General features: G+C 39.7%; 42 protein-coding genes, 1 tRNA gene and 1 pseudogene. 24 read left to right on the plus strand and 20 right to left on the minus strand.

Annotation, left to right across the window (positions count from 1 at the left end; all coding sequences use genetic code 11):
• Positions 1–20 precede the first annotated feature (20 nt).
• Complete coding sequence (locus B4U84_RS19255) at positions 21–1,628, minus strand: peptide ligase PGM1-related protein (protein WP_131120129.1); 1,608 nt, start codon at positions 1,626–1,628, stop codon at positions 21–23.
• A gap of 646 nt (positions 1,629–2,274) precedes the next feature.
• Here B4U84_RS19255 and B4U84_RS19260 point away from each other — a divergent pair.
• The gene (locus B4U84_RS19260) at positions 2,275–3,135 is read left to right on the plus strand and encodes an SDR family oxidoreductase (protein WP_131120131.1); all 861 of its coding nucleotides are present in this window, start codon (positions 2,275–2,277) and stop codon (positions 3,133–3,135) included.
• 162 nt (positions 3,136–3,297) lie between these two features.
• Positions 3,298–3,555 (plus strand): hypothetical protein, encoded by a 258-nt coding sequence (locus B4U84_RS19265; RefSeq protein WP_017310771.1) that lies wholly within the window; start codon positions 3,298–3,300, stop codon positions 3,553–3,555.
• Between the two features lie 202 nt (positions 3,556–3,757).
• On the opposite strand, the gene B4U84_RS19270 is transcribed toward B4U84_RS19265, so the two are convergent.
• The 5 genes from B4U84_RS19270 to B4U84_RS19295 all read right to left on the minus strand — a co-directional run bounded on the left by B4U84_RS19270 (position 3,758) and on the right by B4U84_RS19295 (position 9,888).
• The gene (locus B4U84_RS19270) at positions 3,758–5,476 is read right to left on the minus strand and encodes a N,N-dimethylformamidase beta subunit family domain-containing protein (protein WP_242677666.1); all 1,719 of its coding nucleotides are present in this window, start codon (positions 5,474–5,476) and stop codon (positions 3,758–3,760) included.
• Between the two features lie 338 nt (positions 5,477–5,814).
• On the minus strand, positions 5,815–7,215 hold the full coding sequence (gene mgtE, locus B4U84_RS19275; RefSeq protein ID WP_017310772.1) for a magnesium transporter: 1,401 nt from the start codon (positions 7,213–7,215) through the stop codon (positions 5,815–5,817).
• Between the two features lie 313 nt (positions 7,216–7,528).
• The gene (locus tag B4U84_RS19280) at positions 7,529–8,512 is read right to left on the minus strand and encodes a phosphotransferase enzyme family protein (RefSeq protein WP_131120133.1); all 984 of its coding nucleotides are present in this window, start codon (positions 8,510–8,512) and stop codon (positions 7,529–7,531) included.
• On the minus strand, positions 8,499–9,029 hold the full coding sequence (locus B4U84_RS19285) for a GNAT family N-acetyltransferase (protein WP_131120136.1): 531 nt from the start codon (positions 9,027–9,029) through the stop codon (positions 8,499–8,501). The genes B4U84_RS19280 and B4U84_RS19285 overlap by 14 nt, the downstream gene beginning before the upstream one ends.
• Before the next feature lie 307 nt (positions 9,030–9,336).
• Entirely contained in the window at positions 9,337–9,888 is a 552-nt protein-coding gene (locus B4U84_RS19295; protein ID WP_131120140.1) for a GNAT family N-acetyltransferase, read from the minus strand.
• A gap of 78 nt (positions 9,889–9,966) precedes the next feature.
• On the opposite strand from B4U84_RS19295, the gene B4U84_RS19300 reads away from it, so the two are divergent.
• The 3 genes from B4U84_RS19300 to B4U84_RS19310 all read left to right on the plus strand — a co-directional run bounded on the left by B4U84_RS19300 (position 9,967) and on the right by B4U84_RS19310 (position 14,050).
• A complete protein-coding gene (locus tag B4U84_RS19300) occupies positions 9,967–11,847 on the plus strand; it encodes an ABC transporter ATP-binding protein (RefSeq protein ID WP_131120142.1) in 1,881 nt (626 codons plus the stop codon).
• Between the two features lie 50 nt (positions 11,848–11,897).
• Positions 11,898–13,148: a DNA double-strand break repair nuclease NurA gene (locus tag B4U84_RS19305; protein WP_131120144.1), complete on the plus strand. Its 1,251-nt coding sequence runs from the start codon at positions 11,898–11,900 to the stop codon at positions 13,146–13,148.
• 107 nt (positions 13,149–13,255) lie between these two features.
• Complete coding sequence (locus tag B4U84_RS19310) at positions 13,256–14,050, plus strand: FHA domain-containing protein (RefSeq protein ID WP_017310778.1); 795 nt, start codon at positions 13,256–13,258, stop codon at positions 14,048–14,050.
• Between the two features lie 345 nt (positions 14,051–14,395).
• Here the strand turns inward: B4U84_RS19310 and B4U84_RS19315 are convergent, their stop codons facing one another.
• On the minus strand, positions 14,396–16,021 hold the full coding sequence (locus B4U84_RS19315; RefSeq protein WP_131120146.1) for an energy transducer TonB: 1,626 nt from the start codon (positions 16,019–16,021) through the stop codon (positions 14,396–14,398).
• A gap of 291 nt (positions 16,022–16,312) precedes the next feature.
• On the opposite strand from B4U84_RS19315, the gene B4U84_RS19320 reads away from it, so the two are divergent.
• Both B4U84_RS19320 and B4U84_RS19325 read left to right on the plus strand, forming a co-directional pair.
• Positions 16,313–16,972, plus strand: coding sequence for a MotA/TolQ/ExbB proton channel family protein (locus B4U84_RS19320; RefSeq protein WP_131120148.1), 660 nt, complete (start codon positions 16,313–16,315; stop codon positions 16,970–16,972).
• Positions 16,956–17,360 carry an ExbD/TolR family protein gene (locus B4U84_RS19325; protein WP_017310782.1) on the plus strand — a complete coding sequence of 135 codons (405 nt, stop codon included), beginning with the start codon at positions 16,956–16,958 and terminating at the stop codon, positions 17,358–17,360. The genes B4U84_RS19320 and B4U84_RS19325 overlap by 17 nt, the downstream gene beginning before the upstream one ends.
• 203 nt (positions 17,361–17,563) lie before the next feature.
• Here B4U84_RS19325 and B4U84_RS19330 read toward each other — a convergent pair whose 3' ends face one another.
• The gene (locus tag B4U84_RS19330; RefSeq protein ID WP_131120150.1) at positions 17,564–19,123 is read right to left on the minus strand and encodes a mercuric reductase; all 1,560 of its coding nucleotides are present in this window, start codon (positions 19,121–19,123) and stop codon (positions 17,564–17,566) included.
• A gap of 1,528 nt (positions 19,124–20,651) precedes the next feature.
• On the opposite strand from B4U84_RS19330, the gene B4U84_RS19335 reads away from it, so the two are divergent.
• Positions 20,652–21,779, plus strand: a complete 1,128-nt coding sequence (locus B4U84_RS19335) for a glycosyltransferase family 4 protein (protein ID WP_131120152.1) — start codon at positions 20,652–20,654, stop codon at positions 21,777–21,779.
• A gap of 262 nt (positions 21,780–22,041) precedes the next feature.
• Here the strand turns inward: B4U84_RS19335 and B4U84_RS19340 are convergent, their stop codons facing one another.
• The gene (locus B4U84_RS19340; RefSeq protein WP_131120154.1) at positions 22,042–22,554 is read right to left on the minus strand and encodes a hypothetical protein; all 513 of its coding nucleotides are present in this window, start codon (positions 22,552–22,554) and stop codon (positions 22,042–22,044) included.
• 472 nt (positions 22,555–23,026) lie between these two features.
• Between B4U84_RS19340 and B4U84_RS19345 the strand changes: the two genes are divergently transcribed.
• The 3 genes from B4U84_RS19345 to B4U84_RS19355 all read left to right on the plus strand — a co-directional run bounded on the left by B4U84_RS19345 (position 23,027) and on the right by B4U84_RS19355 (position 25,165).
• Complete coding sequence (locus B4U84_RS19345; RefSeq protein WP_017310787.1) at positions 23,027–23,632, plus strand: TIGR04376 family protein; 606 nt, start codon at positions 23,027–23,029, stop codon at positions 23,630–23,632.
• Between the two features lie 219 nt (positions 23,633–23,851).
• Entirely contained in the window at positions 23,852–24,592 is a 741-nt protein-coding gene (locus B4U84_RS19350; RefSeq protein WP_131120157.1) for a prolipoprotein diacylglyceryl transferase, read from the plus strand.
• 3 nt (positions 24,593–24,595) lie between these two features.
• A complete protein-coding gene (locus tag B4U84_RS19355) occupies positions 24,596–25,165 on the plus strand; it encodes an ABC transporter permease (RefSeq protein ID WP_017310789.1) in 570 nt (189 codons plus the stop codon).
• 140 nt (positions 25,166–25,305) lie between these two features.
• Here B4U84_RS19355 and B4U84_RS19360 read toward each other — a convergent pair whose 3' ends face one another.
• From B4U84_RS19360 to B4U84_RS19390, 6 genes and pseudogenes are all read right to left on the minus strand, one after another.
• Positions 25,306–25,941 carry a hypothetical protein gene (locus B4U84_RS19360; protein ID WP_017310790.1) on the minus strand — a complete coding sequence of 212 codons (636 nt, stop codon included), beginning with the start codon at positions 25,939–25,941 and terminating at the stop codon, positions 25,306–25,308.
• Positions 25,942–26,178: 237 nt separating this feature from the next.
• Positions 26,179–27,183, minus strand: a complete 1,005-nt coding sequence (locus tag B4U84_RS19365) for a hypothetical protein (RefSeq protein ID WP_017310791.1) — start codon at positions 27,181–27,183, stop codon at positions 26,179–26,181.
• Between the two features lie 520 nt (positions 27,184–27,703).
• Entirely contained in the window at positions 27,704–28,675 is a 972-nt protein-coding gene (locus tag B4U84_RS19370; RefSeq protein WP_017310792.1) for a CobW family GTP-binding protein, read from the minus strand.
• 664 nt (positions 28,676–29,339) lie between these two features.
• Positions 29,340–30,572: pseudogene (locus B4U84_RS19380) on the minus strand (tetratricopeptide repeat-containing S1 family peptidase); the annotation flags it as partial.
• 283 nt (positions 30,573–30,855) lie between these two features.
• Positions 30,856–33,744, minus strand: a complete 2,889-nt coding sequence (uvrA, locus tag B4U84_RS19385; protein ID WP_131120161.1) for an excinuclease ABC subunit UvrA — start codon at positions 33,742–33,744, stop codon at positions 30,856–30,858.
• Positions 33,745–33,900: 156 nt separating this feature from the next.
• Complete coding sequence (locus tag B4U84_RS19390; RefSeq protein WP_131120163.1) at positions 33,901–34,443, minus strand: DUF2267 domain-containing protein; 543 nt, start codon at positions 34,441–34,443, stop codon at positions 33,901–33,903.
• Between the two features lie 167 nt (positions 34,444–34,610).
• On the opposite strand from B4U84_RS19390, the gene B4U84_RS19395 reads away from it, so the two are divergent.
• The 4 genes from B4U84_RS19395 (at position 34,611) to B4U84_RS19410 (ending at position 39,428) form a co-directional block, all read left to right on the plus strand.
• On the plus strand, positions 34,611–35,039 hold the full coding sequence (locus B4U84_RS19395; protein ID WP_165490318.1) for a hypothetical protein: 429 nt from the start codon (positions 34,611–34,613) through the stop codon (positions 35,037–35,039).
• A gap of 253 nt (positions 35,040–35,292) precedes the next feature.
• A complete protein-coding gene (locus B4U84_RS19400; protein ID WP_044447095.1) occupies positions 35,293–37,443 on the plus strand; it encodes a peptidase domain-containing ABC transporter in 2,151 nt (716 codons plus the stop codon).
• Between the two features lie 24 nt (positions 37,444–37,467).
• Positions 37,468–38,862: an HlyD family secretion protein gene (locus B4U84_RS19405; RefSeq protein ID WP_131120165.1), complete on the plus strand. Its 1,395-nt coding sequence runs from the start codon at positions 37,468–37,470 to the stop codon at positions 38,860–38,862.
• A gap of 365 nt (positions 38,863–39,227) precedes the next feature.
• Positions 39,228–39,428, plus strand: coding sequence for a hypothetical protein (locus B4U84_RS19410; RefSeq protein ID WP_017310797.1), 201 nt, complete (start codon positions 39,228–39,230; stop codon positions 39,426–39,428).
• A gap of 321 nt (positions 39,429–39,749) precedes the next feature.
• Here the strand turns inward: B4U84_RS19410 and B4U84_RS19415 are convergent, their stop codons facing one another.
• The 3 genes from B4U84_RS19415 to B4U84_RS19425 all read right to left on the minus strand — a co-directional run bounded on the left by B4U84_RS19415 (position 39,750) and on the right by B4U84_RS19425 (position 43,269).
• Positions 39,750–40,646: an alpha/beta fold hydrolase gene (locus B4U84_RS19415; RefSeq protein ID WP_131120167.1), complete on the minus strand. Its 897-nt coding sequence runs from the start codon at positions 40,644–40,646 to the stop codon at positions 39,750–39,752.
• 347 nt (positions 40,647–40,993) lie between these two features.
• Positions 40,994–41,767 (minus strand): hypothetical protein, encoded by a 774-nt coding sequence (locus tag B4U84_RS19420; protein WP_131120169.1) that lies wholly within the window; start codon positions 41,765–41,767, stop codon positions 40,994–40,996.
• Between the two features lie 56 nt (positions 41,768–41,823).
• Entirely contained in the window at positions 41,824–43,269 is a 1,446-nt protein-coding gene (locus B4U84_RS19425) for a toll/interleukin-1 receptor domain-containing protein (protein WP_131120171.1), read from the minus strand.
• A gap of 84 nt (positions 43,270–43,353) precedes the next feature.
• On the opposite strand from B4U84_RS19425, the gene B4U84_RS19430 reads away from it, so the two are divergent.
• The 7 genes from B4U84_RS19430 to B4U84_RS19460 all read left to right on the plus strand — a co-directional run bounded on the left by B4U84_RS19430 (position 43,354) and on the right by B4U84_RS19460 (position 51,127).
• Complete coding sequence (locus B4U84_RS19430) at positions 43,354–44,271, plus strand: histone deacetylase family protein (protein ID WP_131120173.1); 918 nt, start codon at positions 43,354–43,356, stop codon at positions 44,269–44,271.
• A gap of 308 nt (positions 44,272–44,579) precedes the next feature.
• Positions 44,580–45,716, plus strand: a complete 1,137-nt coding sequence (gene gshA, locus B4U84_RS19435; RefSeq protein ID WP_131120175.1) for a glutamate--cysteine ligase — start codon at positions 44,580–44,582, stop codon at positions 45,714–45,716.
• Between the two features lie 391 nt (positions 45,717–46,107).
• Positions 46,108–46,704 carry a winged helix-turn-helix domain-containing protein gene (locus B4U84_RS19440; RefSeq protein ID WP_131120177.1) on the plus strand — a complete coding sequence of 199 codons (597 nt, stop codon included), beginning with the start codon at positions 46,108–46,110 and terminating at the stop codon, positions 46,702–46,704.
• Positions 46,704–47,168 (plus strand): transposase, encoded by a 465-nt coding sequence (locus tag B4U84_RS19445; RefSeq protein ID WP_131120179.1) that lies wholly within the window; start codon positions 46,704–46,706, stop codon positions 47,166–47,168. The genes B4U84_RS19440 and B4U84_RS19445 overlap by 1 nt, the downstream gene beginning before the upstream one ends.
• A gap of 161 nt (positions 47,169–47,329) precedes the next feature.
• The gene (locus B4U84_RS19450) at positions 47,330–47,791 is read left to right on the plus strand and encodes a tRNA (cytidine(34)-2'-O)-methyltransferase (RefSeq protein WP_017310802.1); all 462 of its coding nucleotides are present in this window, start codon (positions 47,330–47,332) and stop codon (positions 47,789–47,791) included.
• A gap of 760 nt (positions 47,792–48,551) precedes the next feature.
• On the plus strand, positions 48,552–50,888 hold the full coding sequence (locus tag B4U84_RS19455) for a peptidoglycan DD-metalloendopeptidase family protein (protein WP_131120181.1): 2,337 nt from the start codon (positions 48,552–48,554) through the stop codon (positions 50,886–50,888).
• A gap of 165 nt (positions 50,889–51,053) precedes the next feature.
• Positions 51,054–51,127, plus strand: a tRNA-Met gene (locus B4U84_RS19460).
• 72 nt (positions 51,128–51,199) lie between these two features.
• Here B4U84_RS19460 and B4U84_RS19465 read toward each other — a convergent pair.
• A complete protein-coding gene (locus B4U84_RS19465; protein WP_131120183.1) occupies positions 51,200–53,461 on the minus strand; it encodes an amylo-alpha-1,6-glucosidase in 2,262 nt (753 codons plus the stop codon).
• 264 nt (positions 53,462–53,725) lie between these two features.
• On the opposite strand from B4U84_RS19465, the gene B4U84_RS19470 reads away from it, so the two are divergent.
• Both B4U84_RS19470 and B4U84_RS19475 read left to right on the plus strand, forming a co-directional pair.
• Complete coding sequence (locus tag B4U84_RS19470; RefSeq protein ID WP_017310805.1) at positions 53,726–54,325, plus strand: peroxiredoxin; 600 nt, start codon at positions 53,726–53,728, stop codon at positions 54,323–54,325.
• A gap of 238 nt (positions 54,326–54,563) precedes the next feature.
• Positions 54,564–55,130 (plus strand): peroxiredoxin family protein, encoded by a 567-nt coding sequence (locus B4U84_RS19475; RefSeq protein ID WP_044447082.1) that lies wholly within the window; start codon positions 54,564–54,566, stop codon positions 55,128–55,130.
• Between the two features lie 100 nt (positions 55,131–55,230).
• On the opposite strand, the gene B4U84_RS19480 is transcribed toward B4U84_RS19475, so the two are convergent.
• Positions 55,231–56,241, minus strand: a complete 1,011-nt coding sequence (locus B4U84_RS19480; protein ID WP_017310807.1) for a DnaJ C-terminal domain-containing protein — start codon at positions 56,239–56,241, stop codon at positions 55,231–55,233.
• Between the last annotated feature and the right edge of the window lie 341 nt (positions 56,242–56,582).

Genomic DNA, 56,582 nt, shown 5'->3' on the forward strand with positions numbered 1-56,582 from the left:
CAATCCCCTTTCCCCTTTCCCTAACAACTAAACCCATCCCAAGCCATGGGAAAAGTGTGTTCTAAGAGGGAGGAATAGTCTTGATTGTTGCTATGGGTTTCTTCATCTAAGACTTTAACGACTTTATTATATATTTCGTCTGCTTGTTGAGGAGAATCGCCGATGCTGGTTAAGCCTAGCTTACCAAACTGGGACAGACAACCCATCAAATGAAAAACTGTACCTGTTTCTGTGCCGGTGTCAAAGTGCAGCCTGTGATGGGCGATGATGTCCATTAAGTCGTTTGGTAAGAGTCCTCGATAACGGTCTTTTTGCAGGTTGTCGGTGGCGATGTAGTATTTGGGACGTCCTTGCTGGGAGTAAAACAAGCCTGTAGAAAAGTCGTAACGTCCGTTGGTTAATAACTTTAAGGTCATAAAGGGATGGGTGGTTCCGCCTTTACGCAAGTTAATTTCTATTGCTTGGAGATCCCATTGTCCATTGTCTTGCTCAACGGCGATAAAATCGACTCCAAATCGTTCGAGTGCGCCTTTTTCTGCCAATTTCATGCCAATTTTTGTTCCTAATAATTGTAGTTGGACACGATAGGCTTCATCCGCAGGAAATCGACAACCAAGATAAACCTGTCCGTCTGGACCACCAAGAATTTGGTCATGGGTAGAAAGGATTTCCACTTCGCCTAGAGGTGTGATCCGTCCTTGGACACTGGGCGATCGCTTTACTTCACCCTCCACAAATGCTTCTACTATTGCGCCTAATTCACTAATCCGTCCGGAAAAGTTTTCCCATGTCTCTTGGCTAGTTTGAAAACCCATTTTTGGCAGGCGATCGCTAATCGCTGCTAAACGTTCAGCATGAGAACCATTAGGAGGTGCGACATCCGCCACTGGTCTTAAGTCTAACAGCGCATTTCCTTCTCCTGAAAAACCTTCATTGAGCTTGACAACCATTCTTTTTAATGTCGGCTGGCGTTCCCATAATTGCACAGCAGCTTCTTCCAAATCAGCAACACTGTGAACTAATTCACTACCATCTGGATATGGCACGGCCGTTTCTGCAAATATTTGACGGCTACCACTTTTTGTTCCCCAAATCTGCAAGTCTGGCGCAGGAGCATACAATGGCACATTTAATTTGACAGATAATTCTGCTTCTAATGGGGTTGAATTATAGCAAATCATAAATGATTTGTCAATCCTTAAAGCTTTACGAATGCGATACAACAACCGGGGACGTTCTAAAATTTTTTGACTGAGGGGTTTTAAGGAAGAATCATAGGTTGAAAGTAATAGCAAACGATTGCGAGCATGGGAAAAGGGTATGCCTGGTAAAAGTTGTAAATAATAGTCGATAATACTAGGATGTAACGGCACAGATGTGACATAAATTAATCGATTGCGGGGATTCCACAAACGAATCAGTGAGAATAATAATCGCTCTTCATAGTGTTCGTAACCTTCTACTTTTTTAAGTTCTCGCTGATCAATACTAAGAGAGGGAATAACCAATATATCTACATCACTACTTTCGGTAGGTCCTTCAATACTTTGCCAGCGATCGCGCAAAGTTAACTGAAGAAATTTGAATGGGTCAGTTTGCTCTATATGAGAAAAGTTTAATGTTTGCATAATTTTACCCCTGCGCTCCTACTTTGTTCCCTCAGCGAGATTTCCTAATTTCACATATATCCTAAGTAATAAACCAATGCCGACTGTATGCAACACTTCTTAGAAATTAGTTCATTTGTTACTGAAATTTTACGAAGTTGCATAAAAATTTCAGTGAAAAATTGGTTTTTTGTCATCGGGATCAATATATAGTGAATCATCCATTAATCACGGCTAAAAAACAAGAGTTAATTTTCTTGCCAAAGTAGTACTTAGTAGAAATAATTTTTCTGAACTCACTTTACTTCTTAAGATTGATATATTTTTATTTTTGTTTATATCTTGAGAATGATAAATTGCCTAGACTTAACAGTTAATTTATTTACTAAGAGGAGCGATTTTTTAATCAAGGCAGATTTGTGTAGCAAAGTTATTTGACAAGGAGCATACTTTTGGTGTGAGGGAAAGCTTTTTTGTTTACATAATTTTGTTATAGCAGCAACTGATAGACAAAAATTTATATTTTTATCAATTAAAAATTTTAAGCTTGCTTATAGTAACAGGGTGCAGTTGTCAAAACTAAACCTTGGATTGAAGATTCGATCCAAGGTTAGTTTTTAAGGAAGAGTTACTAGGAGTAAACAATCGTACATTCAAGGAGAAATATATGCCAAAAGAAAAACCATTACAACCACCACAACAACAAGCACAACAGCCGGGTATTGAGTCAGAAATGACACCTAAACCCCAAGCGGATGATCCTCAGTATCAGGGAAGTGGCAAATTAAAAAATAAGGTAGCGTTGATTACTGGTGGAGATAGTGGTATTGGTCGCGCTGTGGCGATCGCCTTTGCAAAAGAAGGTGCAGATGTGGCGATCGCTTATCTCAACGAACATGATGATGCTAAAGAAACTAAACATTTGGTAGAAGCACAAGGACGAAAAGCATTTACTATCTCTGGTGATGTTGGAGATGAAAACTTTTGTCAGCAGGCTATCCAACAAACGGTAGATGAATTTGGTAAACTCGATATTCTTGTCAATAATGCTGCGGAACAACATCCTCAAAAAAGTATAGAAGATATTAGTAAAGAACAACTAGAGCGAACTTTCCGCACTAATATTTTTTCAATGTTTTTCTTAACTAAAGCTGCACTCAAGTACCTTAAAGAAGGTAGCAATATCATCAATACTACTTCTGTGACAGCTTACAAAGGTAGCCAAGAATTACTTGATTATTCTTCTACAAAAGGTGCAATTGTTGCCTTTACTCGTTCTCTGTCACAAAATTTGGTAGAAAAAGGTATTCGTGTTAATGCTGTAGCTCCTGGTCCAATTTGGACACCTTTGATACCAGCTACCTTCCCAGAAGAGAAAGTAGCAAATTTTGGAAAACAAGTACCAATGCAACGAGCAGGACAACCAGAAGAAATAGCACCTAGTTATGTATTTCTAGCATCAGATGATGCTTCTTATATAACTGGTCAAGTTTTGCATCCTAACGGTGGTACGGTTGTAAATGGTTAAACACTAGTAGTTTGCCAGAAAGCTCGTAGTGAGCGCTTAAGCGCTGATAAAGGACTAAATTCCTTACTACAAACCTACTTTTACCTTTCATTTGAGAGATGAGTTAGCTTTGAGAGATTGATAATATGGCAAACAAATTGAAATCAAAAAAAGCTGCTTATTATGTCATCTAAAACACGTTTACATGGTACTGATTTAGTAGATTGTGCAAGAGCAAATGCCAAACAGGGAATTGAAACCGCCGCTTATCAATGTGGTTATGGTAATGATTTAAATACCTTTGCACAGGAATTAAGAAAAGCTTGTGAAGAAATGAATTTGCAAGCTAAGGAACTCACTGATCTGATTGTCGATCAGGACTTAGTTCTGAATTTAGGTGAAGGTGAAATTGTCGCCCCTGACAGTGATTCACAACTTTAACTGTTAAGTATGATTGGTGGAGATAGGGATCGCTTAAGGTGGGGCCCCCTCTGGGGAACTCGGGGCCCCCACTCCCCCCAAGGGAGTGGGGATCAGGGGCGAAGGGGTAACGGGGATCGGGGATCGGGAACTGAAAAACTATTTGTGTAATTAATTTGTGTAATTAATTTTTTTTAAGTACTTATCAGTTATCAGTCAATGATCAGTAGCCTTTTTCTATAACTGTTCCCTGTTCCCCGTTCCCTGTTCCCTGTTCCCCATTCCCCATTCCCTGCTTTAACATTTGGGCTAAAACGTTGCGCGTGATGATTTGAGCATCAGCGTTTAAAACTGAAGGACGCAATTGAGGAACGTTGTAATCATCAAGTCCCCAACTCCACTGCATAGACCCAGTTGCAAAAACTGTGGCGCCAGAATCTGTGGTATAGACTGTCATATCTGCATATCGAATCCCACCCCCGTAACGATAGGGTGAATGAGCAACACGAATTGTATTATATGGAGCATTACCAAACATCCTATCGACTTCATAACCCAAAAGTCCTTCTAAGCGGATTTGTTTGTTAGATGATTGAAGATTCCTAGTGACAGATGCTTGGTTGTGATTTTGCATTAATTGCGTATCGGTAAGTAACCAACTTGGTGCTGTGTGATTAATAAGTATGTCCGCGTTCACTTGAAATGTTTGGTACATGACTCCAATCAGAGCATCTTCTGGAAGATTTACAGGCTTTTTGCGCCAAACAGTAGTTACTAAATAATCATTATTTGGATATTTATCTCTAGCATAAGGATCTAAAGCAGCATTTTCTTTATAAGTAACAATGGTACGATTACTAGTTCCCGTTGTTTGGCTGGGTTCTAAGCGAATTTGCCAATAACAAGTATTGGAGGAAAAAAAGCCTAAACTCACACCAGCATCTCTAGCTGCTTCTACATTTTGTCGCATTTGCCATGACCAATATTCATCATGACCTACAGATAGAAATGCTTTGTGCAATAGTAGGATTGGCTTGCTGGTGTAGGGATCTAAATGATTTTCATGGGTATCAATATCAGTAGAATAGGTGACATCGTAGCCTTGACGTTCTAACCACCGCACCATGTTATATTCCCAGCCAGCGCTAGAAGTTCTTCTCTTGGGTTGAAAGTTAGTCAAAAACTCTCCTGCTCCCACTCCATAAGCAGCTGCACGGTTAGGACTAGCAGCATAGGGACGATTAAAAGAAACTTTATATGCTTGTTTACCACGACTGTTCCATCGATATAAGGACATTCCACCCCAGTTGTTATAGGCCTGATATGTTGTCACACTCGATTGAAACAGGATATCAGAGGGGCGACTGTCATCACGGACAACAAAAATAATGTAGCTTTGTTTACCACTAATCCCAGCTGTTAGTTTTGCTAAATAAATACCACTTGTCCACAAAGTAGGATTATCTGAGTTATTGGAAATTTTTAATACGTAGGGATCTGTCCAATCACATTCAATTAAACCAGTTGTCTGATCTACTATTGGTGGTGGCTGTTTGACTCCTTTGCGCTTAATGATAGGGATGATTTGTCGTCCTCCCGTGTTTCCATACCAACCCATACGAAAAATTTCAATTGTATAAGTTGGCTCTTTTGTATTAACAAAAAACTTGATTTCTTCACCACGATTTACACTTGTAAGCGAAGCATAACCTTCTATTTCTCGCTTAGTAGCAGGATTTGTTAGCTGCCAATGGGTTGTACCTATTTTTAAATTTTCAACGACAATGGGATTTTTACGATGGTATTTAGGTATATTTATATCAACGGCTTGGTTAGGATCTGGAAAAATCAATAGAGTAACTATCAAAATTAAAAGTGCTACTGCTAGCAATTTTATTGTGTTATTTAGCTTTTTTATCAAAACAATTATATTCGCTGTCATTTTGATTACTCAAGTTTGACCAACTTGATTGTGTCATTTTTTATCAAATTTATACCAGTATTCACAAATTTCACTAAATATTAGGAATCCTATATATAGCTATAGCCAGGTAAGTTAGGACGTAGATTCCAATATTCTCCAGTTGGTTATACCGATTTCAATGTCCTAATCAAAACGGCTACAGCTATAGCAAAGATCCCCGACTTCTTTAAGAAGTCGGGGATCTAAGTACTTAGTATCTTTTACTATTTATATAGTGTAAATAAATACATTTTATTTTAAACGATCGCCGGATTAATTTCACGCCTTATACACAGCAAACAGCAAACTAATGGCACTCATGCATTTAAGATCGTTTTTGCTAAACCAAAGTAAATTAATACACCTAGTACATCCACTGCTGTAGTTATAAACGGTGCAGACATCAATGCTGGGTCTAAACGCAAGAAGCGAAACAAAAACGGGAGTGCGGAACCGGAAACAGAAGCGAGAACGGAAATTGCTACTAGGCTAGTACCAACTGCGATCGCTACTTGTAAATTCTTTTGTAATAAAAAAGCCCAGATCGTGGCGATCGCACCTAGCATGACTCCCAGCAACACACCCGCCAAAGCTTCCCGAACAACCACTTGCAAAGGGCCAAGGGCGCGGATTTCGTCGGTATTCATCCCGCGAATAACTACCGTGGAAGATTGAGCGCCGACATTACCACCAGTACCCGTCAACAAGGGAATAAACGCCGCTAGCACCACAACTTTTTGTAAAATATCTTCTTGAGATTTAATAATTGTGCCTGTAATGGTGTTGGTGATCAGCAAGACAAATAACCATACTACCCGCTTACGAGCAATAGTCAGCAAATTTGACTGAAAATAACTATCGCCGTCAGACTGGACACCACCACCCACAGCGTAAATATCCTCGGTGGTTTCCTGTTGGATAATGTCAATTACATCATCAACGGTAATAATACCCACAAGACGATCTTCCCGGTCTACCACAGGAACAGCCAAAAAGTCGTATCTTTGGATCAATCTAGCTACTTCTTCTTGATCTGTGTCCGTATGGACAGACAGTACATCGCGAGTCATGATTTCGCCAATAGTTTGTTGTGGTTGAGCTGTGACCAACTCGCGCAGCGATAAAATTCCAGTTAAACGCCTAGCTGCATCTGTAACGTAAAGATAGTAAATCATCTCGCTAGCATTAGCTAAGGTGCGAATCCGCTCTAGAGTTTCCGCCGCTGTAAAATTTTCTTTGAGAGAGATCAACTCTTGAGTCATAATTCGCCCAGCAGTACCAGCTTCGTAACCCAAAAGTTGAGCTGTAGATTCTTTTTCTGCGGGACTAAGTTGTTCTAACAAACGCTTGACAATTTTTGCTGGTAACTCATCAAATAACTTGGCTCGATCATCCGGTGACATTTGCTCAACAATCTCGCGGACTTCCTGACTTCGGAGTTCCTCAATCAATCGTTCTTGCACAGTGTAATCAAGATATTCGTATACTTCGATCGCTTCATCTTTAGAAAGTAACCGAAAAGCGATCGCGTGCATTGCTTCTGGTAATCCTTCTATAGCTTCAGCAATATCTACAGGTTGTACAGGTACTAAAATGGCTTTAGCTCCACGCAAGTCCCCAACTTCCAATAAACTTTGTAATTGCGCTCGCACTAAATCCCGCAATTCCCTGCGTGACAAATCTGGGAGAACAGGAGACGTATTGTTTGGGGTTTGCATAATAACAATCAAGGTGATGGGATAATCCAATTTGAATCAGGCTACCCCTAGTCGAGGGGAAAGTGGAGATTGGAAAAAACAAATTTATTATTTTTTTCTGTTTTGGGCTACTGTGGATGTAAAGTTTTTATCTAGATTTTTATAGTTTTTTATCCTCGAACCATTTAACTTGCATATTTTCAGGTTTGACAAAAACCGTCAATACCTCTAGTTGCGTAAAATACAGTGTATTGGCGTGTCAAGACTACTACTCTTAAATCATTTGCTCCAGACAACTCATGGGAAGTCGGGGATCTGGGCTTTGCGAGTCTACCTAATTAAGCAAAAACGACTCACCTACAAGATATTTATACAGGTGCTTCTTAGCAATATGTTGAACATCATCTGCAATCCATTTATGTTCTTTGGGATTATTCAGATGAAAGGAATAATTATATATGATTGCCATGACAAAGAATCCCTCTACTATTTGTAAGTAATTCTCAGGTAACTTACGAATAGTTTGATAACCTTCAAAAAATGAGGATCTCACTTGAGGAAGTAAATATTGAAGTGACTCAGCAATATCATAAAGGTAGTATCCAAAACCACAACGAGCGAAATCAATTGGTCGAATTTGTTCGTTGTAAAATAGATAGTTGCCGTCATGTAAATCTGCATGAATTAATCCCCAAATATCTTGGGCTTGACCTAGTGTTTTCATCATGCTTTCAATCTTTTGGGTTGCTTGTGTCAGCATTCCATAATGCTCTGGTGAAACTAAGCCATAAGACACTGCTGGGTAAAATGCTGATAGTGCTGCACGCAAACGATTTTCATCAAATATTGGACGTACAAAATTGTGTGGGAATTTCCACTGACTGCTGTGATGATGCAGTTGAGCTATTAATAAGCCGATCTGGTGAGCTTGTTGTGGTGTTCGATCAGTATCACAGATGTAGCCATCAATCCAACGTAGCAAGGAGCAATAAAAAACATCTTGGGTATCATTGGCTAAAACTTGTGTTATCCATCTACCCTCTAAATTTTGCACTGGCTGTTGCACTATGATGTTGGTCTGATGACCCAAGGCGTCAAGCCACAAAAGTTCTGATTCGATAATATCTGGTCTTTGCCATATATCATCCTGTAAGCCTGAAAATGATTGGTGGATACGGAGGAGGAATTTTTCTTCTGGTGTTTCCACATAAAAGGTCACGTTTCCACTATGACCCAAAAACCGAAGTTCTCGCTGAACTACAGCATATTGATTAAGGGCAGCTTCCGCAATGCGTTCGTAGGCGTTAATCTCTGCCATTATTTATATTTTTCCTGTTAGGGGCATAAATCTCGTAGTAAAGCAAGGGTCTTTCGTTAACTATGGCTCTTTTTGTCTGAGACATGCCTATTTTATCCAAGACGCGAATTGAGCGATCGTTCGGCTCATCGACATCTGCAACTATATATTTAATACCTAAGTTTACAAATGCATAATCAAGCACAGCTAAAGTAGCTTCGGTTGCATAGCCATGTCCCCATAACTGGGGTCGGACACCAAAAATTAAACTAGGTAATTCTTCGGTAAACTGGAGTAATCCTGTAAACCCAGCTATCTGGTGGCTGTGATTGTCAAAAAATAACCAAATTCCGTAACCGTGATCGCTGAAGCTGGCGATACTGGCTTCGATAAAGGCTTGGGCTTCTTCACGGGAGATTTCGCGGTCATCAAAGAGAAATCGCCGAATCTCTGCATCACACCATAACTCGTGTACAGAGTCAAGATCCTCAAGTTGGCATGGTCGTAAATCCAGACGGTCAGTATGTAGCAAATTCATGAATATATAGAACTTACGCACTGTACAGATTGTCTATTATGTGCATAAAGATATTTGGTTGTCTGGGAGTATTATCGATCTTAACCTTACTCAGGCGATCGCTACGGACTTGTGTTGTGAACGAATCCACTTGTGTTGTGAACGAATCCACTTGTGTTGTGAACGAATTCACTTGTGTTGTGAACGAATCCACTTGTGTTGTGAACGAACGCACTTGTGTTGTGAACGAACGCACTTGTGTTGTGAACGAACGCACTTGTTTTTGAACCAATCATACATAATAGCCAATTTGTATAGTGCGTAAGTCCTAAGATATTAAAGTATAACTAGATTCATCGGGTTGCCAAGCTGCTCGTGTCAGAGCATAATACACAACATCTAAATTATAGAAATGGGCATCTTTTTCATACTTTAATCCGGCTTTTTCCATCACACGGCGGGAAGCAGTATGTTCTGGTGCTGTAATTGCAACAATTTTATCTAACTTGACCTCTTCAAAACCATACCTCAAACTGGCTTTTGTTGCTTCTGTAGCGATACCTTGATACCAGTAAGCTTGATCCAAACGATAAAGAACTTCTACTTCAGGACTGTTTGGTAAAAAATTTAATCCGCAATGACCTATCAATTTATTTGTAGCTTTGTCTACTACAGCCCAAACTCCAAAGCCGTGTTGTTTCCAATGCTGAATAAAAAATTCTAAAATTTGTTGTGTGACATCTTTGACTTTATCTTTGGGAATGGGTCCTCTAGGAGAATATTTCATCACTTCTGGATTGCTCAAAATTACTGCTGCTTCATCGACATCATCAAGGATATACGGTCGGAGTAGCAATCCCCTGGTTTCAATCTTTAGCATGGTGACGTGTAGGAACGCAAACACTATATTAAAAAAATTTGCTTATAGTATTGTAAAAATTAATATAATTTTCCTATTATGAGTATCTCTATACCTCGAAAAAAATCTCACTCACAATACCGTCAACGTGAAAACGACTGGCGGTTATTTTTGCGATTGATACCCTATGGTCGTCGGCATGTGCGATCGCTTGCACTATCATTATTATTACTTGTGCCAGTAACTTTGGCTAATGCTGTCCAACCATTGTTAATCGGACAAATTATTTCTCTGATTCGCAAAGAACCGAGTACCTACGAGTTTCTACGTAATCTTCCCTTCTGGTCAGCTTTACACCTTTTGGAAGGATTGTTAGTTGTTACGGTAATTATTAGATTGGTATTTACAAGCTTTCAAGGTTATTTAGTCCAAAAAGTAGGACAACAAATCACTGCTGATATTCGCCAAGATTTATTTGGGCATGTTACTTCTTTAGCAGTGCGCTTTTTTGACCGCACACCTGTAGGTAAATTAATTACTAGACTCACCAGCGATGTAGAAGTGTTAGGAGATGTCTTTGCAACGGGGGCAATTGGTATTGTATCTGATTTGTTCTCCATGCTGGTGATTCTCGGTTTTATGTTTTCGATCCAGTGGGAACTCGCTTTGATGTTGTTGTTGATGCTAATACCTGTATCAGGTTTAATCATTTATTTTCAACAACAGTACCGCAAAGCTAATTACAAATCTAGAGAAGAGCTTTCAATTTTAAATTCCCAACTACAAGAAAATATTGTTGGTATTAATGTTGTACAACTCTTCCGCCGAGAACAATTTAATGCTGAGTTGTTTCGCAAAAGCAATAAACGTTATGTCAAAGAGGTAGATAAAACTATTTTTCATGATACAGCTGTATCTGCAACATTAGAATGGATTTCCTTGGTGGCGATCGCAGCTGTTTTGTGGGCTGGTGGTTATTTACTTTTGCAAAAAAACTTGACTTTTGGAACTTTATCTTCATTTATATTGTATGCTGAAAGGCTATTCCAGCCTCTACAGCAATTTGCCGAAAAGTTTACAGTCATTCAATCAGGCTTCACTGCTATTGAACGTGTTTCTGATATTTTGGATGAACCCATCGAAATCCGCGATCGCGCTAATCCCAGAGTATCAGTTTTGGATGTCCAATTTGGATATATTGACGAAATAGTTGACCATCTTGAATCTGAAACTGAACATCCCAAACCACTACTAGGAGAAATCAAATTTGAACATGTTTGGTTTGGTTATAAAGAAGATGATTATGTGATTAAAGATTTAGATTTCACAATTCATCCCGGCGAGAAAATTGCCTTAGTCGGTCCCACTGGTGCTGGTAAAACTACTATCATCCGTCTTTTATGTCGTCTCTACGAACCCAGCAAAGGACGTATTTTAGTTGATGGTATAGATATTAGAGAATTACCCCAAGCCGAACTACGCCGTTACATGGCAGTAATTTTACAAGAAGGTTTCTTATTTGCTGGCGATGTCAAAAGCAATATTACCTTGGCTGATGGTTATTCTTTTGAGGAAGTACGACAAGCAGCAGAGAAAACCAACATTGCTCAATTTATCGAAGAACTTCCCCAAGGGTATGATACCCAGCTGCGAGAGAGGGGTACAAACATTTCTAGTGGTCAAAAGCAACTATTAGCCTTCGCCCGTGCAGCTATTCGCAATCCCCAAATTTTAGTTTTAGATGAAGCCACTGCTAGCCTGGATGTAGGAACAGAAGCATTAATTCAACAAGCTTTAAACCAGCTATTGATTGGACGAACAGCAATTATTATCGCTCACCGCCTATCCACAATTCGCAACGTAAATCGGATTTTTGTCCTCAAACGCGGAGAATTAATCGAACAGGGAAATCACGAACAGTTACTGCAACTAGGAGGACTTTATGCTACCTTACACAACTTACAAATGTTAGGAACATAATTGTACTGTAGGGGTCCCCGATCCCCAATCCCCAATCCCCAAAAATTCTTATGCTTGACCTGACCAAACTGACAGGACAAATGCAGGGTTTGAGTCAGCATCTTACACAAGAAGCTGCTGCCAGTCGCCTACGTTTAGAATTAGCTCAACAACATTTTCTCAGCGCTTGCGAGCGCCAAGAAGAGTTTGTCCAAAAACAGGAAAAATGGCGCGATCGCATTATGTTTGTTAGTGCTACTCCTGTTGAACCACTCAACACTTGTATTGAAATCCCTGTTCCGCCGAAAGTTCATACTGTGATCGCCACTGATGGTTCCCAAATTAGCCCTAGCCATCATGAAATAGCCTACTGTTATCTGCTCAATATTGGCAGAGTTGTTTTACATTATGGTCAAAATAAACACCCACTTCTAGATAGTTTACCGGAGATATTTTATCGTCCAGAGGACTTATATATTTCCCGTCAATGGGGTATTAAAACTGAAGAATGGATGAGTTTTTGTCGCACCGCTAGCGAAGCGACAGTATTAGCAGAATTAGCCTGTAGTGTTGTTTCAAAAGATCAAGAAGTATTTTCTTCCCACACTTCTAGACGCGATGAATCGCGTCTCTACATTACTCCCCCATCCTCAAAAATCCCTACCCTCGCCATGGTGGATGGTTCGTTAATTTACTGGTTTTTGGAACAATTACCTTTTGATGCACGCGATCGCATCTTACCCCCAATTCTGCAAGCTTGGCGGCAAATGCGAGATGCCCAAATTCCTCTGATGGGTTATCTGAGTGCATCTCGCAGCATTGAAGCAATGAACTTTTTACGGCTTGTGGCTTGTCCCCATCCTGCGCCTGATTGTATGAGTTTTTGCCCAAATCAAACGGAAAAAGTTGCTTGTAAATTGTTTGAATCACTACGGGATACAACTGTTTGGACAACGCAACTCAAACCCGGACAACGTGGGCCGTTGTGGCGCAGTAATGCCCGTATCCTAGACTTATACGAAGATTTACAAATTTACTTTTGTTATGTTCATGTTGGAGCCGAAATTGCTCGGATAGAAATACCTGCATGGGTAGTAAGAAACACATCTTTATTTGATGAAGCACTGGGATTAATGTTGGCGCAAGTGCAAAAAGGATATGGCTATCCTGTAGCAATAGCTGAAGCACACAATCAAGCAGTCGTACGTGGTGCAGATAAAGCGCGTTTCTTTGCTTTATTAGAACGACAAATGATCAAAGCTGGTATAAAAAATGTGGGAATTTCTTATAAAGAAGCAAGAAAAAGAGGAAGTATTGCTTAGAGATGCGAGGAAAATCGCATCTGTACAATGGTCTTTTTGGCTTGCTTAAAATACAACCAGAATAAAATATTACAATCCAAAATCCAAAATCCAAAATGGTATGTCCTATGCAAAATCTAGGTACATCACAAACAACAGGGCTAAACTTAGAACTGTTTCATGTTCAAACTAGTAGATCCTTTGGAATACCAACACCTTCAGCTGTGATTCGTATTGGTAAACCGAATGAAAAAATCAATCCAGATATAGATGTTACTTTTTTTCCAGACGCTGATGTTGTTTCTCGCCTACATGCAGAAATTCATATAGAAGGTAATAGTTACTATATTGAGGATTTAGGAAGCTCTAACGGTACATATCTTAATAATACAAAGCTAGAGCCACGAACCCGCTACCCTCTCAATTTAGGAGATAAAATTAACCTAGCTCAAGGGGAAAAAGTTACTTTTATATTTCAAAATCAACAACTAAATCAAACAAATAATCTTTCTATTTCCAATCCGACAGTATTTCAGCCCCAGAATACTAATCCAAATCAAAAACACAAGGTTGATCGAACTAGCAAGCTGTTAGGTGCATCTCTAATTATTGCTGGAATTGTAATTTTGGCTTCTAGTACTCAAATTGGAATTTTTGTACGCCTTCCGGGTGTATTGCTGTGCGTCGCAGGAGTTGCCATACTAATTTGGGGGCGCTTCAATCCGATTTTTGGATTGCTTTTGATCTTAGGTGGAGTAGGGGTTATTGTTTTTACTGGTGGTGTTTTCGCTTCAGTTAATTTTTTGGCTTTTCTAGTAGCATCTGCTTTATTAGCAGTGGGATATCTACTTTTTAGTACTGGAAAAGTAGGGGAATACGATTTACAAAGCCTCAAAAGCTTGATCAAGCAAAAACGTCAATAATAGTCATTGGTGATTGGTCATTTGTCATTTGTCAAGAATCAGTTAATACCATTTCACAAAAAATCTGATACAAATACAGACCCTGTAGAGACGCGATATATCGCGTCTGGTACAAAATTTATGTGTATCGTGATTAACGTGAAATGGTATAACACCAATTCTTCGTGAAGCTGCACAGAATTTTACCCACCCCTTAATCCCCTCCCCGAAATCGGGGAGGGGAAATTCGAGCGTAAGCGAGAATTGGGGTGGGGTTCTTTCTCTGTAACTTCATATTAAATTGGTATAACAGTTTAATTTGATAACTGATAACTGATAATTGACAAGTCTCCCTTGTCCAATTATCTATTCAGCATTACCAGAAGCTGGAGGTACAACAGGCGCAGATTGTTGTTTGAAACGACGTAGTGATTGTCTTAACTGAGTCTGATTACTAGATGATCCCGATGATTTGTTTACTTCTCTACGCCGACGACGAGTGGATTGTGTTGCGGGGGTGGTATTGTTAGGTGCGACTTGCTGTTGTTGCTGTCTAGGTCTTGGGGTAGTTTGGTTGGTAGTTGCTGAAGGAGTTTCCACACGCTGACGACGTAAGCGACGGATAGGTGTTGTTGGTTGAGAAGTTGTTGTTTGGTTTGAATTTGTTTGGCTTGAAGAAGATGATGTAGATGTATTCTGTTTTCTAGTTCTGACTTCTGGAGGAACATCAACAATAGTTCCTGAAGTAAACCGCCGTCTACGTCGTGATGTTTGTTGTGGTGTGCTGGCAGAATTAGAAGTTGCTTGTTGATTTCTTTGTTGTTCTTGTTGTTGTTCTTCTCTTTGTCTTTGACGTTTTTTGACGTTACGGTAACGACGCGAACCTTGTAGGGCGTATTCAGTGGCGATCGCTACTCCTTGTCTACCAGTCTGTGAGGGTTTTAATTTCCAATTCCGAGCCTGGTTAATATGCTCTTCATCTAGTTTGCGATTTCCACTGGATTTGGTGATCCGCACATTCGTAACATTACCCTGAGAATCAGTATCAACAGCTACTTCCACTCTGCCTTCTACCCCTCTACGTCTGGCATCTTCAGGGTATTTAGAATCACACTGACGGCAAGCTGCACGACCATTTCCTGAACTTGTTTGCAGTTTAGGAGGTGTTGGTGCTGTGGCTACACCAGTACCAGAACCATTACCAGAACCATTACCAGAACCATTACCAGAACCGTTACCAGAACCTGTTCCTGTTCCTGTGCCACTGCCGCTACCACTGCCAAAACCAGAACCTGTTCCTGTTTCTGTGCCACTGCCACTACCACTGCCAAAACCAGAACCTGTTCCTGTTCCTATTCCAGTACCACTACCGCCAGTAACTATTGTACCTGTACCATTGCCTGTAGTGGTAGCAACAGTGGAACCACCGCCACCGCCACCGCCACCGCCACCACCAGCATTTGAACCAGTACTTCCTTGACTGTTTCTAGAATCTCTTACTCCGCTTAAAACCTGCCGCAAATTTTCATTGCTTGGCTGTATCTTATTTTGTACTGATGCTGGGGCGGGATTCGGACGCGAATCTGGTGTATTCTTTGGTTGCTGAACAACAGGTTTTGGTTGTGGTATCGGTTGTTTCTCTACTTTTACCAATGGTTGAGGAGGTTTTGGTACGGGTATAACTTCAGTATTCTTGATAGAGTCAGTAGTTGCTTTCGTGCTTAGAGTCTTACTGACATCTATGGGTTCTTGTTTTGGAGTCTCTTTTTTCGTTTCCTCTAATGGTTCTGGCGTTTCCAGCGTAGCAGGCTCAACAATAGTGAATTCTACTGGTTCTCCTTCAGAAGGCACTCTACTTAAAAGATTGCCAATGCCAGAAGCTAATACCCCAATATGCAGCGCTAGTGAACCAATCAGGCTAAAAGCCATAAAAGACTTTAGAGCTTTGGCTTCTTTTTCTCGCTGCTGCACTGCGATGCTGGAAAAGCTCATAATATTGCAACTCATTATTACCTAATCAGTCAGATTAAAATGCCTAGAAGCAAAAGTCAAGCAATACTCTATAGAAAAATTACTTAACTTTTATAGAGTATTGCAATTCGGAAATGCTTAATTTATTAATGGTTTGGCTTCCCAAGAGCATTTAAATTTATAGTAAATTTTATGTAATAAAAGTTAATCAAGCTTGATACAATGTTTTTACGAATTTACTTTGCTATTGATAAGTTATATCATTTACTGCTAGTCTAACTGTTACATTGTTCATCTTTAAAGAAGCATTACATGCTAACTAATCTCAATGAGTTGTTCAAAGCAGGTGGCGTGGTCATGTGGCCCCTGCTTGCATTTAGTGTGGTGGCGATCGCATTGATCATTGAACGGGTGCTTTTCTGGTATCGCATTAACACTCGTCAAAATAAAGTAGTACGAGAGGTATTAAATCTCTATCGTGTAGAGAACGTTGTTAGTGCAATAGATAAACTGAAAAAAAATGCCGACTTACCCATCGCGCGGATTTTTCTCTCGGCGTTGCAATTAGAAGAACCCACACCAGAAGAATTTCGTCTGGCTTTAGAAAGCGAAGCCCAAGCAGAAATTCCTGTCCTCAAGCGTTTCCAAAACTTGTTTGAGACAATTATCGGTCTTGCACCACTGTTGGGTTTGCTGGGGACTGTATTGGGATTGATTGTCTCGTTTGCAGCACTGGATATTGGTGATGTGGGAGGTGCAAAAACCGCAGGTGTTACCGCAGGTATTAGTGAAGCGCTTGTGTCTACAGCATCAGGATTAATTGTAGCTATCTTTACATTGCTGTTTGCTAATACTTTCCGGGGTCTTTACCAACGTCAAATAGCTTCAATTCAAGAATACGGTGGACAACTAGAATTACTGTACCGTCGTCGTTACGAAAGAGGAGAAAGAAGTTATGCGCCCACTAGATGAACCAGATTTGCCACCGCAGATCAATATCGTACCGATGATAGATGTAATTTTTGCAATTTTGACATTTTTTATTATGTCAACTTTGTATTTAACTCGTTCAGAGGGTTTGCCAGTCAGTTTACCCAAGGCAGCAACAGCCAAGCAACAGCAAATTCCGACTAAAATTACTGTGACGGTTGATAAAGATGGACAAGTGAGCTTGAACCGTAAACCTACTACCGTTGATGCATTGGAAGGACAAGTTCGTACTTTGGTGGGTTCTAATCCCGAAGCTTTGGTAATTATTAATGCTGACGAAAAAGTTGGTCACGGTCAAGTTGTGACGGTGATGGATAAGGTGCGTCAAGTTAAAGGAGCTAAGTTGGCTATTGCGACCCAAAAACCATAGTCATTAGTCATTTGTCATTGGTCATTTGTCATTGGTGTTTAGTTTATGATGAATCTTTAAAAAAAATGAATGACACCTTTGGTAGTCCTCAAGAATGGCTGACTGTATTTGCTTATGTGGGATTTGCAGTCTTTATTCTTTGGCGTGTTTTGGTGACACAGAAAAAATGAGGGATACGATTATGTGGGGCGATCGCCCTCTAATTAACGCTGCCATGATAACCAACTAGAGGCTATTTTCTTAATAAAAGGAGTCAAACGAGTACGATTGTAAGCATCAGCTGCTTTGCGAATGGCTTCTGCTTGGGTAGGATAGGGATGAATTGTTTTGGCGATCGCTCCCATTCCCAAGTTATTGGTCATTGCTAAGGTAATCTCGTTGATTATCTCTCCAGCATGACGAGCCACAATAGTTGCACCTAATATTTTGTCAGTGCCTTTTTTGACGTGGACTTTAACAAATCCTTCTGCTTCGCCGTCGATAATTGCCCGGTCTACTTCGTTTAAGGTAATGTAGTAATTGTCAATTTCTATACCTTGATTTTGGGCTTGTTCAGGATACATACCAACATGAGCAACTTCTGGATCAGTATAAGTACACCAAGGCATGATCAGCGAACTTAGTTTTTTGCGTCCCACTCCCAAGATTGAAAACAGCGCATTTTGAACAACTATTCTGGCTGCTGCATCAGCGGCGTGAGTAAATTTCCATTCCATACAAACATCTCCCACCGCATATATACGGGGATTAGTTGTTTGCAGATAATCGTTGATTATGACTCCCTTGTTTTTGTCGTATTGGACACCTACCAAGTCCAAATTTAAATCTTCCACGTTTGGCGATCGCCCCACCCCTACGAGAATTTCATCTACACGTACCTGGTTGTCTTTTCCGTTGGCTTCGTAGTGAATAACTTTGTCTGCATCTTGGCGTTCAACTTTGTGAATATTCGCCCCTAGAATTAACTGAATACCTTCTCTGACAAAAGTTTTTTGGATAATTGCTGCTGCGTCTGCATCTTCGCGCCCCAACAATTGAGAACCTTTTTGCAGTAAAATCACCTCTGAACCTAAACGACGAAAAGTTTGGGCTAATTCGCAACCAATATAACCTCCGCCGATGACAGCGAGACGGTTTGGTCTGCGTGTCAGAGAAAATACGTTTTCGTTAGTTAAATATTGAACTTCTTCTAACCCTGCAATTGATAATTTTTTCGGACTAGAACCAGTGGCAATAACTGATTTCTTAAAGCGTAAAGTTTTATTTGCGACTTCTACAGTATCACGACCGGAAAAATATGCATTGCCAAAAAATACGTCTACTCCAAATTCCTGCTGAAACCGCTTGGCGGAATCATGAGGACTAATTGCTGTCCGAATTCGCCGCAATCGTTCCATCACAGCTGGAAAATCAACGTCAACGTGGTGAAAAGTATCAATACCAAATTTTCCAGCATGTTTGATGTCTGCAACTACGCGCGCTGAACGAATCATGGTTTTCGACGGTACGCAACCAACGTTGGTACAGTCTCCACCCATCAGGTGCTTTTCTACCAAAGCGACCTTTGCACCTAACAAAGCTGCACCCGCAGCTGTTACTAATCCAGCAGTACCCGCACCAATAACCACCAAGTTGTAACAAGGTGCGGGTTCAGGGTTACTCCAATCTGGCGGATGAAGATTTTCGATCAACTCCTGATTATAGCGATCCATAGGTGGAACGCTTATGGGTTGGTCTGTCGCTGAAAATACTGCTTGGCTCATGACTGGCCACTCAATGAGTACAATTTTTATCCTAAAACTTAGCGCGAGTATTTTTCCTCTTGCTAACGATGGTTTTGTTGTATTTCGTCTAACTTTGTTCTAATTGTCTCTAAGTAAGTCGGCGGGAAAAATTCAATGTATATGAAGAAATATAAATTAGCTGTAGTGGCGTGGCAAGGCTAAAATGTTGCATTAGAAAAGGTTGGTAGTAAGCGCTTTAACGCTAAAAAAACTAAAAATCTAATGCATTATTTTAGTCTAGACACGCTACTACATTTAAATTTCTTAACATAGCTATAAATATTAGCGCCAACTTACTTATGCGGTTGCGATTCACACCCAAATCGCTTTGACCAGCTCCCCGATTCTTAAAAAAAGTCGGGGAGCTTGTTGTTCACGAATGATTTAGGATTGCTATATTTAATAACCAATTGAATCTGTTTACATCGCAATATTCACTATCAACCAGTAAACAACAAGTACGAAAACAAGACTGACCCATAAAATGGCTTTATTTTGAAATAAATTGGTTAGACGGTTCATAAGCAGTTCTTTCGAGAATTGATTGATTGTTATCAATGTCTGAGTAGCAATAGATGAATCAAGACCAAGATTTACAGCATACTTTTATATACTTTGGTGACTAATGAAGCATCGGTCTAAAAAATCAAATTTCATCTATCTTGATTTCAGTATGTTTTCACATACTTAAGTTATTACCCCCGAATTAATTGCAGGGTAAAATTAGGAATTGAAGCTATACACTCCTCACTTCAATAATCCTAAAGACAAATACTTATCCATCCAAGGCTATTTCATTCTAGACATAAACAGCCCTGAACTAAAGTTTAGCGGCTAATAGTTCAAGTCCATTAAAGCGGACTAAATTACCACTCAATAGTCGGTTTTAACCGAGTTTTGCTATTAGCCTCAGAATTAATTCTGAGGCTAACTGAATGATAATGAAACAATGGAATAGCCCTGTCAATCAAAATCAAAATGACTTTGATTTAATCGAGCAAAGGAAATTTAAATTTTGATTCTGATATTAATTTTATTCTAGCTATTTCCAAAAAAATTGGCAGCACTTATAAAATAAAATGTTATGCATTTAAATTGTATATTTTGCGAGCAGGTTGTCAAAAGTCAAGAGTCCAGAGTCAAAGACTAGCTTGGACTTTGGACTGTTGACCCTGGACAGTCCTAACGCAAGAATATTTAATCTAAGCGCACATCAGCTTATGCTTTTTAAATGAGTTTAATAATACTGTCATCTCTCGCAAGAGAGATGACAAATCAATTTATCAATAACTTAGGCTGTAAATAACTTCTTTTTCATACCTGAAAGCTAATATATCCTCACCAAGGGTAGACAACAATTTCCTTTCAATAAATGTAAAGTTTGTATTAATCCCTGGCTCGACTAGTGTTTCAAATAGGCTCTCAAATTAAATGAGTTGCTTTCAAACACATATTAGAAAAAACGTAGCCGCTTTTTAATTCTAATCTTTCTTTTCAGGAGTCTTTTATGCGAATTGCTCAGGTTGCTCCACTGTGGGAAAGAGTACCACCTCCAGGTTACGGTGGAACTGAGTTAGTAGTGGGTTTATTAACCGATGAGTTAGTCCGACGTGGACATGAAGTCACGCTATTTGCATCGGGAGATTCTCTCACTTTAGCAAAGCTAGTATCAGTTCATCCTCGTGCTTTACGGCTTGATAAAAGTATCAAAGAGTACGGCGTTTATGAGATGTTAGAATTGAGTCGAGTGTATGAGTCAGCAGAGGAATTTGATATCATTCACTCTCATCTGGGTTGCAATGCATTACCCTACGTTAATTTAGTCAAGACACCTACTGTACATACGTTGCACGGTATTTTTACACCCGACAATGAAAAATTATTTGTACATGCAAAAAATCAACCCTACGTAAGTATTTCTCATTCACAGCGTGAAGCAAGGTTAGGGTTGAATTATGCAGCAACAGTTTATAACGGAATTGATGTCAGCAGTCATAAATTTCATCCTCAACCAGAAGAACCACCCTATTTGGCATTTTTAGGTAGGATATCACTAGAAAAAGGAACACACATAGCAATACAAATTGCCAAAGAAACTGGTTGGCGCTTAAAAATCGCAGGTAAAATAGATGTAGTTGATCAAGAATATTTTGAAAAAGAAGTTAAACCTCTCATTGATGGTAAGCAAATAGAATACTTAGGCGAAGCAAATCATGTTCAGAAAAATGCTCTGATGGGTGGTGCAGTAGCAACTTTATTTACTATTACTTGGCGAGAACCGTTTGGGTTAGTAATGGTAGAATCAATGGCAGCAGGAACACCGGTGATTGCTATAAATATGGGTTCAGTTCCAGAAGTAATTGACCATGGTAAAACTGGTTTTATCTGTAACAATATTGCAGAATGCGTTGATGCTGTGAGCAAGGTAGAAAAACTTGATCGCTATGCATGTCGTCAGCATGTCGATAATAATTTCAGCGTGCGAAAAATGGTAGATGGCTATGAAGCTGTTTATCAAGAAATCGTCGAACAAAAGCTTGCTCAAAATGGAAAACTTATGCACTTAGATGACTTCAAACATAAGCCACAATTTAGTGCATTAAGTCGTTTTGCTAAGTTGGGTTACAAAATCTAAATAAACAGGAAAGTATTAAAGGGAAAAGTAAAGGGAGAATCAATTTTTAATCCCTTTAACTCGGCCCTTGACTCCGGTTTTTTTAGTGAGAAAAAAGTGAGGGATTTTGTTAGCCAAATATCTACGCTCAAATCAATTTGGGGCTGATAATTAAAACCCACTTAAAGTGGGTTAAGTCCCTTATTTATTAAGTCTACTTAAAGTAGACTTTTGCTATGAGCCGCGCAGCGGGCTTGCAGGTGATTCAATAAAAAAAGATAATTTATGCTCCAGTTGGCTCAATATAGCCTTGTAAATTCTCTGGTTCAAACTGGCGTAAAATGCGAGTTGCTTGACGAGTCAATTCTTCAGTACCCTTAATTATAATTAAATATTTTCCTTCATTTAAACGGTTGCGGTAAGGTAAAGCATCCCCACTACCTACAGTTAAACCAACTCCACCACCAACCAAGTATGCACCCAAAGCACCAGCAACAGTTCCTAAAAGTCCACCGATGATATGATTGCCAAAGCTACCAATCGGAAATATTTCTATCCCTGTCAAAGCATTGAAAGCATAACCTGCTATAAAACCAAAGGGAATTAGCCAAATTCCTAGACGAGTTACTCCCTTTTTAGCTTGCACATTTGGGTTGATTAACCCATATTCATCAGCACTTTTGTAGCCTTGACCTAAAATGTCAATTTGATTTAGAGGTAAACCTTCTTTTTCAAGAGCAGAGTAAGCTTCTTCTAGCTGTATTCTATCTGATAAAACTGCAATAAGATAATTCATGATTTTTTTCCAACGCAAAAGCTACTAATAATTAGTAGAAGTGAATCATTTAAAAGCCTGTTTTCATATCAAATAAGCCCGGATAAATGTAGAGACACGCCATGGCTCGTCTGGTACTAGTTGGGGTCGTCATTTGTCACTTGTCATTGTCTATTAGTAAGGATTTTAGTGCTATTTAGTTTTCGTAACATGGTTAGCTTTATTCCCACCGACTTACTTACTAATTAAATAAAAGTCATGACTATAAATTATTTTAGGTAAACTAGGTTTCGTTAGACATATATATATAAATTAAGCAAGATATTTATCAAATACTTCAACCTTAAGAAGGAAGCTTGAACATAAAATGTCAGTCTGAAGACTAAAAATACTATTAAAATTGAACAAAATATCCAAAGACTATTTAACCTGCATATTTGCCTTTTTATTTTCTCAGTAGCTTTTCGCAGGTGATAATAATGACTACAATAAAATGATATACTTCACCTCTGGAGTTCTAGCTGTGGGTTTATTTGATGATTTGAGTCGGTTTCTGGAAAATCGTTTAGAGGAATTCTTGCGAAGTAATCCGCATTTGGAATTAGAAGCTTTGCTAGAACAGCTGCGGGAGCAAGAGGAAGATACTTTAAAGTTGATTGCAGATCTACAATTACAAGAGAAGCGATCGCAAGATGAAATTTTGTCCACAGCGCAAGAAATTCAAAGATGGCACATTCGTGTCCAAAAGGCAAAAAATGGTGGTAGAGAGGATTTAGCAGCAAAAGCACAAGAGAGAGAAGCTGCACTTTTGCGTCAAGGAAATCAGCAGTGGGGACAAATGCAAGGAGTAAAAGAACGCATCACCCAAGCACAAGATTTACTTAAGAAAGTTCAACAACGACGTCAAGAAGTACAAGCAAAAGCTGTGGAAGCACAAAGCGCACGCGCGAAAGCACAAGCACAACAGCGTGTTGAAAGTGCTGGTTGGTCAAATCAAAGCCGTAGTTATTCTAGCGGAAATGATCCTTTAGAAGAAACATTCCGCCGTTGGGAAACTGAGGCTGAGTTGGAAGAGATGAAACGGAAGATGGGAAAATAGTTATTGGTGATTGGTCATTGGTCATTTGTAAATAAATACTGACACTTGATTTTTGACTATTGACCGATAATTCCGAGCAGGGTAAAAAAAAGCGGATTAATCCTGGGATAAATCGAAAATCCAAAATCCTCAAGAAAGCGGATTAATCCGTGGGGTTAACCCAAAATCCAAAATCCAAAATCCAAAATCCAAAATTGGATGACACTTGACTCTTAATCAATGACATTTCCTGTTTATTTTTATCTGGGTTCATTGCGGATTCACCCACATATTTTATTTGAATCTATAGCTTATACTGTGGCATTACGTTTAGTATTGCGTAATGTCCGCAAGGATATTATTACACCCCCACAGCGCACTTCTATTATTGTGGGTGGAATGCTAGGTGCGCTTGTGGGTGCAAAGGCGTTAGTTTTACTGCAACATATTGATTTGTTTTGGCAAAATTCTCAGCTATTTTTATTATTATTATTGCAAGGAAAAACAGTTGTTGGAGCTTTATTAGGTGCTGTGATTGGGGTAGAAATTACCAAGAAAATTATTGGTGTGAAGCATTCCACTGGTGATGTATTTGTCTATCCATTAATACTAGGAACGGCGATTGGTAGGATTGGTTGCTTTTTAACAGGGTTGAGCGATCGCACTTATGGAATTGGGACGAAATTACCTTGGGGTGTAGATTTTGGTGATGGAATTCTCCGTCATCCCACCCAATTATATGAAATCATATTTTTAATCATCTTAATTATATTTATACGCCTTCGCAGTCGCTATCAATACCAAGAAGGTGATTTATTTAAATTTTATTTAGTTTGTTATTTAAGTTTTAGATTTTTGATAGATTTTATAAAGCCCGACTTTCATATTTTCTTAGGCATGAGTGCGATTCAAATTGCTTGTTTGTGCGCTATAGTTTATTACAATCGCTCTGTTCCTGAGATGTTCCAATTGAAATCGTAAGGCATGGAGCATAGTAAATTGTTAGATTTTTTATCTAGCCTACAATTGTTATTTGTAGGTTTTATCCCTGCTGCAATCTTGGGGATTTTACTGGGAAGTGCAATTGGTATAAATCCCTTACTTTATCAACTATGTAAGCGGTTGCTACAAATTCCCTACAGTATTCCTCCCATAGCACTTGTACCAATCGCTTTCATCTTTTTTAATGAAGTAGAAGTAGCAGCAAGTATGGTTGTTTTTTTTAGTGCTATCTGGTCAGTAATGATTAACACAGCTACAGGTATGCGAAAAAGTCGTCTCCAAGATAATAATTTTCGTGTAGCAATAAACTATATATTCGATGCTTTAAGAACTAGTCTTTGGATAGCTTGGTTTACTGTGATTGCAATTGAAATGTTAACAATCGGAAAAGGATTAGGGTTTTTGATTTGGAATGGTTACAGAGGAGGTAACTATAACAATATTATCGAGGGTGTAATATATATTGGCACTATCGGTTTTCTCTTGGATCAACTATTAGATATTACAGGGAATATTTTGACACAACTTGTCTCGGAAGGACAAAAATCTTAATTTGGGTTTTTCACCTTAGTGTCTTAGTGTCTACCCTCCGGGAAACCGCTAGCGCGTCTATAGTGTTTCAAAAGTTGATTGATTAAGCACTAAGACGCTAAGACACTAAGAAAAGTACATTACACCTCGAAAATGAAATATTAATTAATTACTTTCATTGCTGCTTGAACTCGAATTGTAGAAAACCACTTATCGTCTGTTCTCCATAGTTCCAAGACGTCATGATTTTTATTATCAACTGTACGCCATCGCAGCCAGTGGTTGTGATCTCTAGTTCTTAACATAATTGCTTTTTGAGCAATTATGGAACCATTTTCTATACCAGATTTAACTGAATTAATTTCTGAACGCACAGTGTTAGCTGTATTTTGAGCAGCTTGTGATTCCGAACGAGCTGTGTTGGCTGTATTTTGAGCAGTTTGTGCTTCTGAACGAGCCGTATTTGCTGTGGTTTGAGCGTTTTTCGCCTCAGAGCGAGCAGTTTGTGCTTCTGAGTAAGCAGTCTTTACAGTTTTTGCAGTATCTTGAATCAGATTTGTTGTATTTGTCAGGAGAGTTTTTGTAGTTTCAAGTTCCGTTTTTGTCGCTTGCAGTTCTGATTTTAATTGTTCTATTTCTTTAGTTTTCTTTTGTAATTCTGTCTGAATAGATTGCACTTGCGCTTGGATTTGTGATTTTATGGTTTCAAATCTAGATGTTTCGTTTTCTATTTCCTTGCGTGCATCTTCTATTCTTCTAATTGCTTCTTCATAGGCTTGTAATGGTGTTAGTGCCATGTTTTATCCTTTAATAATGACTAATTGATTTGTTAGTGTTCTATATCAATACTGGTTGATGAAGAGCCGAGAAATAAATTTCCGGCTTTAAGGTTTAACACATTTTAATGGGTTAAAAGGTTGCTTAGTAAGCTTTGATCTGAATTTAGCTATTAGCTGCTAATTTATTTGAGGGTGAGATTTTGGGCAAAACTCCGAACAGTATTGTGTTTTATCTTGAGATAACTGTTAATTGAGCTAAAGCCAATTCTTCCACAATCTATAGAGTTGACCATATTTCAACCAATCCCTGATAAAAATATCTTTAAAGTCAGGCGCGCTTCTAGCAACATAGTTCATTCTGGCTGCATTATATTGCAGTTGCCCGTACACATCTAGTATTTTATTAATAGATGATTTTTCATTAATTCTGATTAATAGTTCACACTCTTTTAATCTATAAATATCAATATTTTCTAAGTCTAGCCCCGACTTCCATTGTAAATCTAGCTGGCGTCTGCATTCATCAAATGGATTAGGCAGTAGGCGTCTAAATTTTTCTAATTCTTTTTTAAATTCTTCTATTTCTCCAACTGCGATCGCTTCAATTTTATCTATTAATTTATCTACGTCTTGAAAGAACTTTGATTCTAAAGCATCTATCCGATCTAAGGTTGGTTCAATTAGTTTTCTTTGAAATTGTTCTGGTGTAAATCTATCACTAATTTCTTTGGCTGTTTTAATAGTATCCATCATGGTGATGGAAATTTGAGTGATTCTGTTTTCTAATGATTTATCAATATCTCCTATTGTTGCTCTTAAACTTAAGATTGCTTCTGCACGAGCCAGATTAATTTCGTCAAAGGTGATTTTCAAATTTTCTTTGTAGCCTGTATCAACATCACTAAGCAAATCATCAATATTGCTTTTAATTTCGTCTTTTAATCCAGAAAAATTATCAACTGTTTGTTTCACTATGTCTTTAGCAGCATCTTCTGTTTGTGCAATCCGCCTTTGGGCGATGTAATCAATTTTTTCTGCAAATGGAGCTAAATTATCATCAAATAAGTTATTCATTGCAGAATCGAACTCTTTTCTAATCGGCTCTGCAAAACTTTTTGAGATCCTTCTTACTACTCCTTTTATACCTATATTCAGAATGCCGGCTGGATTACAATCACCACTTACACATCTGTCTAGTTTTGCGCCTATGTAGCTACCATTTTTTTCTAATTTATCTTTTACCTCAGAAGTCAATGTCATATATATCTCGCAGACGAAATTTTATAGATAGATGTGTTAGTCAAGAAAAATAAATTAACTGAACATGGCAATTTTGTTTAAGTAAGATGTTTAATCAATGAGCTAAAAAGCACATTTTTTTTTACACGAATAACTTAAAATAATGGATTTTTTAGGAATTATTTTAGTTTTTTAATTTTACATCGTTTAAATTATCACACTTACATTAAGCAGTATAAAATTTTAATCTTATTTTTACAAGAATTTATTTTTGTGAGATTTTATACAAATAAAGTCAATACTGTTCGGTGTTTTGTACAAAATCCCGCTCTAAAATCACTAACCGACATCTTGCACCAGATGCAATTAGCCGTAAAATAAATTTTCGGCTCAAAGCTTAAACCCATTAAGATGGCTTAAAACTTTAACTAGTCGGTTTAAAACCGACTTTAGCTTTAAGCCCAAATTTTAATTTAGGGTTAAGTGCAAGATATAAGCTAACAGAGATCGACAGACGTAAAGATTTGTTTCTCTGTGTCCTTTAAACTAAGCAGGCGAGAAAATCTTGTTTGAGTTTGGCTTCATCTAGGTTACGACCGATGAAGACTAGTTCGTTTTTACGGGTTTCGGTGTCTTTCCAAGGGCGATCAGGTTTACCTTCAAAGATCATATGCACTCCTTGAAAGACAAAGCGATCGCTTTCTCCAGCGATATTCAAAATACCCTTCATCCGAAAGATATCTGCGCCTTGGGTTTGCAGTAACTTACCCAGCCAATTGTTGAGTTGATCTCCATCGAGGGCGCCTTCTGCAACTAAAGCCACAGAATAGACGGTTTCATCATGTTGATGAGCATCTTCTCCCAAGAATTCTGGATCAATTTCTAAAGCGCGATCTAAATCAAAGGCTTTCACACCTAAAAGCGCATCCATTTCAACTTGGGAATTGCGGGTACGGTAAATTTTTGCCATTGCATTCATCCCGCGAATTCGTCTTTCTAATTCATCGAGTACATCTGGCGTCACTAAATCGGTTTTATTTAACAAAATAACATCAGCAAAAGCAATCTGTTCTTGGGCTTCGTCAGCTTCCCAATGTTGCCAAATATGCTTGGCATCGACTACTGTGACTACAGCATCCAGTTCTAACTGTTCCCGCATATCTTCATCGACAAAAAATGTCTGAATCACTGGTGCAGGATCAGCTAGTCCAGTGGTTTCAATCACCAAATGGTCAAATTTGTGACGGCGTTTCATCAAATTACCGATGATGCGAATTAAATCACCCCGCACTGTACAGCATATACAGCCGTTGTTCATCTCAAAGATTTCTTCATCTGTATCGATCACCAATTGATTGTCAATACCGACTTCCCCAAATTCATTGACAATCACAGCCACTTTTTTACCATGTTCGTGGGTGAGAATACGATTAAGCAGAGTTGTTTTTCCAGATCCTAAATAACCAGTGAGAACTGTTACTGGAACTACGTCTGTTGTCACAGTACTGATCATATGCTACAGATACCTTATTTTTTAAATGATAATCGTATTCACTATAAGCACCTTGGATAATTTTATCAATGTCGGTTGCCCAATAAGAAACAGCATTGAAATACGCGCGATCGCTTTTTTTATTCGATGAGAGTGGAGTTACCACATTGACGTGCATTAACTAATCCTTCCTAGCCAGCAGAAGCGGTTTCTGGTAATTGAATAGATACAGTTTTCATGCGATCGCAATCGTATTGAGTTTCTTGCTCTCAGGTTAACTTGTTTTCATACTTGGAGTGCGATCGCTTTTTGATGGGTGGGAATGCGATCGCACAATTATAGAGAATTTGAACAAGCGATCGCACCCAGATCCCCGACTTTTGATAAAAGTCGGGGATCTTGTTTGGAGTTCTAGGTTCTCAACTTAAAGTTTCTCGTTTCAAATGCGTAGACGCAAAGCAACTTGTCGCCAGACATCGCACTTCATAAAATCAAACAGTCTGCTTCAGCAGAGTTTAGCTATGAGACTGCGATTTCAATCGCAGGCGTTTCAAATGCGATGTCTGACGACAAGCCACTGTGTGTCTACGCACCACCCCTCACACTTACCACCAACCTACTGCTGATATTTTCTAATCAATTCCAACGCTTTTTGGTAATCAGCAGTTCTTCCTTGTTGTCGAAACAATTCAGCAGCTTTTTGCAAATCAGCAATTCCACTCTGCTTATCTCCTATCGCAGCACGAGCTAAACCCCGGTTGTAGTAGGCTTTGTGATAATTGGGATTAATTTTGATGGCAGAGGTGTAATCAGCTATAGCCCCTTGATTGTCTCCCAATTGGCGGCGGGCTAGACCCCGGTTGTTGTAGGCTTGGGCTAAGTTGGGATTAATTTTGAGAGCAGTGTTGTAATCAGCTATAGCCCCTTGCTTGTCTCCCAAATCACTGCGGGCTACACCCCGGTTGTTGTAGGCTAGGGCTAAGTTAGGATTAATTTTGATGGCAGAGTTGTAATCAGCGATCGCCCCTTGCTTGGCTCCCAATTCACTGCGGACTACACCCCGGTTGTAGTAGGCTTTGTCATAGTTGGGATTGAGACGAATTGCTTCTGTGAAATCAGCTATTGCACCCTTATAATCTTTTTGATCATACTTCTCATAAGCTCTGATATAAAAGTCATCTGCTTTCAACCCAGTCGCCAAAACATCCGGTGGACGCACTCCCACATCCACACCCACAGCTAACATTTGCCGCAACGCTGAATAAATAGTAGTACCTAAACCCGTAATAATCTTACTCTGACTTTTCTCGCCGATTTCTTGTTCATCAGCCCTACCGTGAATTGCTACCACTTCCCCTTGTTCATTCAGCACAGCCCCACCACTCATACCACCTAAAGTATCGTTATCGTAGAGAATGTTGTAACCTTCACGCTGTGCTGTGCCGTTTGCCTGAACTTGTCCTTTGTTGAAAAATAAAGGCGGGTCGGTAATTACTCCTCTTTTTGCCGGAAACCCTGCTACATATATTGTTGTGCTAGCCGTAGCCTTGTCAGAATTCCCAATCTTGGCTATTTTATAATCCTTGCTACTACTAAACTCAACCACAGCCAAATCCACATTCGGTAAGCGTTTGACAGACTTCACCTGATGAGTTTGTGTATCTGGCGTAATAATTTCGTACTTACCACCATCTTTTACCACATGATAAGCGGTCAAAACAGTGTAAGTGTTGCCAGAATGTTTAATCAAAACACCCGAACCAGCTAAATTGGGATTTTGACTATCGACAATCCGCACAGTAATTTCTCTACCAATCTGTTCCACCTCTTGCTGAGATAGAGCGACTGCAACTTGTGATTGCACCAATACCATTGATACCCCAATGAATACAGGTGGCAGTGTATAGAAGTACTTCATTTTATATAAAAGAGTGTGTTGCTGAAACTTGTGAAAATATATGGAAATAAAAAAAGCTACAAATCAAACTTGCAGCTTTGCAGAATCGTACTTAGATATATCAAGAAAAATAGAATTTGTAAAAGGGAACAGGGACTGCATTTGGTGTCTGACGACAAGCTGCTGCGGTCTACGCACCCAGATCCCCGACTTTTGATAAAAGTCGGGGATCTTGTTTAGTGTCTTAGTGTCTTGGTGTTTCAAAAATTATTTTTACCACAAAGGCACAAAGACACAAAGACGTTTAATTCGCCAAAGTTACTGGCGGATACTGCTGCAACACATGCTTCAAATACTGTCCAGTATAGGACTTGGGATTCTGTGCAACTTCTTCTGGCGTACCCTGAGCGATGATTTCTCCACCTTGATCACCACCTTCTGGACCCAAATCGATCACCCAATCAGCACAACGAATCACATCCAAGTTGTGTTCAATCACCAAAATCGAATTACCTTTATCTACTAATCTTTGCAACACATCCAATAACTTATGGACATCGTAAAAAGATAAACCTGTGGTTGGTTCATCAATTAAATAAAGTGTCTTACCTGTAGCGCGACGTGATAATTCTGTTGCTAACTTCACTCGCTGTGCTTCTCCACCAGATAAAGTAGTTGCAGGTTGTCCGAGTTGAATGTAACCCAACCCAACATCTACTAAAGTTTGCAAGCGATTCACAGCTTTGGGAATATTCTGGAAAAACTCCAAAGCTTCCTCAACAGTCATTTTCAAAACATCAGCAATAGATTTGTCTTTGTATTTAACTTGCAAGGTTTCGCGGTTGTATCTTGCACCTTTGCAGACTTCACACTGCACATACACATCCGGGAGAAAATTCATTTCAATGACATTCACACCTTGTCCACTACAAGCTTCACAACGTCCACCTTTAACATTGAAAGAAAATTGTCCTGGTTTGTAACCCCTGGCTTTTGCTTCAATAGTAGCTGAAAAGGCGTCGCGAATCACATCAAAAATACCTGTGTAAGTCGCTGGGTTAGAACGGGGTGTTCTACCGATGGGTGATTGATCAATAACGATCGCTTTATCAATCGCACTCAATCCCTTAATTCCATCAATTTCTTTCGGTAAAGGAACTTTACGAAAAAGGTGATGTTGCAATGCTGGATAAAGTAATTCATTAATTAAAGTGGACTTTCCAGAACCAGAAACACCCGTAACAGCGACAAGTTTACCCAGTGGAATCTCCACATCTATATTTCTGAGGTTGTTACGACGAGCATTTTTAATAACTAAACTTATCCCATTCCCTTCTCTTCGAGTTGCAGGAGTTTGAATCACTCGCCTTCCCGACAAATACGCACCCGTCAGAGAACTTTCTGCTGTTAATAAAACTTGTAAATCACCCTCAGCAATAATATTACCGCCGTGAATCCCTGCACCCGGCCCAATATCAACTATATGATCAGCAGCCCGAATCGTGTCTTCGTCATGCTCAACGACAATTAACGTATTCCCCAAATCCCGCAACTTCGTTAAAGTCTGCAATAACCTACCATTATCGCGTTGATGCAAACCAATACTTGGTTCATCCAAAACGTATAATACACCAGTCAACCCAGAACCAATCTGAGTTGCCAAACGAATACGTTGCGCTTCTCCACCCGAAAGCGTCATCGCCGGACGATCTAAAGTTAAATAATCCAACCCCACATCCAACAAAAACTGCAATCTCGCCCGAATTTCTCGCAACACCAAATCAGCAATCTGCATTTGGCGATCGCTCAACTTTAATTGCTCTACCCTGTGTTGACACTCACGAATTGAAACTCCAGTCAAATCCAACACTCTGTACTGTCCCAACCGCACCGCCAAAGCTTCCGGTTTCAAACGCTTTCCGCCACACACCGCACAAGGTTGATCAATCAAATACTGTTCTAATTTTTGCTTAACTAACTCCGTACCCCCCTCATATTGCCTCTGCAAAATGGGAATCACACCTTTAAAACTCTGCTTCCTCTGCGCCTCTGCGGTTCCCTCTCCATATAAAATGATCTGCTGTTGTTCTTCAGTCAACTTTTGCCAGTGTGTTTGCAACTCAAACCCGTAAGCTTGACTCAAACCATACAACAACTCTAAATAATAAGAATTATCCTTTTCCGACCAAGGAGCGATCGCAGCATATACAGGCGCTTCCGGATCAGGTACCACCAACTCCGGCGCAAATGTTTTTAAAGTACCAAGTCCGTGACAATTAGGACAAGCACCGTAGGGCGAGTTAAACGAGAACAAACGCGGCGATAACTCCTCCATCACCGCACCGTGTTCTGGACAAGCAAAATTTTCGGAAAAAACTAATTCTTCGTCATTTGTTTCTTGAGTGCTGTCAGAAACAGGAGTAAAAAGAATTACTGCTATCCCTTCGGATAACTTCAAGCAAGTACTAAGAGAATCGACCAAACGCTCTTGAATACCGTCTTTTTTCACCAAGCGATCAATAACAACTTCAATCGTATGTGTAAAATTTTTATCTAACTCAATCGCGTCTGAAAGTTCCCGCACTTCCCCATCGATACGCACACGCACAAAACCTTGGGAAGCCAGACCAGATAACAGCTTTTTATGAGTGCCTTTTTTACCCCGTACCACAGGCGCGAGAATTTGGAACCGGGTGCGATCGCTCAAATCCATAATCCGATCCACCATCTCATCGATAGTTTGGGGAGCAATACAGCGATCGCAAATTGGACAATGGGGTTCTCCCGCCCGTCCAAATAATAACCGTAAATAGTCGTAAATCTCCGTCACCGTTCCCACTGTCGAACGGGGGTTATGAGAAGTCGATTTTTGATCAATAGAAATCGCCGGACTCAACCCTTCAATTGACTCCACATCCGGCTTATCCATCTGTCCTAAAAATTGTCGCGCGTATGCACTCAAAGATTCTACATAACGGCGCTGTCCTTCAGCAAAAATCGTATCGAATGCCAAAGAAGACTTACCAGAACCAGAGACACCCGTAAAAACAATCAGGCGATCGCGCGGTAATTCTAAATCAATATTTTTCAGGTTATGCTGCCTAGCACCACGAATTCTAATCGTATTCAAGCTGTTGGGGTTGGGATAGGGAAGGTGTCCATTTAGGGACGCAGCAAACTGAGTGTCTGACATATCAACAGGCTAATAAATATGGGGCAGCATGAAACAGTCCTTAATAATACTAGCGTTGACTTGCACAGAATAGAACAATCGTACTGTTTAATTCATCGAGGGATTGGGGATTGGTTATTCTCCCTTGTCCCCCTTGTCCCTTTCCCCTTTCCCTAACTACGCTTGTTCCCAAAGTTCGCGGACGTGACCGGGAAGCCAGCTGGCAATTTCTTGAATTCGCTCTTGGGAAAGTTCTTCTTTGGTCGCAGAAAATACAGCTTTTACGACTTGCTCACGATCAGCTGTGGGTGGTAGTCCTCCCTCGTTAGCTACTCGGAAAAGGAAGCGATCGCTATCAATTTTGAAAATACCAGGGCCTTGCCAAGGTGGACGTACCCGGCTCAAAAAGCCCACGATAGGATTGGTATCTCGCCAGAGTTCGGCGACTTCTAGCTTCTGAAGTTCTTTTTCTTCTGTGGTGTAGGCTGGTTCATGCAATTCCGCTTCGACATGATCAGCTGCTTCTGTGGTCATTAAATCGCGCATGACGCGAAATACAACTTCAGTCAAATCTCTAGCATCATAAGGATCAGCTAGTCCACCTCTGACCATAACTTTGTCTAGAAACGATCTGTGTTCGTCTGCGATCGCAACTCTAGTATCTTCAATCTCAGTAGGATCAACTTCCGGTAAGTCTTTTCTTAAAGTTTCGTCCGGCATATTTTTTCTCGTGTTTTATAGTATTTAGCAATTATGCTCATTTACTAAATTGCACTAGTTAAAAATGCTTAACACCGTTCCAAGGTTGGAGAAGCCGAGTAGCCAAAAGTTAGAGATTACTCTAGTTCTTCCTGATTCCAATTAACATAAATAATCTTTGTCGTCGAGTGTTTGATACTCGCCGTCGAGTGTTTGATACTCGTGGTCGAGTGTTTGATACTCGTGGTCGAGTGTTTGATACTCGCCGTCGAGTGTTTGATACTCGTGGTCGAGTCTTTGATACTCGTGGTCGAGTCTTTGATAGTCGTCGCCGAGTGTTTGATACTCGCCGTCGAGTGTTTGATACTCGTGGTCGAGTCTTTGATACTCGTGGTCGAGTGTTTGATACTCGCCGTCGAGTGTTTGATACTCGCCGTCGAGTGTTTGATACTCGCCGTCGAGTGTTTGATACTCGTGGTCGAGTGTTTGATACTCGCCGTCGAGTCTTTGATACTCGCCGTCGAGTCTTTGATACTCATGGTCGAGTCTTTGATACTCGCCGTCGAGTCTTTGATACTCGCCGCCGAGTGTTTGAAATATTCAAAGGGAACTCTTAAATTGATTTTGAGGCGGGTTGGATGAGAATGAAATAGATCTGTTGCATATAGTCTTGACAAATAACAGATACCAGATAATTTGTATATGTAAGCAATTTGCTGAAAAAGTAAATTTCAAAGTATAACTAATATATTTATTTGATACTAAAATCAAAATTTTAATACAATAATTTTCATGTTTATTATTATAAATTATGATGTAAAAGATAAATTACATTATTTATAAATTAAATTTTAAAAGCATTTTTATTTTATGAAATATGCTCACGTCTTACAACATAACAAAGAAGATTGTGGCGCTGCTTGTCTTGCTTCAATTACAAAATATTACGGACGTCATTTTACTCTCAATCACATTCGTGAAGTAGTAGGTACTGGGCAATTTGGAACAACTTTGTTGGGACTAAAACGAGGTGCTGAAAGTCTCGGTTTTAATGTTCGTTCTGTTAAAACTTCACCGGAAATTTTAAAGCAAATCAATCAAACACCTTTACCAGCAATTATTCATTGGCAAGGTAATCATTGGGTAGTTTTATATGGTAAAAAAGGCAAAAAATATGTAGTTGCTGATCCTGCGGTAGGACTGCGGTATCTGTCTCCACAAGATTTAGCAGAGAATTGGACAGATTGGTTGATGCTTTTATTACAGCCAGATCCAATCAGATTTTATGCTCACGAGAGCGATCGCATTGGTGGTTTTTGGCGTTTCTTCAAGCGCATCTGGAATTTTCGGGCAATTTTAGTTCAAGCTTTACCCCTGAATCTGATTTTGGGATTGCTATCTTTAGCTTCTCCTTTTCTATTGCAAATTCTCACTGATGATGTCCTAGTTCGAGGTGATACAAAACTCCTGACTACGATGGCGATCGCTGTGGTAGTAATGAATGTTATTTCTAGCAGTTTATCTTGGGTACAGTCTAACTTAATTGCTCACTTTGCTCAACGTCTGCAATTGGGGCTAACTTTGGAATTTGGACATCAAATTCTACAATTACCACTCTCGTACTATGAAGTTCGTCGCAGTGGAGAAATTGTCAGTCGGCTACAAGATATTAACCAGATTAATCAACTAATTTCTCAAGTGATTGTTAGTCTACCTAGTAGATTATTTATTGCCATAATTTCTTTGGCAATCATGACTTATTATAGTTGGAAACTGACAATTTTAGCTCTTGTTATTTCTATATTAATGGCGATATCTACAGTTATCTTTCAGCCCACTCTACAGCAAAAAAGTCGTGAAATTTTAGTTACAGAAGCGGAAGCACAAGGTGTTTTAGTAGAAACTTTTAAAAATGCGCTGATTCTGAAAACTACTACAGCATCACCACAATTTTGGGAAGAATTACAAAGTCGATTTGGGCGCATTTATACCCTAACACTAGGGACAATGCAAATTAGTATTAACAATAATATCTTCTCTACCTTAGTTTCTGGTGTTGGTAGTGTTGCTTTGCTTTGGTTTGGCGGGAATTTAGTGATTAATCCAGATGAAAATCTCAGTATTGGGCAACTACTTGCATTTAACTCAATGAATGGTAATTTCGTCAGCTTAATTGCTACTGTCATTACTTTCATAGATGAATTTACTAAAGTAAAAATTGCCACGCAACGCCTTGCAGAAGTTATAGATACGACTCCAGAAAATAAAGATGATGGTAAAAAGCAGTTTGCTACAATTTCTAAAGATGCTGACCTAATTTTTAGTCATGTAAGCTTTTATTACCCTGGTCAAGTTGAACTACTCAACGACTTTAATTTAAAAATTCCTGGTGGTAAAGTGAGCGCCATTATTGGTAAATCTGGTTGTGGTAAAAGCACTATAGCTAAAATAATGGCGGGTCTATATCCACTGAATTCTGGGAATATCCGCATTGGAATTTATAATCTAGAAGATCTCTGTTTAGATTGTCTACGTCAACAGGTAGTTTTAGTGCCTCAAGATGCTCAATTTTGGAGTCGTTCTATTATTGAAAACTTTCGTTTAGGAGCGCCTGATCTGACATTTGAGCAGATAGTGAAAGCTTGCAAAATTACGGAAGCAGATGATTTTATTAGTAAACTTCCTCATAAATATCAAACAGTTTTAGGTGAGTTTGGTGCAAATATTTCTGGTGGACAACGCCAACTTCTAGCAATAGCAAGAGCCATTGTTACAGACCCACCAGTGTTGATTTTGGATGAATCTACTAGCGGACTTGATCCAATCAGTGAAGCGCAAGTTCTAGATCAGTTACTGAAGCATCGTCACGGTAAAACCACGATTTTGATTACCCATCGTCCCCAGGTAATTAATCGTGCGGACTGGATTATAGTCCTAGAGCAAGGGAAGTTAAATACTCAAGGTTCTTTAGCGCAATTACGCTGTCAATCTGGAGAACATGTGAAATTTTTAAATCCTTAATTATTCACACTTATTCGTGTAATTATGCTCTATACTCAGAATCAAAAAGTTCTGTCATCAACTTCAAGTGAAGAGTTTCTTCCCCCTGTTAGTCGTTGGACATCCTTAGCAGGAATTTTTATTATCGGGAGTATTGTCGCTAGCATTAGTCTATGTTCATGGGTTAAATACAATGTGACGGTAAAAGCTAGTGCTGTTGTGCGTCCTACAGGAGAAATTCGTCTAGTACAATCAAAAATTGAAGGGATTGTTAAAAGTATTTTGGTTAAAGAAAATCAATTCGTGAAACAGGGAGAGACGATCGCTTATCTTGAAGATAAACAATTACAAATTAAAAATAGCCAACTGCAAGGTAATATCCAACAGAATAAATTACAAATAATCCAAATTAATGCTCAGATTAAAGCTTTAGATTCCCAAATTCTTGCTGAAGCAATAGTTGCAAACCGGACAGTAGCTTCTGCTAAAACAGATTTGGAACGCAATCAACGGGAATATCGACAGCGACAAATTACCACCAGTAGCGAATTACTTGTAGCTCAAGCAAATTTGCAAAAAGCTCAAGCAAATTTGCAAAAAGCTCAAGCTGATTTAAGTTTTGCAGAGATGGATCGCGATCGCTATCAACATTTAACACAAATTGGTGCAATTGGGAATCGGGAATTTGAGCAGAAAAAGCTAGTTGTGAAGCAAACTCAAGCCATACTTGAAGCTGAAGAAAAAGCTGTTGATATCGCCAAAGCTCAAGTGCTATCAGCTAAAGCTGCTGTTAATCCTACCACTGCTACAGTAGCGATCGCTCAAGAGCGCATTATCCAAGAAACTGCGAGAGGAAAAGCTACTATTGCTTCTTTAAAAAAAGAAAAACAAGCTTTAATTCAGCGTCGAGTTGAAATACAAAACCAACTCGGACAATCTCAAAAAGAACTCCAGCAAGTAGCAAATCAGCTGCAAGATACTATTGTGCGAGCAACAAGTAATGGTATCATCCTCAAATTGAATTTGCGAAACCCTGGTCAAGTGCTACAAGTTAGCGAAGCGATCGCTGAAATCGCTCCTAATCATACTCCTGTTGTCATTAAAGCAATAATTCCGACTCAGGAAATCAAAAATGTTGCAGTTGATCAAAAAGTACAATTGCGAATTGATGCTTGTCCTTATCCTGATTATGGAACTCTCAAAGGGGTTGTTGAATTTGTTTCTCCAGACACAATTACATCCACAAGCAACACAAAATCTACAACTTCTGCTACTAGCTACTTTGCAGCGACTATTCGACCTCAAAGTCTAACATTTGGAAATGGTGAGCGCCAGTGTCATATCCAATCAGGGATGCAGGTAAAAGCTGATATTATTTCTAGAGAAGAGACAGCACTGCAATTTATGCTGAGAAAAGCCAGGTTAGCTACTGATTTATAGATCAAGACACAATACGTACAGGTAGTTAGCCAACAATATTACAAATAGATGGAAACATATACAAGCAAATCTTTTAATTTATAGCATTTGATGCAAATCATCTACTAATACCATTTCACAAAAAATCTGATACAAATACAGACCCTGTACCAGACGCGATATATCGCGTCTCTACATTATTTATGTGTATCGTGATTAACGTGAAATGGTATAAGTCTTAGTATTATATTTTTCCCATTATTTTATATTATCGTTATTATCTGAAAATTTTAATAACTTATGATTGCATGAAAGTGGTATATCAATTTAAAAAAATCCGATTTTATAGAATTATTAGATGAGAATTTAAATTGGAGAAACAAAATATGCGATATACAAAACGAAAACAACATCTTCAGACTACACAAGACATTACCAATGAATCTAAACTTTTTGAAGACTTAACAGATGGAGAGATAGAGCAAGTGTGTGGTGGCGCTACTACATTTGATTTTGAAGATTTTAAACTTGATTTCAAATTTGCCAAGTTTGAAATTACGGGAGAATTTCTAACTTTGAAAGTCTAAGGTAATTACTGGGTATATAGAAGAACCATGCTTAAATAGTTTAAATATTTAAGCATACAAAATATTTATTTTTCCCTTGATTTATCACCAGAGAAGTTTCTTCTACTGGTGTTTTACGTTAATGTGAGTTCGAGAAATATTATCAGATTAAACAACTCGCTCTCAACTAAAGAATAAGCAAAGGATTGAAACCCTTTGCTAATAGCACAAGTCGTCTTTATACGACTTCATAAAATCAAACAGTCTGCTTTAAGCAGACTTTTGCTATAAGACTGCGATTTCAATCGCAGGCGTTTTTTTGAACATTTGGGATGCTCCCGCTTATACACAATCTTTCAACCACTCGACAATCTGTGAATTTACCACATCCGGTACTTCATCATGGGGACAATGACCAGCACCAGGAATGGGGACGATTTTGATATTTTTACCATTCTCCCGCGCTTGATCGTAAATTTTGGCGCCAGTAATTGGTGTCCAAGGATCGTCAGCACCCCAAATTACCAGCAGGGGATGTTGGACTTTCGGTAATAATTCTTCAGGTCTAGGGCCAGGAGGTGCGGTAAGGATAGATGCAAAAACTTTTTGCGCTCCTGGATCACAAGATGGTGTGTATAGCATATCTACCAATTCATCAGTGACGGCTTGGCGATCGCGATAAACTTGGTAAAGAGTACGGCGAATTTGATGTTTTTGCCGAATACGGTTAAATACGAATCTCCCCGTAATTGGATGACCAACCAGTTTATTAAAAGCAGACATCACAACTCGTAGCGGTGGGTTCAATTCGTGGGGACGATGACTCAAACCCCCCGCAGAGTTAATCAACACCCCACCCGCAACAATTTCTGGATGTTCAGCTAGTACCATCAAACTTAAAAGTGCGCCGATAGAATTACCAATAAATACGGCTGGTTCGTTAATATAAGTTGTCCAAAAATCTTTAAGTAGTTCCACCCAGACTTCCACTGTATAATCAATGGCTGCTTTCTCAGAACCACCAAATCCCAATAAATCAAGAGCAAATACTTGATAACCAGCATCGGCTAAAACGGGGATATTTTTTCGCCAATGACCAATACAAGCACCAAAACCGTGAACTAAAACTAAGGGTTTACCTGTTCCCACGACGGTGTATTGAATTTTATAGCCTTTCCAAGTCCAAAAGTGTGTTTCAAAAGTGGCTGTTGTCGGTAGCTGCTGGATATTTACAGTCATTATTAAGATTAGTAAAGCTTTTCCTTATATAATAATTTGTTCTGAGCATCTAGGTGTACCCAAAGTTCGTAGTGACGACTTTAGTCCTGTTTCATCGCTATTTTAAAGGCTCATGCAGAGAAGCACTAGTGGTTTGGCAACCTAACTTTGAGGGGTAGAGTAGTAAACCGCCAAGACGCCTTAGACGCGCAAGCGACTTCCGTAAGGTAGTGCGCCAAGAACAAGAGAAAAAGAGAATTTGAGAAGTTAATTCACCTAGCAAAGTTGACTTGTCAGAGTACTAGGTTGCGATCGCCTTGAGCAAATATAGTTTTGTATGATTCCTCTGGTATTGTAGTGTTGTTTATTTATTTCAACGACATTTGTGCGATCGATAAAGGAGGGCAGTATTTCTTAAGACATTCAACTCTTAATTTGACATTTTTTACTCCTTGTAAATTCAGATTAGAAGTATACTTTTCACCGACAATTACTTCTTTTGCTTCTACCGTTTTATTATCTAAATCTACCCGAAATACGAGCTTATTATCTTTAAAAGCATAACGATTACCACTATTTACTCCATATACCAAATTTAGTTCTGTAAAACTTCCATTGAGATTACAAACAGCTTCCAAAGGCTGACCTGCTTCTATATATCGATTGTAACCACCAATATCAACAAGTATGGGTAGAACTTCTCCACCAACACTTCCTGATTCATCTACTTTTTTGAGAATATTCTCTACTCGCCAACCAGGAGTTGCACTTTGACAATCTGTATTCAGTAGAGATGATTGCAAGATTGGTGTAGCTGAAATTGTAGAAGTTGGGATAGCTGTTGAAACAGGAATTGCTGGTGTGACGCTTTCAGAAGGTGAAACAGAAGGAGTTTCTGTCACTATGGGAGAAACAGAATTAGTCGGTGATGCTGGAAGTTCAGTTGGAGAAGGCGAGGGGCTTAAGTTCCCGGCGATGAAACCTAACCGTTGCAAAACTATTACAGTCACCGCAGATGCACCAACAGCAGTAAAAATCATAATAGCAGTAACTAGATAAATTAATCTTTTCATATTTCTGCCATTTACTCCTGAAGGATTTGACTGCTGATTTTCGGGAATTCTCCTATCTTTTGGACTCATTGTTTACTCCTCAAACTCAGGTTTAAAAGTTAAATATCTGCTCACAAATACATACTCTAAATACTCAATTGCCAAATTTTAATCTTGGCATCTCTACCGCCACTAGCAATCATTTTACCGTTGGGACTAAAAGCAACAGATCGTACTTCACCCGAATGTCCTTCTAAACTGCATATTTCTTGTTTTTTATTGAGATCCCACAACTTAATTTTTGAGTCTTTACTTGCACTCGCAAGAAGTAAATTATCTGGACTAATGGCAATAGAAGTAATACCACCAGAATGTCCAATTAAAGTCGTAGTTATTCGACCTGTATGCGGATTCCAAAGTTTAATTTGACTATCTTCTCCTCCACTCGCCAGAATTTGATGATTACGACTAAATTGGATAGAATTGACTTTTCCTTGATGTCCAGGTAATGTGTAGATTTCTTCTAGAGTTGTTGTATTCCACAACTTAATTGTTGAATCTTTACTTGCACTCGCAAGAATGTGACCATCTCGACTAAACGCTAGAGAATTTACACCAGCAGAATGACCTTTAAGATTACAGATATTTTCTTTCGTATCTAATCTCCAAAGTTTAATTGCATAGTCCCTAAAATTAAATGGACTTTCACCTAAACTACTACTAGCTAGTATACGATGATCAGGACTAATAGCTAGTGCCGCTATATCTCGATGACCAAAGAGACTACCTAATTCACCTATTTTCTGCTGAGTTACTAAGTTCCACAATTCGATTATGGTTCCACCAATCACTAAGATTTGCCCATTAGAACTGATAGCAATAGAAGCAAAGCGACCTAATTTCCAACCACCCATGAGACGGATTTCTTGGCCAGTATTTGGATTCCATAGTTTGATCGGCTCATCCCAATCTTCACTAGCGCTAAAAAGAATTTTACCATCACTACTGAAGGTCACTGTATTAACTGCTGCGGAAAATACCGTGCTGAGAATACTGCCTGAGCGTACTGACATAGTACAGTTACAATGCCAGTTTTGATCATCTAAATATGGTGCTTCAGCAGTAGTATGGTCAGATTTTAAAGTGTCTATAGTTACATTAGGCTGAGATGAAGCTACTGGTAAACCAAGTACATCAATAATTTGGCTAACAACATAATCAAGTCCCTGGGAGGTACTAACTCCAAATCTATCAGCAAGAATAGGAGAGTATTTAAGAATCTCCTCAAAGGAAACTTGATGCCAAATAGGTAGTATAACTTTTTGTCCTGCATTTTCTCTGGCAGCAAGCCCATCTAATTCTCGCTGTGTCCATTCTTTTCTGAGAAAATTAGGACTGAGTACAACAACTCCATACTTTGATTGTGAAAGACCTTGATCTATTGAACGACGTAAACTATCTCCCAATTTTAAAGTAAACTCATCATACCAAACACGATAGCCTTTTTGTTTTAACCTACTAGCAAGTTCTCTGACAAAAATCTCTTTATCTTCACTTGCATGACTGATAAAGACATCATATAAATTACTCATTAAAACTCCTGATTGATTTGAATTTATAGTAATTAATAAACACTTTAATACATACTTAATTATAGAAATAGCTGATAGCTAAAAATGGACTTACCCTTGGTTTATCACTCAGATTACGTTGCACCATTACCTGAAGGACATCGTTTTCCGATGGCTAAATTTCAGCAACTCTACGAACTATTGCTGGCTGATGGTGTGGCGCATTCCTGCCAATTTTATATCCCCGAACGTCCTCCACAAGAATTAATAGAGTTAGTCCACACGCCAGAATACGTCCAAGCTTACTGTGCAGGAACCCTGGACTCAAAAGCCCAACGGCGGATTGGATTACCTTGGAGTCCAGTCCTAGTTAATCGTACCTGTGTGGCAGTAGGTGGTACGATATTAACTGCCAAGTTAGCACTGAGTCACGGTTTAGCTTGCAATACCGCTGGCGGTACTCATCATGCTTTTCCTAGTTATGGTTCTGGTTTTTGTATTTTCAACGATTTAGCGATCGCCTCTCGTGTTATGCAAAAACTAGGACTAGTCCAAAAAATTTTGATTGTAGATTTGGATGTGCATCAAGGAGATGGAACAGCATTTGTTTTCCAAAATGACGACAGTGTTTTTACCTTTTCCATGCACTGTGAAGTCAATTTTCCTGGTACTAAACAAAAAAGCGATTTAGATGTGCCGCTTCCCATTGGAATGGAAGATGATGAATATCTACAAACTTTAGCAGCATACTTACCAGATTTGTTGTCTCAAGTCAAGCCAGACTTGATTTTCTATGATGCAGGTGTAGATCCTCATGTAGGCGATCGCTTAGGAAAATTAGCCTTGACCGACACTGGTATTTATCGTCGGGAAATGCAAGTTTTAAGTACTTGTATGGCTGCGGGCTATCCTGTCGCTTGCGTCATTGGCGGTGGTTACGCCGATGATCTCAAATCTGTTGTCTATCGTCACTCCCTTGTGCATCGTGCTGCAAGCGAAGTCTATCGCCATTTTCATCTTTAGGATCGGGGAAAGGGGATTGGGGAAAGGGGATTGGGGAAAGGGGATCGGGGAAAGGGAATTGGGGAAAGGGAATTGGGGAAAGGGAATTGGGGAAAGGGAATTGGGGACAAGTTATCAGTTATCAAATTAAACTGGTAACTGTTAACTGATTTATGACCAATGACTTTTGACAAATGACCATTGTACAGACGCGATGAATCGCGTCTCTAGACCAATGACCAATCCCCAACTCTCCCCAAAGACCAATGCAGAAAATCGTCTCTTTCGATACAATTTAGAAGTAAGGAGAGCCGAGGAGAAATATTAAGGTGCTATTAAAAGGCTTTGAGATAGAGATGTACACTGGCACGCCTAGTGGTGAAATCGTCGGTCTCTCTGACAAAATCACTGCGTCTTTGGATGGATATGTGCGGGAGCCAGATAGCAGGAATGTAGAGTATATTACTGCACCTAACCATAATTATGACCAGTTATTGTGCGCCATCTTACGTCCTCGGTTGAGACTGCGAGAGTATCTCCAGCAGTTGGGTAATTATACTCTGATTCCAGGTAGTACTTTGTCTTTGGGTAATAGCGATCGCTTCTTTCGTTCTGACCCCACAAATTCCTATCATACTTTCATTGAGCAAACCTACGGCACAAAAGTAGTTACGGCTAGCGTCCATATTAATATTGGCATTGATGACCCCGAAACACTTATGCGTGCTTGTCGGTTGATTCGGCTAGAAGCACCATTATTTCTGGCTTTGAGCGCTGCTTCTCCTTTCTTAGATGGCAAAGCAACTGGCTATCATTCTACTCGTTGGGGCGTCTTCCCACAAACACCCGCCCATGTACCGTTATTTAGTAGTCATAGCGATCATATTCAGTGGGTAGAACAGCAACTAGTAGCCGGAACAATGCAAAATGTTCGTCATTTGTGGGTATCGGTACGACCAAATGGCGATCGCCGTCCTTATGATTTAAATCGTCTAGAATTGCGAATTTGTGATTTAATTACAGATCCGATTTCTTTATTAGCAATTACTGCTTTGCTAGAAGCACGTCTATTACAACTAATCGAAAATCCTCACCTTGATCCTTTAACTCAAAGTACTTTTTCTCCAGAGGAACTTATCTCTTTAACTGCTAACAATGAAATAGCAGCAGCAACTTCTAGTCTTGATGCCCAACTGCTACATTGGCAAGATGGGAGAACTCTCACCGCTAGAAATTGGATTGCTGAACTTTATCAACAAGTGTGGTCAGTTGCTAAACAACATGGCTTCAGTTGTTTCCTTTCACCTTTACAAAAAATTCTCCGCGAAGGAAATGAAGCCCAACAGTGGTTACAACTTCATGCTGTTGGTTTTAGCGCTCAAACTACAATCATTCAAGCCATCCGCGCTACACAGGAACGGGAAGCAGAACTAGAAGGTAAATTATGTGTCTCCTCACTAACCTAACCAGTCATTCGATTTTAGATTTTGGATTACCCTGCGGGTAGACACGGAGTGGCTTCTGAAAGTAGCCGCAGAAGCGTCTATAGATTTTGGATTGACCCTTGTCCCCCTTTTCTCCCTTTTTTCCCTCGTCCCCCTTCCCTTGTCCCTCTTGTCTCCCCCCTCCAAAACTTATGGGAAAAATCCACTGTCATAAGAGGGGGTTGACACCTCACCCCTAATCTCCAGGAAATTGATACACTCTCTGGAGATGTAACCATCTACCTTGGGGTATAGAAAATCATCTTCTAGGGAAATACCATTTTACTGACTCTCAGAGAAAATTCTGATACTAATCCGCGTTCAAAAGCGTAAAATAGATGAAATAGGTGGGAGTTGAAATAAATACATAGTTATGGTGAGAGTAAGTAGAGTAAAGGCGCATCTAACGTTAGAAGAAATCAAACAAAAAATAGGGACAAGCGACAATCCTCGCAGACAACAGAAATGGCTGATTGTCTACAATGCTTTAGTGGAACCTAGATCAGCGAGTGCGATCGCTCTACATACGGGTACAACAGTCAGAACAGTACACCAGGTGATTTGTGACTATAACCGTATGGGAGTAGCAGCAATTGAGACTTCAGGAAAAGGAGGTAGGCACAACAGCTACCTGAGTCTAGAAGAGGAAGCCGCATTTTTAGAACAATTTGGCGATGCCGCACAGACAGGCAGTATCACAACGATTACTCAGATCCTGAGGGCATTTGAACAACTGGTGGGTACTGAGGTTGATTCCAGTACCATCTATCGATTATTAGAGCGTCATGGTTGGCGTAAATTAACACCTCGTCCTTATCATCCCAAAGGCGACCAACAACAACAAGAAGCTTTTAAAAAAACTTTGGCTCACTGGTCGAACAAGCCATCTCCAGCCGAGAATCAGACGATAATCGTCCCGTACTCCTGTTGGCAGCCGATCAAGGAAGATTTGGGCGTATTGGTCAAGTAATGCGAGCTTGGAGTCCTAAAGGAATACGTCCTTGTGTTGGTCAACAGATAGTAAGAGAATATACTTATGCTTATGTGGCAGTTGCACCATCGTTGGGAGAGATGGCAGCATTAGTTTTACCTTGTGCGAACACGGATATGATGAGTTTATTTCTAGAGCATGTGGCACAAGTTTTTGCGGCGTATTTTGTCATCATACAGGTAGACCAAGCTTCATATCATACATCGAGTGATTTAATTATTCCCGAGAATATTCGGTTAATTCCCCAGCCGCCTCGTAGTGCAGAGCTAAATCCAGTCGAGCATATCTGGGAGGAGGTACGCGAAAAGCATTTCTACAACAGAGTGTTTGATTCGATGCATGACGTTATTGATACCCTGTGCCAAGGGCTTAGAGAATTAATGGATATGCCAGAAAGATTACGTTCACTTACGAATTTTCCACATTTGAGAATTACGTTTTAGAACGCGGATTAGTATGAGGGATTTCTTTATTTTGTTTTAAATTTCTAATCAATTGTGATAGGTTGATATTTATTAACAAAAGCTATAAGAAGCCTCTATCAACAGATAGATTTGAAAGTTTTTATACTTTACGTTTAAAGATACTGTGAAGATGGGAAAAAATGCCTCAGGTAGTTCTTGTTAATCCCCTCATACCGCCGAATACAGGTAATATTGCTCGTACTTGTGCAGCCACAGGTACAGAACTACACTTGGTTGGGCCTTTAGGATTTGAAATTAGCGATCGCTATCTTAAAAGAGCTGGTTTAGATTACTGGCCACATGTCAAGCTGCACTATCACGAGTCTTTAGAAGCCTTGAAAGCTTTACATCAGCAAAGGGGAGGAAGATGGCTAGGATTCAGTGTACGCGGTAGTTGTAACTATGCCAAATTTCAATTTCAACCAGATGACTGGCTGCTGTTTGGTAGTGAAACTACAGGTCTACCACCAAAAGTGATTGAGATGTGTGACTCCACCCTCTACATTCCCATGAATCAATCTCAAGTTCGCAGTTTAAATCTTTCTGTAAGTGTTGCTGTGGGGTTATTTGAAGCTTATCGCCAGTTGGGTTCTTTAGAATGAATCACAAAATACAAAGGGTATAGAAATTTACAATTAAAGTAAATATACTTTCAAATTAATCAGATCTTAATTTCTGTAGTAATTATATAAATAAAGTTCTGCTGTAGTAGAATCAAGCAAAAAGTAAAATTAGATACTTAATTATTAAAAAAATTGCATTTTCAAGTATTATTACTTAGAAAAAACCATATTCATCTATAAGAAATTTGTATATGGCAAAAGACAGAATTGTTAAATCGAACGATAGATTTTTATGAACTAGTTTTTTTTTGAAGTGAGGAACAAAAATCACGAAACGATGTCAGATTAACCATTTGAGCGAATATGTAAACTATTCATGAGTTGTAGGAGCATAAAGGAGCGTAAACATGCCTATGAGTTGATACGGTTGTGTTTTGGGGAATAATCAACTTACAGTCTCATGTTGGAATGACGGATTGAGTAAAACATCTTTGAAGATTTTAAATATCTACAGTGGTAATTTACTCGGCCAAGTAGTCCTGACAGTAAGTTTTGAGACAACTATAAAGAGCAAGACATTGTAAATTATGAGCAGTGATCAGACAAGCAAGCAAAAAATAAATTTTTTACTAAATTTTAAAAATGTGAACTTGTCTAAATTCAAGAAGCAAGTTAATCTTGCCTAAGTATCTCTGTTCAGTATGATGTTGATCTGGGTTTGATGTGATCTAAATCATTGACCAAGACTCGGCTCTAGTGTCGAGGTCAGTTAAGCGCTAGTGTTCATAGGAGGTCGTCTTTGAAACGAGCATTGAAAAAGAGAGAAAAGGCTGTGTTAGAAAACACCCAAAGCGAGGAAGTACCGGTGGAACCGCAGAACCAAGTTAACTCACGTATTCACCGTCTCGTACCAACAAAAGCCGCCATGATTGGCTTGGCAATCTCAATGGGAGCGACTAGCCTTTTGGTGACTCGACAAAGCGATCAAGCCCTAGCAGCGGAACCAGTAGGCAATCAAAACACAGCCTCAACTCTTCCAGTTGCGGCCGATGCAGAATCAAAAATTGCTCGTAAAAATACTTTCAAGCCTGAAACTGGATCATTGATAAGCCGACCTGAAAACCATGTTTTAGTTGAACCAACAGCAGTTTCACAGGTGCCTGGGCTTGGAGCAAAATGGCAAATTGTCACAAATGGAATATCTGTGCCAGTTCATACGCCAGTTGTAGTACCAACAAAGGCAAACAAACTGGGTATTCCTAGTGCCAAAAATAATACACAAACAGCCACAAACCAACTGGACACTGTTAGAAGATTATCTAATAGTTCTGGAGTAATCCAAAATCAGACCACATTATTATCCTTTGCTGCTCAACCGCCAACACTGGTAGAAAACAATACAGTTAGCAGTGAAGTAAATGCCCAACTGAAAGCGCAGCAAGAATTTGCACTCTACCGCTTACAGGAAAAATCAGACCGCTTAAGAGCGAGTCTGGCACAAATAAGATCTGAGGAAACTACAGAATTACCCAAAGTTGCTGTAAATCAAGCTCAATCAACAACAGCAGTTACTAAGCCATTTTCACAAGATACAAGCAACACTTTTACACTACAGTCCCAAACCAGAAGTGATGCAAGTGATGCAAGCCAATCTAGCCTCGTGTCTAGATTGAAGCAGCACAAAAATGTACTGAATACCTCCACACCCGCTGTCATCCCCACAGTTACCACTCCAGTTATCACACCCACGGTTACAGCAGCGAAAATTGTCACTCCATCGGCTAGCGCTGGCTATGAAGTCAAGCCAGGAGATACATTAGCAGCGATCGCACGCTCTCATGGTACATCAGTATCAGAATTAGTTAAGGCAAATCGTCTTAATAACCCTAATCAACTACAAATTAATCAAAAACTCAATATCCCTTCCACTGAAGCAAGCAAAGCTACCACCCCAACATCAGTAGCGATTAACTCCAGTGCTTTTGAATTGAGTCATAATCCCAAATTTACCAATAGAAGCTCTAATTCGGAGATTCCTGATTCCAGCACTTCTGCAATTGAGTCTTTACCTCTACGCAATCAAATTTCAGCCAATACAGTTAACACAGAATATAGTTCTACTAATTCGACAGCAAATACAGCTACCACAGAAAATGCCTATGGTATGGGTGGTGATAGTCCCATACCAACTGCTTTTACCGAAATGCAGTTGGCTAGAAGACAAGATACTACCAAATCAAAGAATGCCAAAAATGCAAATCCACGACTAAACAGCTTAAAAGCGGAAATTGAGAGATTACGATCAAAATATCGCGCTCAACAGTCTGGAAACACAGTTGTGGCACAGGAAGTTAGCAATAACACTAATGCTATAGAAATTCCAGTTGCTCAACCAAATAATTTTGCTATACCAATTAAAGTTTCCAGACCTACTAGCAATGTAATAGTACCGACCTCAACCATTAAGCCTGATACGCTACCAGTGTCAATCCCAGTTCCCAAACCAAAGGGAGCAACCTACAGTGTGCAGCCGAATAATCCCTCATTCCGTTCTCATAGACAGAACAATGAGCTAATTAATCCAGAATTTGCCAATCAAAATCGCAAAGTCACAACGCCTTCTATCGGTGTAAATGCTTCTGACTCGCTTGGTGCAAAACGAGGAACTCAAGTTTCTCCAGAATTACCACCATTAGCAGCAGTCGATACATATCTGCCTAAACCAATAGAAGAAATTACACCTACAGCTAAAGGCTATATTTGGCCAGCTAAAGGAGTCCTCACCTCCGGTTATGGCTGGCGTTGGGGACGGATGCACAAAGGAATTGACATCGCTAACGGTACTGGTACACCGATTTATGCTTCCTCCGGTGGTGTTGTAGAAAAAGCTGGTTGGAATAACGGTGGTTACGGTAATGTCGTGGATATCCGCCATGCTGATGGCAGTTTGACTCGTTACGGTCATAACAGCAAAGTTTTGGTACGGGTAGGTCAACAAGTAAACCAAGGTGAAATGATTGCTGAAATGGGTAGTACTGGCTTTAGCACAGGCCCACATAGCCACTTTGAAATTCATGCATCTGGCAAAGGTGCAGTCAATCCTATGGCCTTCTTACCTCCACAACAACGCATATAGTTTCTGTGTGCTAGTAAATCACCCACACTTGCTTGGATTCGCAAGTACAGTGTGGGCTTCCAAATTTTCACCCATAACCAACGAAAAAAAATTAAATTTATAGATATATAGGACTAGCCATTACAAAACTAGTATGCTATATTTATAAATCAGTGAGAAAAGTTTGGCTCAGTAGCTCAGTCGGTTAGAGTGGGGGACTCATAAGCCCTAGGTCGTGTGTTCGAATCACACCTGAGCCATAAAAATAAAAAACCTATGTGTGTCTACAAGTTTTGATCGGTGATCGATTCATCAGTCGTAATTTTTAATTTTTAATTCCGAAGGTGACGGAGTACCTCAGCCACAGACCAAGCTTGAGCGATCGCTCCTCTAGGTGTGTGGGGCGCATCACCATCAAAAATTTCAGAGATGGAGCCAAGACAGCCGTCAGTCAGAAAATGTTCTAACAGAGGTTTCCATTCAAAAGGTAAGGGTTCTGTGCCATAAAAACGTTTCCAAGCTCGAATAAAAGGGCCAATTAGCCAACACCAAACAGTACCTTGGTGATAAGAGCGATCGCGCTGTTGTGGATGACCGACATACTTGCCAACATATTCCTGATCGCCTGGGTCAAGAGTACGAAGACCATAGGGTGTGAGTAAACGTTCAGTAGCCATCTGTAATATCTGACGCCCCTGTTGAATAGAAAACGCACAGTGGGTAAGGGAAAGCGCAATCACAGCATTAGGGCGAATCTGAGAATTACGGCGATCATCTGGTTCTATAGTGTCGTATAAGTAGCCCAACGAAGAATTCCAGAACTGTTGGAGTGAGTCTTTTACCTGTTGAGCTTGTTGGCTATAACGTCGAGCCTGTTTTGCAAAACGACTTGTTTCGGCGACAGTTTCTTGCTCATTCAAAATTTCCGCCCACCGAGAAGCCCAACATAAAGCTGAGTACCACAAAGCATTGATTTCTACTGGCTTACCACAACGGGGTGTAATTGGTTGTCCATCAACAACTGCATCCATCCAAGTTAAGGCTACACCACGAGCATCCCAACCAATTAGTCCATCCATAGAATCAACTTGAATGTTGTAGCGCGTACCACCAATAAAGGCTTTATAAATTTGCTGTACTACTGAGTATTGCTCTGCTAGAAACAACCAGTCCTGTGTTGCTTCTAAATATAGTCCTAAGCTTTCAATCCACCACAAAGCGGTATCAATACTATTGTAAACAGGTTCACTTTCCAGACTAGGAAACATATTGGGAATCAGACCGTGGCGACAGTAACGTCCAAGACTGTGTATAAGTGCTTTTGCCAAGTCAAATCGCTGCGTCAGCAACGCTATACCTGGTAAAGCAATCAAGGTATCACGTCCCCGATCATTGAACCAAGGATAACCAGCTATAAAAGTAGGTTCACGATTAGAAGCTCGCAAAACAACAAACTGATCGCTGGCTTTTAGTAATTGCTGCCAAATAGGGTACTGAGTATTAAGTACTGGGTATTGGTTACTAGAATAATTTTTCAAATTCATCAAGTCCCCAGTCCATAATTCCCAATCACCAGTCCCTTTTTCATCCCATCCAAATACCGAAGACAGCCGTTTTTGTTCTGCTTCAACAACTTCTCCAAAGGTATCGTCTGTCAGAGAACTTTGTAAAAGATCGGGAAAACCTACCTTTGCTTCCAGAGTGACTACATCTCCTGGTGCAAGCGTAACTGTTAAATAACCAGGGCTGTAGAGGTCTTCGCGATCGCTCAATCCTCGTCTTGTCTCTTCTGGTAAATGGTAATTCCAATACCAAAATCCATCTGGTTGGTAACTGCCTTGTGTCCAGCGCAAGTGCCAAGGTGTGCCAAACTCTCCTGAGTTGATTCCTTGAAAACAGACTTGTTTGTGTCCTAGCAATTGCGAAAACTGTAACTGTAGAGTGGCTTTTTGCTGGTTGTGAAAATCGCGATCGCTGATCAGCAGTCGTAACCTCAAAATCGCCTCATTCCTACCCTCATAGCGATATTGAATTAAAAGGCGATGACACAATTGGCATTGGGGAGCCAGTGCGTTGCGGAGGTTCCCTCCGTTGTAGCACCTGGCGTCATTGGGCATTGGGCATGGGGCATTGGGGAGCCAGTGCGTTGCGGAGGTTCCCTCCGTTGTAGCACCTGGCGTCATTGGGCATTGGGCATTGGAAGAAAAATTACCCCCCTGTCCCCTCTGTCCCCTCTGTCCCCCCTCTCCCTCTCCCCATCCCTTGGGCATTACCAACTGCCTAGTTAGCTGCCAGTCATCTTGACCCCAAACCCATTTGGGAACTGGATTAATATCAAAATGACGTAACACTTCGTAACCTGTCGGATCAATCTGACCACTACCCCAAAAATTTGTCCCCAATGCTATAACTTGCTTTGGTAGTTCCAAACTAGCTTCTAGATGCGAAAACAGTAGAGTACGTCCAGAAGGCGAATTAGTCGCAGCAAATAACCAACCATGATAAGTGCGAGTGCGGACATCAGAAACCGTACCACTGGCAAAACTTCCCAAGCCATTCGTGAGCAACCATTCTCTTGTATCTAAATCGGCCATTTGCTACTCAAAATCGTTATGAGTATGATATAGTTGTAACAGTTCGTAATTAAGCTGTCAGGGCGTAAACAGGTAAGTATTACCTATACACCCAAGATGAGCGGGCAGCTAGTACTTAGCCAACCCAAAATTCAGGGTATTGGTTGGGAAAGAATTACTAGGTTAGAGGGTAAATGATGCCCTTGATACTATGTTCTTTTCCAAACCGCCAAAGAAACTTTGGCGAACTACTAGACGAAAATAATTTCCAAGGAGAATTAGTATATGTCTACAGAAGGATGCCTCCGTGTTGGTCAATCAGCTCCCGACTTTACAGCAACTGCTGTGGTAGATCAAGAATTCAAAACAATAAAACTTTCCGATTATCGCGGTAAGTATGTTGTTGTGTTTTTCTATCCCTTAGACTTTACCTTTGTCTGTCCTACAGAAATCACAGCTTTTAGCGATCGCTACGAAGAATTTAAAAAGATTAACACAGAAATACTAGGTGTGTCAGTTGATAGCGAATTTTCACATCTAGCATGGATTCAGACGGATCGCAAGTCTGGAGGTGTTGGTGATCTCAACTATCCCCTTGTGTCTGACATTAAAAAAGAGATTAGCAGCGCTTACAACGTCCTTGACCCAGCAGCTGGGATAGCCTTGCGTGGTTTGTTCATCATCGACAAAGATGGTGTCATCCAACACGCGACCATTAACAACCTCGCCTTTGGTCGTAACGTAGATGAAACTCTGCGGACACTGCAAGCTATTCAGTACGTGCAGTCTCACCCCGATGAAGTTTGTCCTGCTGGTTGGCAGCCTGGTGACAAGACCATGGTTCCTGACCCTGTCAAGTCTAAAGTTTACTTCTCTGCTGTTTAATTTCTACCTTGCCCAGAGGGCTTGGTGTATTACGTAGATTGGTATTAGGCTGATTGCCTAGCCAATCTATCTCACGCAAGATGTCAAATCTGTCTAATAAGTTAAGTTAAGTTAAGTTAAGTTAAATTGACCACAGAGATACATATATGTACACAGAGATAAATTAATCCGTGGCATTTTGTATGTTGTCTGTGGTTTGTTTATGTAATAACTTTGATATTTTTATTGAGGATAAATTATGTTAGTTTCAACTGATTTTAGTGGTTTATTTAATGAGCGTTTTTTTCGTAATTTTTTACCAATTCCAGCTGGTAATGAAATACCATTGGGATTTTTAACACCGGATTTTCAACTGCCAGATATTACCAATAATTCTTTGATAAAATTATCAAATTACAGAAATAAACAACCAGTATTACTTGCTTTTACTCGGATTTTTACAGAAAAACAATATTGTCCCTTTTGCTATCCACACATCAAAGCCTTAAATGAAAACTACGAGCAATTTCAAGATCAAGGCATAGAAGTTTTGATGATTACTAGTACCGACGAACGGCAAAGTCAAATAGTTGTGAAAGATTTAGGCTTAAAGATGCCGTTACTGAGTGATCCGACCTGCCGAGTGTTTCGGACTTATAATGTTGGTCAAGCTTTGGGAGCACCTTTACCAGCACAATTTGTTTTAGATCAAGAAGGTAGGCTTCGTTATAAGCATTTGTTCTCTTTCTTAGACCACAATGCGAGTATAGAAACATTGCTAGGGCAATATAATGCAATAGCTAATATTAAAAATACAATTAAGTAAAAATAATTAGTAGTTAGTAGTTAGTAGTTAATAGTTACTAATAAACATCTAACTACTAACAATTCCCAATCTAAAATCTAAAATCCAAAATCCAAAATTGTCACAGCCTAATATTTTGTAAATTACTGCGGGGATTATAAGTACGAATAGTGCGGATTTTTTCATAATACTCCCGCTCTTGTTGACTGATGTCTCTAGGAGTGGCGATCGCAATTTTCACTAACTGGTCACTACGCCCACTCTTAGGTTGCGGCCAGCCTTTACCACGCAGACGCAAGGATTGACCAGAACGTACTCCCGCAGGAAGCTTGACATTCACACTACCATCAGGAGTAGGTACTTCTATAGAAGCTCCCAAAACCGCTTCATCTGGGGTAATTGGCACTTCGCATACCAAGTTATCACCTTCAAACTGAAAGAAGGGGTGAGATTGAAGCTCAACTTTTAGGTACAAATCACCTCGCTGTTGCGTCAGAGGACTGATTTGACCTTTTCCACGCACCCGGAGGCGAGTACCAGGTTTTGCACCGGCGGGAATGCGGACATCAATAGTTTCGTTACCAAGATTAAAGCGCTTTTGTACACCATGAAACGCTTCAGAAAAAGTCAAAGAAATGATAGCTTCGCTGTCTTGAGGCGTAGCTGCACCCACATCTTGGAAACCAAAATCACCATAACCACCACCATAACCAGCATAACCACTAGGTCCAGCACCAGTAGAAGTACGGTAGCTATAGGATTGTCTGGTGCTGCGAGTACCACCTCCACCAAAGCGTCCTAATAATTCGTTGATGAAATCATCAAAACTACCGTATTGGCTAAAGTCAAAGCCACCCATATCAACACCAGCACCACCACCAGGGAAACCTTGACCAACTTGTTTCCAATATTGACCAAATTGATCATATTTTTGCCGTTTCTCTGGATCTGACAAAACCTCATAAGCTTCATTAATTTCTTTGAAGCGTGCTTCTGCCTGTTTATTGCCAGGGTTAACGTCAGGATGATATTTGCGGGCTAATTTCCGAAAAGCTTGTTTAATTTCATCTGCACTAGCAGTTTTATTGACTCCCAAAACTGCATAATAATCTTTAAAATCGGTTGTAGCCATCTACAATACTCCTCTAGTATTTAACTTTATGTTTTTTTGTAAAATAAAGGGTTCAGTATCTTACACCAGTAATTTTTCAAGTTTAAATTAAGGGTTTGTAGTAAGCACCAAGCGTGCTTAAAAATAAAGACTACCCTGTGGGAACGCAGCGTGTACAGTCTTTACTACAAACTTTTTTATCCATCAATTTAAACTTGACAGAGTACTAGGTAGAACTTTATATATAGTGACTCTGATTTTAAATTAACAAAACTAAAATAAATTCGAGTTCGGTTGTTGCTCAAATGTAAGGGCAATTTCCGTACTTTTTAGGGGATCGGGGATCGGGGATCGGGGATCGG

Origin of the sequence: Westiellopsis prolifica IICB1 (assembly GCF_004323185.1) — a bacterium.
Classification (GTDB): domain Bacteria; phylum Cyanobacteriota; class Cyanobacteriia; order Cyanobacteriales; family Nostocaceae; genus Pelatocladus; species Pelatocladus prolificus_A.

What these genes read in the sequence shown, in the direction of transcription:
- B4U84_RS19390 (WP_131120163.1), bottom strand. Translation starts at nt 34,443, where the DNA reads ATGCCGGACGAAACTTTAAGAAAAGACTTACCGGAAGTTGATCCTACT.
- B4U84_RS19350 (WP_131120157.1), top strand. Translation starts at nt 23,852, where the DNA reads ATGACATTTCCTGTTTATTTTTATCTGGGTTCATTGCGGATTCACCCA.
- B4U84_RS19330 (WP_131120150.1), bottom strand. Translation starts at nt 19,123, where the DNA reads ATGAGCCAAGCAGTATTTTCAGCGACAGACCAACCCATAAGCGTTCCA.
- B4U84_RS19430 (WP_131120173.1), top strand. Translation starts at nt 43,354, where the DNA reads ATGGACTTACCCTTGGTTTATCACTCAGATTACGTTGCACCATTACCT.
- B4U84_RS19400 (WP_044447095.1), top strand. Translation starts at nt 35,293, where the DNA reads ATGAAATATGCTCACGTCTTACAACATAACAAAGAAGATTGTGGCGCT.
- B4U84_RS19325 (WP_017310782.1), top strand. Translation starts at nt 16,956, where the DNA reads ATGCGCCCACTAGATGAACCAGATTTGCCACCGCAGATCAATATCGTA.
- B4U84_RS19340 (WP_131120154.1), bottom strand. Translation starts at nt 22,554, where the DNA reads ATGAATTATCTTATTGCAGTTTTATCAGATAGAATACAGCTAGAAGAA.
- uvrA (WP_131120161.1), bottom strand. Translation starts at nt 33,744, where the DNA reads ATGTCAGACACTCAGTTTGCTGCGTCCCTAAATGGACACCTTCCCTAT.
- B4U84_RS19415 (WP_131120167.1), bottom strand. Translation starts at nt 40,646, where the DNA reads ATGACTGTAAATATCCAGCAGCTACCGACAACAGCCACTTTTGAAACA.
- B4U84_RS19355 (WP_017310789.1), top strand. Translation starts at nt 24,596, where the DNA reads ATGGAGCATAGTAAATTGTTAGATTTTTTATCTAGCCTACAATTGTTA.
- B4U84_RS19410 (WP_017310797.1), top strand. Translation starts at nt 39,228, where the DNA reads ATGCGATATACAAAACGAAAACAACATCTTCAGACTACACAAGACATT.
- B4U84_RS19310 (WP_017310778.1), top strand. Translation starts at nt 13,256, where the DNA reads ATGCAAAATCTAGGTACATCACAAACAACAGGGCTAAACTTAGAACTG.
- B4U84_RS19345 (WP_017310787.1), top strand. Translation starts at nt 23,027, where the DNA reads ATGATATACTTCACCTCTGGAGTTCTAGCTGTGGGTTTATTTGATGAT.
- B4U84_RS19370 (WP_017310792.1), bottom strand. Translation starts at nt 28,675, where the DNA reads ATGATCAGTACTGTGACAACAGACGTAGTTCCAGTAACAGTTCTCACT.
- B4U84_RS19335 (WP_131120152.1), top strand. Translation starts at nt 20,652, where the DNA reads ATGCGAATTGCTCAGGTTGCTCCACTGTGGGAAAGAGTACCACCTCCA.
- B4U84_RS19315 (WP_131120146.1), bottom strand. Translation starts at nt 16,021, where the DNA reads ATGAGCTTTTCCAGCATCGCAGTGCAGCAGCGAGAAAAAGAAGCCAAA.
- B4U84_RS19305 (WP_131120144.1), top strand. Translation starts at nt 11,898, where the DNA reads ATGCTTGACCTGACCAAACTGACAGGACAAATGCAGGGTTTGAGTCAG.
- B4U84_RS19480 (WP_017310807.1), bottom strand. Translation starts at nt 56,241, where the DNA reads ATGGCTACAACCGATTTTAAAGATTATTATGCAGTTTTGGGAGTCAAT.
- B4U84_RS19265 (WP_017310771.1), top strand. Translation starts at nt 3,298, where the DNA reads ATGTCATCTAAAACACGTTTACATGGTACTGATTTAGTAGATTGTGCA.
- B4U84_RS19360 (WP_017310790.1), bottom strand. Translation starts at nt 25,941, where the DNA reads ATGGCACTAACACCATTACAAGCCTATGAAGAAGCAATTAGAAGAATA.
- B4U84_RS19470 (WP_017310805.1), top strand. Translation starts at nt 53,726, where the DNA reads ATGTCTACAGAAGGATGCCTCCGTGTTGGTCAATCAGCTCCCGACTTT.
- B4U84_RS19300 (WP_131120142.1), top strand. Translation starts at nt 9,967, where the DNA reads ATGAGTATCTCTATACCTCGAAAAAAATCTCACTCACAATACCGTCAA.
- B4U84_RS19465 (WP_131120183.1), bottom strand. Translation starts at nt 53,461, where the DNA reads ATGGCCGATTTAGATACAAGAGAATGGTTGCTCACGAATGGCTTGGGA.
- B4U84_RS19260 (WP_131120131.1), top strand. Translation starts at nt 2,275, where the DNA reads ATGCCAAAAGAAAAACCATTACAACCACCACAACAACAAGCACAACAG.
- B4U84_RS19450 (WP_017310802.1), top strand. Translation starts at nt 47,330, where the DNA reads ATGCCTCAGGTAGTTCTTGTTAATCCCCTCATACCGCCGAATACAGGT.
- mgtE (WP_017310772.1), bottom strand. Translation starts at nt 7,215, where the DNA reads ATGCAAACCCCAAACAATACGTCTCCTGTTCTCCCAGATTTGTCACGC.
- B4U84_RS19320 (WP_131120148.1), top strand. Translation starts at nt 16,313, where the DNA reads ATGCTAACTAATCTCAATGAGTTGTTCAAAGCAGGTGGCGTGGTCATG.
- B4U84_RS19255 (WP_131120129.1), bottom strand. Translation starts at nt 1,628, where the DNA reads ATGCAAACATTAAACTTTTCTCATATAGAGCAAACTGACCCATTCAAA.
- B4U84_RS19425 (WP_131120171.1), bottom strand. Translation starts at nt 43,269, where the DNA reads ATGAGTAATTTATATGATGTCTTTATCAGTCATGCAAGTGAAGATAAA.
- B4U84_RS19280 (WP_131120133.1), bottom strand. Translation starts at nt 8,512, where the DNA reads ATGGCAGAGATTAACGCCTACGAACGCATTGCGGAAGCTGCCCTTAAT.
- B4U84_RS19475 (WP_044447082.1), top strand. Translation starts at nt 54,564, where the DNA reads ATGTTAGTTTCAACTGATTTTAGTGGTTTATTTAATGAGCGTTTTTTT.
- B4U84_RS19420 (WP_131120169.1), bottom strand. Translation starts at nt 41,767, where the DNA reads ATGAGTCCAAAAGATAGGAGAATTCCCGAAAATCAGCAGTCAAATCCT.
- B4U84_RS19405 (WP_131120165.1), top strand. Translation starts at nt 37,468, where the DNA reads ATGCTCTATACTCAGAATCAAAAAGTTCTGTCATCAACTTCAAGTGAA.
- B4U84_RS19365 (WP_017310791.1), bottom strand. Translation starts at nt 27,183, where the DNA reads ATGACATTGACTTCTGAGGTAAAAGATAAATTAGAAAAAAATGGTAGC.
- B4U84_RS19270 (WP_242677666.1), bottom strand. Translation starts at nt 5,476, where the DNA reads ATGACAGCGAATATAATTGTTTTGATAAAAAAGCTAAATAACACAATA.
- B4U84_RS19295 (WP_131120140.1), bottom strand. Translation starts at nt 9,888, where the DNA reads ATGCTAAAGATTGAAACCAGGGGATTGCTACTCCGACCGTATATCCTT.
- B4U84_RS19445 (WP_131120179.1), top strand. Translation starts at nt 46,704, where the DNA reads ATGCGAGCTTGGAGTCCTAAAGGAATACGTCCTTGTGTTGGTCAACAG.
- B4U84_RS19440 (WP_131120177.1), top strand. Translation starts at nt 46,108, where the DNA reads ATGGTGAGAGTAAGTAGAGTAAAGGCGCATCTAACGTTAGAAGAAATC.
- B4U84_RS19285 (WP_131120136.1), bottom strand. Translation starts at nt 9,029, where the DNA reads ATGAATTTGCTACATACTGACCGTCTGGATTTACGACCATGCCAACTT.